This is a genomic window from Endozoicomonas sp. Mp262 (genome assembly GCF_025643335.1).
GTDB lineage: Bacteria > Pseudomonadota > Gammaproteobacteria > Pseudomonadales > Endozoicomonadaceae > Endonucleibacter.
Map to the genome: position 1 here is coordinate 4430307 of NZ_CP092489.1, position 57671 is coordinate 4487977.

Genomic DNA, 57671 nt, shown 5'->3' on the forward strand with positions numbered 1-57671 from the left:
AAACAGCAAATAGTGGATTATCACTGAACTGATCTGGGAGGGTAATATTTTCTGTTAAACCAGAACAGTCAAGACAAAAATAAGCTTAAGAAAGCCATGAAGCAAAATCTTACTATTGACCCGTCTACCAGTATAGGGTCAATAATTCTGGTTCGGTTCAATAAAGGAGCTCAAATGCTCACTGTGACTCAATTGGCAAAAAAATATAACCTATCACGAACAGCGATTCTCTACTATGAACGTGCTGGCTTGCTTTACCCTTGCTCCCGTTCAGAGAATGGCTATAGGTGGTATGGCGATAAAGAGATGCAAAGGCTGGAAGCGATACTGGCTTATCGCTCTTTTGGCCTGCCAATCACAAACATAGCAGCCCTTCTTGACCGAAAAGATAATTTAACACAAGAGCAAATTTTGCGGGATCAATTCAGCTCTCTTGAAAAAGAGATACGGAAATTACGTCAACAGCAAAAAGCCATTGTGATGTTACTGGAACAACCTGTCTTACTGGAGCAAACTATGGTTAATAAAGACCGCTGGGTAGAAATAATGAAAGCTGCCGGCCTGAGCGAACAGGACATGAAAAACTGGCATAAGCAATTTGAAGCTATGGAGCCTGATGCCCACCAGGAATTTTTAGAATCACTCAGCATTGATAAAGAAGAAATCAAAAAAATTCGGAACTGGTCCCAAAACTGAGCTTGGGATTATTCAAGCCTGAATCCGTGAGTTCACTGTAGCCCAACTCCTCTGGATCAACCACAAAACGTAAGTTCCAAGTTAAAATGCACCCACTCTAATTTTCACCACCTGGGTGCATTTTTGTGAAACTGAAAATTGAACAATCACAGACGGAATTTTATACACCGGTCGCAGGGCTTTATTTCGTTGGTCATGCACTCAACAAAAAGACAGCGTTAAGCAAATCCCTGCGCAAAATAAAAAAAAGGCACCGTATCACTCATATCGACCTGATCAGAGCTTACTGCGGCCAACTGGCTCAGGGTAAAAGTGATTTTGATAATGTTGATAATAACCGGGATAACGACTGGTTCCGGTTGGCAATGGGCATTAAACAAATGCCTTCAGCCAGCCGCTTAAGACAGCGTTTCAATGAAGATGCCGCCCAACTGATTCCTTTCATCGAGGACAGCCTTACCGATGTCCTGGTTAATCTTCAGGTGCCCGTCACACCCCTTCCGAAAAAACTCGATAAGAAGCAGCACATACCACTGGATATCGACGTATTCCCTATGGATAACAGCAATACCAAAAAGGAGGGGGTCGAGTACACGTATAAAAAATTCTTTGGTTATGCCCCTATTGCCGCTTACTTTGGCTGCGAAGGCTGGTGCCTGGGATGTGAATTACGCCCAGGCTCTCAGCACTCCCAGAATGATTTTATTGGCTTTTTACAAGCAGTGCTGCACCGCAGCCGACGTTTGACCCGAGCGCCTATTCTGGTTCGCCTTGATAGTGGCCACGATGCTGAGGAATCGCGCCGGGAAATCGCCGGGTTCAAAGGTGTGAATCACATTATCAAGCTCAACCCAAGAAAGTATCACACCAAGGAACACTGGCTCCCCATTTTTGAAGAAAAGCAAGTCAAATGGGAGGAGTCGCGTCCAGGAAAGAGTTATGCGACACTCTCAACCGTCTATGAAACCAACTATGGTAACCAGCGTCTGATTATTCGCATTATCAAGCGTACCACTGATACTGTAGGGCAGAGATTTCTGACACCCGATTATGAGCTGGAAGGATGGTGGACAACACTCAGCGAAGCTGACTACAGCGATGATCAGATCATTAATCTTTATGAGGATCATGCGACCAGCGAGCAGTTTCACAGTGAGTTGAAGACTGATATGGATTTAGAGCGCCTGCCTTCAGGCAAGTTTGACACCAACGACCTGGTGATGTGTTTGGGTGCACTGGTCTATAACATTCTGCGCTACATGGGGCAGAGTTGCTTGCTCGGGCCAGATGCGCCGGTACGTCATAAAGCCAAACGACGCCGGTTAAAAACCGTGATACAGGAACTCATCTACCTGGCTGCCCGTCTTCTGAAAAAAGGACATCAATACCGGCTACGCTTTGGTCGTTACTGTCCTGGTTTCAGGTCTTTCCATCAATTAATAAGCCAGCATGCACTTTGTTGATTGAATAGCGAGATAGAAAAAAATGCCATAAATGAGAAAGTACTGTATTGATAACGGTAGGGCTTCTTTCAACCTGTCTTCAAGTTTGATGATATTTTGATCAGCATTTATGCTTAAAAACGACATAAAAACACTTCAATCAATAACCCGAGTTATTTTCAAAGGAAAAAATTAATCAGCACATTTTCAAAACTGCCGGGCAAATCAAGAAATCACGGATTCAGGTCAAGCTTTAACAGCCCCAGACAATCCTCGGACTATAGCACGGTATTCCTCGAATGCCTGCTCACCCAGATAGGCTTTACCCATACGCTCATCAATTGATTTAACACCTTCAGTCTTATAGCCTTCAGCACCTGTATTCAATTTTTGAATTTCAAGATTTTGCCCGTGCAAAAGAATTTCCCTGAAAAGCTGTGCATCTACAGGCGCTAGCGTCATGCCTGGCTCTGGCACCTCACCATACTGCTCTATCATTGTTGCCAGCAGTTTAATTTCTGCATCCAGCATTCCGGTACGGTCTTTACCACTCTTACAATTAGACAAGGGCACTCCTTCAGCCAAACTCATTAACAGAGCAATGCGAACTGGCATTTTATAAGCATCACGATCCTCATGGTGATGAGCTTTACTATTGAATAAACTTCGGATTTGTATAACAAGCTGATGGACCACCTTTCGCTTTTGATTAATATCTTCCAGTTCATCGCGTATCGTTTTTTTCTGTTTACCGGATAAATAAGGGTTTGAAAGTTCAACGCTCAGTGTCGTGATTCGCTGTTTCTGTCTTGCCAGAAAGTCTCCTACTATGCCGCTAACTTTCCCGGTGCCTGCTCCTCCGATCAGCGCATCCAGCCCCTCCCTGTTCAATGTATCAGATTTGTCCCAGCCACCAACTACCCCGGAAAATTTACCCTGAGCACCCTCATTAACACCAAAGTTAAATAACGCAAGACGAAAGGTCGCTCGAATAGTGATTGGTTTTCCATTTGAGTCAACCACGGTTAGTTTAAGTGGCTGCTGACTGCTAAGCTCACGAAAAGCCTCAACCTGTTCCTGCAACATTCTTGCTTCACTGCTTGCACCCCGACGAATAAAATCAGGCGTTACCAGAGAAACAGATGACATATCTACATGTATTGATTTTTCCGGATTTAAGATTCCCTGCTTCAACAGTTCAGGCTTTAACGTTAATGCTGCCACCAGTGACTCCCTGGCACGATTTAAATTTGCTGTTTTCCGTTGCACAGGATCTTTAATGCCCACAGCCGAATGTATACCATGGCGCACCCCACAATAATTAAACTTATTTTTAGGGGATTTGAATGAAGAGGTCCAGAGATTAACGGCATGGGTATCTGAGTCTGTGGTATGTGAGCAGATCCCTCCTAATTTACCATAGGATGTCTCAAAAACATCCCGGGAACCTGTTGCCCCCTCATGCGCCAATATCTGCATCTTTGACGCTGGAGTTTGGCAATGCTCGAGAGTACCTGCATTGGTTTTATGGATGCTGTGCAGTATATCCCAGTTTCTTTTATTTAACTCTTTACTTATATGCCGCCTGTAGTTCGTTTCTATAAATAATTGAGAAATACCGGATTTTTCCAATCTGCTTTTAAGCAAGCGACTAAGATTTTCTGCTTGCTTTATTTCTTCCCTAGTCGCAACACCCTCTCCTTTAAGATGCAGATTATCATATTCTTGCTGTTTTTCTTGCTGCAAATCACGCTCAAGTTCTAAAAGCTCAGGTCCAAAGCCTGTCACAGGCAGGTTTTTCGCCTCTTGAATAACCTGTATTGCAGTATCGTAATAAATAGCCTTAAGAGAAAATAGTGCTGCTTTGGAATTTCCCGTCCCCCCTCCTGGAATGGCCCTATGCCTTAATAATTGTTGTGATTCCGGAAGATGCTGGATATCCTGTGAGGTAATAATGCGATTCCCTAATGGCTTTTTTACCATCCCCCTGGGGTGATACTGCAACCGATGCAGAGCCATTTTAATAGGTGAGACAACTGCTTGCTTGAGCGTTGAGACTAGACGTTGCTTCCAGCCAGTATTGATACCGTCAATATCATCCTTCTGTGCTTCCTGATCAACTTGCCGGGCAGTATTATCTTTAGGCCTTGAACTTGCCGGGCCACCTGGGTTCATCATTGAGAACAGCCCTTGTTCCAGTATTATCCCTTCAATATACAAACAACAGAAATTATTCTCAATCAGACATAGATATATCCTATTCTATTTTTCCAGGCTATAAAGCCTGGAAAAATATTTAACCAACGTCTTAAACTATAAGGAAAAAGCCACCAGAATAAGAGTTGAGGCAATAATCGTTAATAACATCAGGGGCGCAACATATTTCACCCACTTTTCAAAGGGCACCTTGGCAATGGCAAGGCCACCCACAATAACCCCGGATGTGGGCGTAACATAATTGACAACGCCGCTTGCTGCTTGATAAGCATTGATAACCACATCTCCACCCACCTGTGCGCTATCACCCAGTGGCACCAATATAGGCATGGTAATGGCCGCCAGGGAAGATGTACCTGAAATCAGGAATGACATGGCAATTTCCAAAAAGTAAGCGGCTACAGCAAAGACCCAGCCAGAAAAATGGCTCATATAAGACACCAGGTTATCCAGCATAATTTCAGTAATGCCGGTGCCTTGCATAATTACTGAAATACCTCGGGCCAGGGCAATAATAATAGTCACACTGAGAATATCACCAGCACCTTCGATGAAGTCTGCAATAAAGGCTTCTTCCTTGTACCCCAGAGTAATACCAATAATCAGGGTACTGGCAATAAACAACACTGACATTTCAGCCATATACCAGTTATGGCTGACAATACCCCAAATCATAATAATAAAGGTGGCAATAAACTCAATAATTGCCAGTTTCCGGCGTGCGGTAAAAGGCTCGGTCTTCGGCTTGGTAAAATGACTGCTTTGTGTCTCCTCATAAACCAGGGATGCGGTGGGGTCTGCCTTAACCCTGGCTGCATATCGCATGGTATACGCAATAGCAAGTACCACAGCAACAACCAGCGTCACACTATTAATCATAAAGGTACTGCTCAATGGCACACCACCAATATTGGAGGCAATAATCGTAGCAAATGGATTAATCGTTGAACCCAGCACGCCAGCGCCTGAACCCACAAGAATGACTGATACCGGAACCATCAGGTCATAACCTGCTGACAGCATTAAAGCAATCACAACCGGGTAAAAAGCCAGTGTTTCCTCACACATGCCAAAGGTAGTACCACCAAAGGCCAACAGTACCATCAGCAATGGAATAAGAACGGCTTCACGGCCTTTCATGACATTACCCAGTGCACCAAGCCCTGCATCTAAAGCCTTGGACTTATTGAGTATATTTATCAGACCACCAATAATAAATAAATAGAATGCCAGGTCTGCACCATCCTGAAACCCTTTGACTGGAGCCATTAACATATCAATGGGGGTAGCAGGTGTGGCACCGGTAATAAACCAGGATAAAATGCCAATGAAAACAATAATACCGAACAGTAGTGTATAAGAATTAGGCAACTTCATAGTAATACCTGTGTGCCAGGCATAACTGCCCACCAGCAGAAATAAAGTGCAGTGCTGCCCAACAGGATTGTATTTTGATATTTGGAAAGGATTTGCTGATTAGATCAGCAGCAATCGAATTAGACCACTGCAATCAATGCAGTGTATTGATATGCATCAAGACCAAATAATAACAACTCCATATTCCAACTGCGCTAAATTATTATCTTTATCTAAAGTCACCACCAAGATAATAAACAACTCTGGTTTTGCCTTATTTCATTTAACGGTTTAAGTGGGGAAAGGCCTTACATTTTGTATAACAAATAAGCCGTATTTACAATGCAAGGCCTGCTACTGACCATTTATTAATCATTTGATTTTACGACATGCTTTTGAGAATCAAGCACGATTACATTACAGGCACTTGGTGTTATAGAAAACACAGCAAATTCTTTATGCTCTTTATGATTATTTGAATGAATAAGACTATGATCTGATATGGAAACACCATCAGTGTTATGTGATTTTGAAACCGTTAAAACCTGTCCATTGTCTAAAACAAGATATAACTCATTTGTACTGAAGGAAATCTTCTTACCCTTTTCATCATAATAGAAAGCCGATACCTTACTCTCCCACATACTAAAAACTCCAAACTGATAAATTTAAATACCTTGTTTTTTCTCTTTTCTCAGCACTAAGGCACGGGGAATACAGAGTTCAACCCAACCGGAGAACCGCAATATAGCCTGTTGCAGTGAGTACTATGGTATATGGCAATGCCATCCAAACCATCCGACCATAGGATAGCCTTATTAGAGGGGCCAGAGTAGAAGTCAGCAAAAATAAAAAAGCGGCCTGGCCATTTGGCGTAGCTATACTGGGAAGATTAGTACCGGTATTAATGGCAATTGCCAGCTTTTCAAACTGCTCCTGGCTGATTATTCCCGCATCAAAGGCCTGCTTCACCTCATCAATATAAATAGCAGCCACAAATACATTATCGCTCATAGCCGAAAGCAACCCGTTTGCCAGGAATATCATCCCGGGTTGCTGTTCAGTGGGCAGTTCCAGCAGAATAGCAATAACCGGGCTAAACAGGTGCTGTTGATGAATAACCGCAACCACGCCAAAAAATACCACCAGCAACGCAGTAAACGGCATGGCTTCCACAAAGGCTTTACCCAATTGGTGCTCTTCAATAATTCCGGTAAACGCTGTAATTAAAATAATGACCAATAAACCAATCAGCCCGACCTCGGCCAGATGCAATGCCAGAGAAATAATTAGAATAATGGCAACCAGCCCCTGAACCACCAGACTGGCACGCTGCCGTGGTGTTCTTCGTTCAGCCTCGTAAGCAGAGAACTCCAGCAGAATTTCCCGAACCGGCTCAGGTAACCTGGCACCAAACCCAAACCATTTAACCCACTCCAGCAACAGGCAAGTGGTCAGTCCAGCTACCAGCACAGGCATAGTCACCGGTGCCATTCGGGTGGCAAAATCCATAAACTGCCAGTTAGCCCGTTGCGCAATCAATAGGTTTTGAGGCTCTCCCACCAGGGTACAGGCTCCTCCCAAAGCGGTTCCCACCAGGGCGTGCATCATCAGGCTTCGCAGAAAAGCCCGAAACCGGTTAAGGTCTTCCCGATGGTATTCAATGACATGCTCATCATTTTGATGATCATGCAGTCCATGATGCCCCAGTTTTTTACCGGAGGCGACTTTATGATAAACCGCATAAAAACCGGTTCCCACAGTGATAATAACCGCTGTCACGGTAAGCGCATCCAGAAAGGCGGACAGCAGGGCTGAGACAGCCGTAAACAGCAGGGAAAGCAGGGGTTTTGACTGAATACCCAGCAAAATCCGGGTAAAGACAAACAACAACAGATCCTTCATAAAATAGATACCCGCCACCATAAACATCAGCAGCAGGATTACTGGAAAATTAGTCACCAATTCCTGATAAATAGCGGCAGGTGAAGTGAGTCCCATCACTATGGCTTCGATGATTAACAAGCCACCGGGAACCAGGGGATAGCATTTAAGCGCCATAGCCAGCGTGAATATAAATTCGGCCACTAATACCCAGCTTGATACTACCGGGCCAAAGGCAAACAGGATCATGGGGTTGATGATGAGGAAGGTCAGTATCAGGCTTTTATACCAGGCGCTGCTGGTGCCCATAAAATTATGAAGAAAGGCCATTTTCAAAGTCATAATCTGTCATCCTGACGGATTAATAGTATTACCCTGCCCATTTATAAAAATTTCCGGCATGGGTATAAATTCGCGATCAAATAAAAATAATTCTGCTCACCTATTGAGACATTTTTAGTACTAAAATAAGAACGTCCTGACTCAAAGCATAGATATAATTATTAATAGTCGGCCAAATTGTTGCAGAATTAATCGGAAGGCATAAATTATGCCCAATATAGGTTTTAATTTAATCGAGGAATATTATCCATTGACTTACAAATCAATGAATAATATTTCCAGTTAAAACGTGCTGCGAAATCCTATTCTGCACATAATAAAGTTGGGCTGTTACTCTTTTTTTCACCGTTCTCTAATCTTTACTGAACCACCGGACCCACCAAATCATCATAAGCGCGTTCAAGATCCACCCTGGCTCCCACCAGCAGGTCTGCCACTTCCCTGACCACACCTTCTCCGCCTTTGGCTCCAGTCACACAGTGAGCATATTTCAGCACCAGCGGGTAAGCATCGGCCGGAGCAATGGCCAGTCCCACATTTTTCATCACGGGCAGATCCAGCACATCATCCCCCACATAGGCAACCTGGTTATCGGTAATAGACAGACTGGCTTTTAGCTCAGCAAAAGCTGCCAGTTTGTCATGGCAGCCTGGAAAAAAATGCTTCACCTTCAGGTCTGACATTCTTTTCGCCAGTGGCGCCGACTTTTTAGCGGTAATAACCGCCACCGCAACCCCATTCTTCTGGAGCAACCTGAAGCCTACCCCATCCTTGGCATTAAATGGTTTTATCAACTCTCCCTCCGATCCATAATAGAGAGTGCCGTCGGTTAATACCCCATCAATATCAAAAATAACCAGTTTGATGGCTGCCGGGTCTGTAGAAGTGATTGTCATTCAGCAACTCGATTAGTGATAACTATGGGTGGAGAATCCTGCCAAAATAACTGAAAAAATTATAGCCCTTATTGACCCGGATTTTGAATATCAAGAATGTAGCCACTGATAGGCCGGGGATGAGATACACTCCACTCCACTGAATCAGCCCCCCAGCGATTCAGGCATTTTTCCGTGAGATCATGGAAACTGGTGCGTCCGGGGTCGGCCAATACCACACGTTCCACTCCGGCACGAAAGGCCCTGCCAATAAGGTTATACCAGATATCAACCAGTTCATCCCAGAAGCAGACATCGCCGCCAAATACCAGGCAATGATCGGAAAAATCCTTAATCCGCAATTTTTCAAACCGACGTTGAAGGGTTGCCACCTGGACATTATTCACATCAGCATGCAAATCCAGATAGGGAAAAACACTTTTATCAGCGTCAATGGCCGTTACCCTGGCACCACAGTTATGGGCAGCGTAGATCCCTGTCAGTCCCCAGCCACAGCCAGCATCCAGCACATGATCTCCGGGTTGAATCAGCTGATACTGCTGAAAATAGTCCATCAGCAGTAAACTGGAACCCCATATTTTATGACCATGAATAACAGGTTCATCTGTTTTGCGCTTGATGATACGCACCCGTGAATGGGAGGATTTAAGAATAGTGATACCGTAAGCTTCAAACGCTTTAACATCATTTTTATCTGCCATGACTTACTGATCTTTTTATTGTTTTATGGATTTCCCTCTCTAATACATCATTTCAATGCAATTGACAGGTAAAGCTTTAGACTCGTTCCCAGGCTCGAAAAAGCCTTTTTCGACAACCTCAGGACGCCGGGAACGAGAGGTATCAAATTCATTAAAAGGATGTACTACCGAGGACGCTTCTAATTTAGACAACCAATCACAGCAATTTATTCATAAGTCGCAAAGGAATGCAGGCATAAATAGAGAGAAAAGCCCATTAAGGATGGTAGCGTACCACAATACCGCTAAGCCCCAGCTCTTTCTGCAACCTTCCCTTAAGCTCGACAAGCTCCCTGGTACGAACCTCGGGACCCACATAGACCCGATACAACCAGCGCGCCTTGTTCTGCTGTACCTTGCGGATATAGGCTGCATGACCTTTATCCCGCAAGGTGGTTACCAGTTTACCGGCATTGCTTTCATCAGAAAACGAGGCCAGTTGCAGCGACCAGGCCTTAAGGTGTCCCTGGGCATCAATACCCGATTGTCCACGCTCATCTTCTTCAGGCCGAGTCGCTTTTTCTACAACATCAACAGGTTCAGGTGGCGTTTCCAGGACATTAATAAAGGCAGGAATCTCTGGCGAAGGTTTTGCCGGAGGTAAGTTTCCCTTTACCAGGGGGTGATCCTTTCCTCCCTGAAAAAGAGCGGGTGCCAATAACACCAGTAACCCAATCAAGAGTACCGCACCTAACACCCGCTGTTTTAGTCCTTGACCCACTCAATGTTCCTTTATGTGTGACGTTACATCCCGTGCTGTTCAAAAGCTGCCAGCACATCGGCAACGGTCATAAAAGACCCTGATACCAGCACCCTGTCTCCCACTACAGCATTATCCACGGCACTGATAAAAGCGTCTTTTACTGATCCCGCTGTCTGTATTTCTGCAGACGTTCTTTCCAGTGCTTTCGTCAATACTGCCACAGAAAGCGACCGGGGAGAATCAAAGGCTGTGGCTGTCCAACCGTCCACCCAGGGTGCCAGCAGGTCAATCACACTCACATGGTCTTTATCACTGCACATAGCCAGCACAGCATGGGTTTTACCGGAAACCGGCTCCCGTTCCAGCCGTTTTGCCAGCTTTTCTACCGCTTGCGGGTTATGGGATACATCCAGCATCACATCAATCAACTGGCCTGAGGCATTCCGCCATTGCAGTTTTTGGGCCCGTCCCGGCAGGCTGGCCTGAACCAGCCCTTGCTCAACACTCTGACGGTCAGGGACATCCGGTAAAAACTGCAATACCTGCAGGGCTGTAGCGGCATTCTCCAGCTCCAGTTGAGGCAGAGGTAGACCGTTCAATTCCAGGGATTCCCCCTGGGCGGTCTGACCACTCCAGAACCAGTCATCATCATGCCTCACCGCCTGGAATTCACGCCCACGGCGAAAAAGTGGTGCTTCAAGCTCAATGCCTTTCCTGGCTATAGACTGAGGCATGGACAGGGCACCGTAAACCACCGGCTTCTCCTGACGGATAATACCGGCTTTCTCCGCCCCGATGGCCTCCAGGCTATAACCCAGCCAGTCCTGATGATCCAGACCAATGGTGGTGATCACGGATACATCATGATCAACAACATTAGTGGCATCAAGACGCCCACCCAGACCCACCTCAAGCACTACATAGTCCAGCGGTTGCTCCTTAAAGCAGATCAGGGCTGCCAGCGTACAAAACTCAAAGTAGGTCAGCCCGGTAGAACCCCGTCCCTGATCAATCTGTTCAAAGGCCGAACACAATGGCTGGTCAGCCACCATCTCGCCATTAATACGAATCCGTTCGTTAAAACGCAGAAAATGCGGGGAAGTAAACACCCCCACCCGGTGACCCGCTGATAGCAGCATGGCTTCCAGCAAGGCCACCGTAGAGCCTTTGCCGTTGGTTCCAGCCACCGTCACAATAAAGGGTGCGGGCTTGAGTACCTCAAGGGATTCCGCCACCTTATGAATGCGCTCAAGGCCCAGGTCAATATCAGTCTCTGGACGGGTATTTTCCAACCATTCCAACCATTGTGAGAGTTTTTTCACCGGTTGATTCATGATATGGATGCTTCCTCTTCAGGTAATGACTCAACCTGAGGCTCATGGGCTTCTTCAGCAAACCCGTGGTCAGCCTCTGACAAACCCTGCATTTTCCGGTATAACCGTGAAATAGTTGCTCTCATTTCCTTCCGGTGAACAATCATATCCAGGGCACCATGTTCCATTAGGAACTCACTACGCTGGAATCCCTCTGGCAGTTTTTCCCGCACCGTCTGTTCGATAACCCGGGGGCCAGCAAAACCGATCCGTACACCAGGCTCAGCAATATTGATATCTCCCAGCATCGCCAGACTGGCAGTCACACCACCATAAACAGGATCGGTCATAACAGAAAAGTAAGGGACACCTGCCAGCTTCATCCTTTCCAGGGCGGCACTGGTTTTGGCCATCTGCATCAGGGAAAACAGTGCTTCCTGCATACGGGCGCCGCCACTGGCAGAAAAACAAACCAGGGGAATCCGTTTTTCAATGCACCGCTCTGCGGCCAGGGCAAACTTTTCCCCAACCACAGAACCCATGGAGGCCGCCATAAACGCGAACTCAAAGGCGCAGGCGATCACAGGATTACCATCTACCCGCCCCTGTATCACCACCAGGGCATCCTTTTCTCCCGTCTCTTTCTGAGCGGCAGACAGGCGATCCTTATACTTTTTAATATCCTTGAAGCGCAGCTTGTCCACGGGTTCCATATCTGCGTTCAGTTCTTCCTGTTCATCCTTGTCCAGGAAATAGTCGAGCCGGGTTCGGGCAGTAATCCGCATATGATGGTCGCACTTGGGGCAAACATCTAAATTACGTTCCAGTTCGGGACGGTAGAGAACGGCCTCACACTTGACACATTTGCGCCACAGTCCTTCAGGCACGCTACTGCTGCGCTCCTTGCTGGAAGCGCGGGACAGTGAAGGTATGAGTTTATCGACTAACCAGTTGCTCATCAGTAATTCCTGTTGCAGAGGGCAATGGTACTCCCCATTGGCCGTTGCACAGCACAGGAGGCGGCCTGTTCCCAGGCAACCCCCAGTTATCCGTTATTGATCCATGGCAGCCCGCATTTCTGCCAGACGGCCACCTGTTGCTTGTACTGCCGCATTACCGGTGCTGGGGTAATTGGCCAGTTCCGATACCAGCACTGACCCTACCACCACGCCATCAGCCACCTTGCTGATAGCTGCGGCAGATTTGCCATCGCGAATACCGAAACCTACCCCCACCGGCAGTGCCGTAAACTGTTTAATATGGGCAACCCGCTGCTCCACCGCAGCAACATCCAGTGTGGCAGAACCTGTAACCCCTTTGAGAGAGACATAGTAGAGATAGCCACTGGCCACATTGCAGATTTTCTCAATGCGCCGGTCCGGTGTTGTGGGGGCAATCAAATTGATAATATCAATGCGGTATTTACCCAGGACATCAACCAGGTCACCCGCCGCTTCCGGTGGTAAGTCAACCACCAGCACGCCGTCCACACCCGCAGCCCTGGCATTATCGGCAAATTGTTCATAGCCCATGATTTCTATGGGATTGAGGTATCCCATCAGTACCACAGGCGTAGCATTATCCTTTTCTCTGAACCGGGCTACCATTGAAAAAACGTCATTCAATGTAACACCTTGTGACAATGCCCGCTCATGGGCCTTGGCAATCACAGGGCCATCCGCCACAGGGTCAGAAAAGGGAAAACCCAATTCAATAATATCACCGCCACTGGCTACCAGCTGATGCATGGTGGCCACGGTGATTTCCGGGTCGGGATCCCCAGCGGTAATATACGGGATCAGGGCTTTTCGCTGTTCCATTGCCAGTCGTTGAAAACATTGTTTAATTCGCACGGCCTGTTCCCCTTTTACAGCGTGATACCATCAATTTCTGCCACGGTATGGATATCTTTATCTCCACGGCCGGAAAGATTCACAATAATGATTTGATCCTTACGCATCCGGGGTGCCAGCTTCTTCACATAAGCCAGGGCATGGGATGACTCCAGCGCAGGCATAATACCTTCCATCAGGGTCAGGTCCCTGAATGCGGACAGGGCCTCATCATCCGTAGCATAGACGTACTCTGCCCGACCAATATCCTTCAGGTAGCTATGTTCTGGCCCCACGCCCGGATAATCCAGTCCGGCAGATACCGAATGGCTTTCGATGATCTGACCGTTGTCGTCTGTCATCAGATAGGTTCGGCTACCCTGCAAAACACCAGGCTTGCCAGAGGCCATTCGAGCAGCATGTTTACCGCTGTCAACCCCCAGCCCCCCCGCTTCAACGCCGTAAATCTTGACCTGTTTATCTTTCAGAAATTCATGGAACAGGCCCATGGCGTTGGAACCACCGCCTACACAGGCAACCAGGGCATCGGGCAGGCGCCCGGTTTGCTCCTGACACTGAGCACGAGCCTCACGACCAATAATGCTCTGGAAATTGCGCACCATTTCCGGATAAGGATGAGGGCCACAGACCGTACCGAGAATATAAAAGGTTTCTTCCGGGTTGGTCACCCAATCCCTCAACGCTTCATTAATGGCATCTTTAAGGGTTTGTGAGCCGCTTTCCACGGGGATCACTTCGGCTCCCAACAGTTTCATCCGGTAAACATTCAACGCCTGACGCTTAACGTCCTTGGCTCCCATATACACATGACATTCCAGACCCAGCCGGGCAGCAACCGTTGCGGATGCAACGCCGTGCTGGCCTGCACCGGTCTCGGCAATAATGCGGGTCTTACCCATATGCTTGGCCAGAAGGGCCTGCCCAAGGGCATGGTTTATTTTATGGGCACCGGTGTGGTTTAAATCTTCACGCTTCAGATAGATCTGTGCACCACCCAACTCCCTGGACCATCGCTCAGCATGATAGAGCGGCGATGGACGGCCCACGTAATGCGCCAGATCCCGATCAAAGTCTGCCTGAAAAGCGGGGTCCCGCCAGAGTTCCCTGTAGGTCTTTTCCAGGTCTTCAATAGCATTGATCAGGGTTTCTGCCACATAGCGGCCGCCATAACGTCCAAAATGCCCCGTTTCATCGGGTAATTCATAGAACGAGTTGCGCAGTTTATTCAGATCCACTGTTTATCTACCTGCTGCCTTCACAAAGGCCTTTATTTTATCGATGTCCTTAATTCCGGGCGTTCGTTCCACGCCACTGCTAACATCGACAGCATAGGGATTAACGGTCATAATCGCCTTCTGAACATTACCGGGATTCAGCCCTCCAGCCAGAATGACCGGTTTATCCAGATTATCGGGGATAAGTTCCCAGTCAAAGGACTCCCCTGTTCCACCCACAACACCGGGCCGATAGCTATCCAGCAGATAGCCACTGGCGGAACTAAAGGGAGCAATCATCTCATTAACCGGGATTTCAGGCCTGACCCGCAGCGCCTTGATATAGGGTAAGTGCCACCGATTGCAATCCACCTCTGTTTCATCGCCATGAAACTGGAGCAGGCTGAGGGGGACTTTGCCTAATACAGCCTCAATATCCCGCTCCGGGGCATTGACAAATAGCCCTACCAGGCAGGTGAAAGGCGCCACATGCCGTGCTATTTCGCAGGCCTGTTCAATAGACACCGCCCTCGGGCTTTTCCGGTAAAACACCAGCCCCAGCACATCAACACCACAGGCAATGGCTGCCAGGGCATCCTCCACTGAGGTGATGCCACACACCTTTATTCGGGTGAACCCCACGTTGAACTCCCTTATCTAACGGCCATATGGGTCAAGAGAAAGGATATTAGCAGAACTTTCAGTAACTTGTCGCTATCAGCGGGAATTATCCGCTAAGCAATATTTCAGCCAGACGAATGGAGCACTTATTTTCAAATGCTGTCAAGATGTAAGCGCTCAAGAAGCGTCTCATCAAACTGATGTGAGCAAGCCCTTTCAGACTTTATAAAGGATTGTCTCTCTTTATTGACTGAATCCTGTTCCTCTGTAAGAGTGCTTTCCTGGCCTTTATCCCCCTGTTCTACAAGAGGGGACTCTTCTGTACTACCATGAGGAAACAGTTCTTCTGAAAAAGCCGAGTGCTGGTTTGCTTCCTGCCCTGAACTCTCACCCATACGATTGAGTGCTGATGGTATATCGGTAAGCATTGCCATCAATGTGTGCCTTAACGGCGATGGTCTTTTAATACAAGGAAGAGAACAGTGATAAGAACAAATTGTTATTCTCATTTCTGGTGGAATATGGTTCTCAATCGTCTTAAAAACCAAGGTTTTAAACCATTTTGCTTCAGGCATTTTATCCCATTTCCCTACTTTAACTAATTGTTCTGCGAATACTTGAAGTTGTCCAAGATCTTTTTTCAGTGAAGCTCTATATTGATCATCACTTGCAAGATCTTGAGAAAATAAGTTCCGAACAACCCAACTCTCTGAGGATGGGGTATCTTCTAAAAAATTAGAAAATAAAGAAATAACAGCTTTAGTTGAAGCATTATACTGAGAATCAAGGCTATCACTTGGAAAACGATCTAGCCTATCATTTAGTTTTTTATATAGTTCTTTTAAATCTTTTTCTTCACGCTGTATCATAGATCGAAAACCACTCATACTCCCTGCCAAAAGATCTGGCGATTTCATATATCCATCCTTATCAATTAATTGTATTACAAAAATATCTGGCTCATCTATAGCAATAAGTTCAAAAGCCTTCTGCTGCCGTATAAAAGCTTCAACTTCTTTTAATAGATTATTAAGAACAATAAGTGTTTCCATTTTCGATTTATGTTCTTTTTGCTTTTTATATAGATATTCTATCTCCTCTAGATTTTGTGCATACTGATTATCAGTATCCATTTTCCTTTTTGTATGCGGACTAATATCAGCATCCTCTTCAAAATCATCATCTTCCTCTAAGGGTTTGCTCTGATAAGATCTGTCAGGGTCATAGATTACAACCCACCCTCCAGGTTTTTTAAAAATAAAACCAAATGGACCTAAGTGTTTTTTTAGAATTTGATACATACTGCTATTGCGATGCCGGCTATGTCCACGCAAGACATTTGCTAGCAATATGCAAAATCCTTCCAAGTCATCTGGCATGGATTTAGGTGCTATTGTTACGGTATAGTCTCCACCCTGGTTTTCAGTGACTAAATTCAAAAAATCATCCGGAAAGACGGCCTTGCCATCCTCAAGCCCCATCAGCTCTACTATATGGTCATTCTTTTCAGAGTTTTTATTGGCATATGTTGTCAGGGCCTCTTCAAAACATTTTCGTATATCATCTTTCTTCTCTTCATAGTTTTCCTGGTGCTGCGGGAGTATTTCTATTTGTTGGGATGTCGAAGGGTGTGGATCAGGTTTTTCTACAGACAATGCAGGATTGATAGACTTTATAGCTGAACTGACTTTAGAGCGGGCAGAGTTTCGAAATGAAGCTACGGAGGAGCGAAAACTTTTACCAGTAGATCGAATAAAGCTGCTTACTCCTTCAGTATTTCTGCCTGTTTTTTTTTGAGAGGTTGTTATTCCATATTTTTTCTTAGCCTCTGCTAGAAGCTCAGTTCTTCTTTCCTTTTTTTCCCTATTAGCCCTTAATGTCCTCAATGGTTTCATTGACATCATTGAGCAAGTAAACTGGCTTAACACCAATATGTGTAAAGTATAGAGCTTACTGCCAATTTCTTCTCTAAATGGATCAATAAAATAGCCATAGATATATTTTAAAGAACTGGAGATTAATCCAGATAAATGGCCTGCTTCGTCGCGAAAAACATGTTGTAATGATTGGCTGCCAGCTAATTCTGACAGGCTGGCACCACATGATAACTCATGTACAAACCTCTCTGGTTGGCCAGGGGTTAGCCATGTAAATGGCTGACTATTAAATTCTGGACGATACAAAACCACACTAACCTGGTTCTGATTATTATTACTTACCGGGAAAAGGATATATTGATTTTCTGATAATCTATTTTGTTGTGGTATTATGCTTGTTGGCTCAAAGACAAAAGTGTCAGATGATTCATATTCTTCTAATACATTAGTGACTGCCATTATCGTCCGTTCATCAAAAATGGAATGAATCCCCCCCACTACTTGAAGAGATGTTTTTTGAAAAAGCTCTATATCCCAGGGTTTTTTATCTTCAGGAACCGGTATTCTATATACACCATATTGCTGACCTTGATTCCTTCCTATAGCCGTAACCAATAATTCTTTTTGGGCTATTAATTCTTCCCGGGATATTACTCCTAATTGAATAAAAATATCACTAACTCCTTGTTCCTGCATAAAACGATGCAGTTTTAACCAACCTTCCATTTCTGGTTGAACAGTTATATCAGCAGGTAAGAGTAAAGATATACGTAGCACCACTTCATTATTTTTATTTAACTGAAATTGCAATAGAAAGTGGCAAGCCATCCAGTACAAAGAAGTATAAACAGGAATTGTTTTTATGGATTTATCAGAACCTTCCCTAATAATTATATGACCACAGTCAGACTCCTCGATTCCCAAGGTTCCATATGTTGGAACAAAGCCATCTTTCTGTATAATGTTTACCCCATGACTAATAGAAATAGATGAGATTATCCCTAAAAAAAGAAAAGCAGTCTTTATTAGTGCATGCGTTTTCTGGTGATATCCTTTGCTCTCTTTTATTCTCTTAAAATCTATAAAATATGTGTGGAAATCAAGCAGCTTTTGAAGCAATTTTAAAATGATATCAGGATTAGAATTGAGTGAAAGCCTCATATTGACCGCTACCTCCGGTTGTCGTCTTTCTCTTAGTCACCTGTTTTAAAGTACATCTAATCCGATAGGGAAGAAGCCGAAGCATTAGATAATCGAAGGGATGAGCAATTCATCCCAGGCTAATTGATGTTCAGGATTATAAACCACCACAAAGTCGACGACTACTCTCAGGCTTTGCACATTAATTTAATTGGAGGCTGAGAATTATCTTTATAGGATAGTGGGGGGAACCAAAATTACCATATAACAAATACTCATGGCCTGATTTGCTGGCCATAAATATTTGTTACGGATCAAACCTTCACTATTGCCTGACTTTAGGGATCATTCAACTCAGTAGTGGCGCGGCAAAACTTGGCCCAAGATCTATTTCAGGCAGACCAAACTCTTCCGGATAACCCACATCCACAAAATAAAGCCCCCAGGGCGCAGCGGTAACACCTCCCTGCTTTCTGTCCCGGGCATCCAGTACCTCTTTTGCCCAAACCGGCTCTTTTTTACCGCAGCCTATGGCCATTAACACCCCGGCTATATTACGTACCATATGATGTAGAAAGGCATTGGCCTGGATATCAATCACCAGCAATCGACCGTGCCTGCTGACCTTAAGGTGAGAAACCGTCCTCACGGGATTTTTCGCCTGACATTGCACTGCACGGTAGGAATTGAAATTGTGCTCTCCCACCAGATACTGTGCTGCCTCCTGCATTCTTTCCACATCCAGTGGCCGGTAATTCCAGGTCAGGCCTTTGGGTAAATGGGCTGGCCGAATACTATGATTGTATATTACGTAGCGATAACGTCGCCATTGGGCTGAGAAACGGGCATGAAAGTCCTCGCTGATGGGTTTAACCCAGTTTACAGCAATGGTATCCGGCAGATTGGTATTGGCACCATAAGTCCAGCCACGCTCACTGCGCTCTGCCCCAGTATCAAAATGAATAATCTGGTTACAGCCGTGGACACCGGCATCGGTTCTTCCGGCACAGATAACATTCACCGGATGATTGGCAACTTTTGACAGGGCTTTCTCTACTTCAGCCTGAATGGTGGGTAAGCCCGACTTGAGACTTTGCCATCCATGGTAACAGGAACCGTCATACTGAACACTGGCGGCGTAACGTGGCATAAACTGGAATATCCTGGCGCTAAAGAACAGGAAATTTAGCAGTGTTCTGATTCAATGTGCAATTGCGGAAAACGCTTTGATGGTTGATAGTGAGTTGTATAGATTCATTTTCCATAGACAATACTCTATTCCCTATTCCCTATTCCCTATTCCCTATTCCCTATTCACCATTCCCCACTAGATTAGAACTACAATTGATCCAGCAGCTGTTTTGCCTCTTCCTGCTGCTCGTCACTCCCCTGCTCCAGGATTTCGTCGAGAATATCGGAAGCCCCTTCCCGGTCACCCATATCAATATAGGCCCTGGCCAAATCCAGCTTGATAGACACCTCATCCTCATCAGAGAAGAGATCCAGATCTTCATCAAGATCGTCACCAAATTCCATATCTGGTGTTAACTGATCCAGGCCAGCTTCGGTCTCTGGAGCAGAAGGCTTTTTTTCCCCTTGCAGGTCATCAAGGTCAATATCAGGTAGCGCCTCAGGGGCTTCCTGCTCATCTCCCGTGAATCCTTCGGATGCAGGAGGCTCCCCAGCCCCATCCAAGTCAGCCATATCAAAGTCCAGGCCTGGAATGTCATCCCCCAAAGTCTCTGGTTCCTGATCCTCGGACGCCCCCTGAAAATCAAGGCCCTCCGTATCAAACTCCAGGCTATTGCCATCATCCGTTTCCGTTGATACAGACTCTTCCCCTGCAAGCCCTGGTGCTTCTAGTGTATTGTCCGCAGTCATATCAAATTCAAGACCCTGATGCTCACTCTCTTCTTCCCGATTAAACCCGTCTTTCTGAGCATCACTTTCCAGGACCGGTTCTTCCGGGCTTTCCTGTCCTGAACCGCCCGATTCCAGATCAAAGTTATCCAGACCATCGGATAAGGCTTCAGGTTCTTCCTCATCGAAATCCAGGTCATACTCATCCCACTCTTCAGACGCTGTATTGACTGATTGAGTGTCTGTCCCGGCTGATGGCTCCTCTGCCAGCACCTCCTGTGAAAACCGTGTCTTAAAGGTTTCTGCGACTTTCAGGGCGTCCTGATCACCTAATACTTCAAGGGATACCAAGGCTTGCCTGAAATGATCAATATCACCGCTTTCGGCATAGACTTCCAGCCGTTTCAGCTGCAAATCCGCTCGATCCGGCTCGTTGGCAATCGCTTTGTTCAACAGCGCTTCAGCCTGTTCAAAACGGCCGTAAGCTATATAAACATCCGCTTCATTAATCGCATCGGCGGTTTGTTCCGGAGAAATTTCTTCTGGAGACTCATCATCAATATCAAGATGGTCATCAATTTCCAGATCATCATCAATATCAAGGTCAGGCAGCCCCTCATGAGCTAAATCTCCATCCTCTGCTATCTCCTCCGTATCCGGGCTGCTATCCAGGTCGAGCACTTCCATTAGCTCATCCTCATCCGCTAATAGCTGTTCTTCCTGCCTGCGGCGATAGTATATATACCCCCCGGCTCCGGCCAGTGGGATTAAGGCAGCCAGAATCAGGAACAAAGGGCTGCCCAGCAAGGATGTAAAAAAGCCAGGCTCGGGCGGCGATGGTGGTTCAGGTATCACAGAGCTTTGAGACTGAACAACCTCCGCTGGCTCTTGTGGTTTTGAGGGTACTGCCTCCTTCTCCATAAGCCTTTGCTTACTTTTAACACCAGGTTCATTAATCTCGATGGCAGGCTCACCAACTGCATTTTTCTCTGCTTTCTCTGAAACCGTTTTACTGGCCGGTATCATTGGCACAACAGAGTCTTCAGGCTTTTCGTCAATTTGAACATTCCCTGAAGCCTGTAATGCTGCCATCTGATCATCTTTGAGCATCATCAATCGCTTCAGGGTTGCCACTTGTTCATCAAGATCTTTTAAGCGACTTTTCAACTCGTTATTTTCACGGGTCAACATGTCCAGCTTTTCTCTGGTTTCGATCAGCTCATCATTAAGGGGAGCTTTTGCTGAACCGGCTTCGCCAAGATCTTTCCCCTTGGAACCGGATTCATTTTCCAGGGAAACGATACTGAGCTTGCCTCTGGTAACCCGGGCCTTAGCGGGAGTGTCTATACTGTTTCTGCGCCGGGCATCAAGCTGGGGCAATTGACCACCACGGCGACGCTGCTGCCATTCTCTGTTCTGTCTGGCCACTTCCCACAATGCCTGGTCAAAGGTAATAGATTCAACCATAGTGCGATCAGGTAACCGCAGCACAACCCCTTTTTTGAGCTTGTTGATATTATTATCATCAAATGCCTGTGGATTAAGCTGCTGGATGGCCAGCATGGTTTGCTGGACACTAATGCCTCTTTCCGGACGGGCATCTCGTGCCACCTTCCACAGGGTATCACTGGGTCTGACCCGGTAGCTTTTTAAATGCCCCACATTTTTTTGGGGGATTTTAGGAATAGCGGAATATTGGGGAGCTGCCGGATCCACGGCATCAGACTGATGCTTTTTACCCACGGCAACCGGGGATGTCACCTGTCCCGAACCGGGATAATAACCCTTGGGCCTGCTTTCAGGCGGCTGGACAGGTGCTGCCGGATATTTGCTGTAGGTGGGCAGATCCATCAGGAAGGTATACTCCCTAAGCAAACGCCCCTTGGGCCAGTGGACTTCCAGTAGAAAGTTCAGAAAAGGCTCCTGGACAGGCTTGGTAGTACGGATATAGATGATGCCAGTGCCATCACCCCGCAGCTCAGTGCGAAATTTAAGATGGGTCAGACTAAAAGGCCGCTGAATACCCGCACGGGCAAAATCCTGCTGACTGGCAAGACTGGCAAGAATCTCTGTGGGACTGAAATCCTTGACATCAACCAGCTGAATTTCAGCATTCAAGGGCTGGTGCAGCTTGGACTTGAGTTTAATAGAACCCAGCCCCAGGGCCAAAGCATAGCCGGAGCTACCCAAAGCCGCTGCAGTAGAGAAAGCCACTACCAGCTCTTTAAGTCTCATTATGCATCCCTGCTGATCACACGCCCTCTTGGCGCTTTTCCTTAAGTTGTCATCGCCAATAATGATGAAAACTGTATGTTATGGAATCTACCATCCCTTTAAGTTATCACCTTAAAAAGTCTTTTATCAATGTTTCCGCAACCAGCAAGGCTTGCAACGCCCCCTGCCGGGTAGCATCTGCTGCCACCCAAAAGCTTAAGGCACCGTCACTGCCGGGCTGCCTTCTTAAACGACCCAGCATAATATGATCGCTACCGGCAGCCTGCTCAACGGTAGGATAATCGGTGGACTCAAACAGATTGATCGCGTTATTTTCTCCCAGGGCATCATGGATGACATCAAGATCAACGGGAATGTCCAGGTCGAGGGATACCGTAACACTGTCACCAAAGAATACCGGTGCAATCATACAGGTAGAGCGAATATCCAGATCATCCACCTCCATTCCTGCCCGTATTTCTGCATCCAGAATACACTCTTCGCTACTTTGGCCGGAGGCCTCAATGGTTCCTACTTCGGGAATCAGGTTGTAAGCGGTTCTCCGGGTAAAAGCCTCGGCATTCACAGGCTTGCCATTCAGAAGTTCAATGGTCTGCTTTCTCAGTTCATTGATGCCGGAATCCCCGGCCCGCGACACTGCCAGGCAAGCTGTGATATCCACACGCTCGATAGCGGCAATTTCGCTGATCGTTTTCAATGCAGGTAATATCAGGGCAGCGGGGCTGGAGGGAATAACCACCCGTTTTTGCATGACCGCCGCTTCAAGGGAATCCCTGTCCATATCTGCCATAGCCAGCACGGCGCCATAGTGCTCTGCTGCGCCCCGGCTGCCATCAATAATCATGCAGCCAGACTCAATAGCCTGCTGAATCACCTGATCGTTAATAGAACTGCCCGCAGGTATAAATGCCAGGTCGGCATCAGCAAATTCAAACCCCGACTCAGTCAGGACATCCAGCTCTTCACCATGAAAATCAATGGTAGAACCACTGTCTGCCGAGTCTGATAGTGGGTAGAGGGTACCTATGGGAAAGCTCTTATCCTCCAGCAGACTGATTAATGTTTTGGCTGCCAGGCTGGTTGTATCACATAAAGCAATATCATAGGTTCTGCTCATAATACTCTCTTTTCAAAACAGTCTGTTTGGCGCGTCACTTTAATGATGCCAGCCAGGATAGGCAAGGGGCTGTGGAGGCTGATAGTTGTTCAACCATCATTATTATTCAACTCTACTAAATAGTAATCCGATCTGGCAGCCTGGTGTTTCCACTGATCTTGAAAGGCAAAACCTGCTTGATATTAGTCAGCAATTCTAACGCTATTGTTAGTTACTTGATAACCAAGTAAGACTACAAATACCTGATTTTATAATTTACAGGAAATATTTATGGGACCTTTAAAATCAGGAGAATCCTTTTTAACCATTCAACAAGCAACCATACCCGGATCATCCACAGAAACATTCAATGAACCAAAAAATTATAATTTAAAATCTGGAAAAAGAAAAAAAACCAAAATCAAGTCTAGAACTGTTTCTAAAAGCCAGGGATTTCTACATCAAAACCTGTCAAAATTACCAGTAATTCGGATTGGTGTTGGTGCTGGAGCGGGGCTGGGTGATCAAGTAGCAGCTATCAATATTATAGAAAATTTAGTCAAGTTCGGATTTAAAGGAAAAGTTGAATTAATTTATGGCGCAGAAGATGAAGATAACAAAATACTAGAAAAGCTACGCAATAAGTTATCCTGCTTACTACCTGGTTTTAATGCTAAAAATAATAGTCCTCAAACCGTAGAGGTATGTGGAATCGAATGCGAATGTATACCTAAAAGTCAACTGCACTCATATTGCAAAGCCCATCATTCAGAAACACAACAGGCTCTTGGAATATGGCCAATGAATTTTAGAAAATCCTGGCTTTGTACTGATTATGGGCTAGTAATTCCACCCTATGGATGGAGTAAGGTAAAGCCCAGAGTGGAATTTCCAGATAGTACAACAAAGCCTATTGAGTTAACAAAAATGGCTAATTATCAGCAATCAAGTAGTGCAGAAACAAGCCTTTTAGATATCTGGCCTGAAACTGATGTCAGAAAAGAAAAGGTAGATGGTATTTTAGATGACTTCAAAAATAAACATTTCCATTTAATGCCGGTCTATGGAATTCATCACGGTGAAGTTGAACCCGGTTGTGAAGTGGTTTTGGAGAGGTTAATTAAAGCAACTAAAACATCCCACAAGAAAGATAATGAGCAAACCGTTTTACTGGTCATGAGCAACCTGGATAACACAACTAGACTAGAGCAACTTGCTGAATCAAATGGCGCTGATTTCCTTAATCTAAATAGAGACAGCTGGACCAGCTTAAAATCCGGAGATCAAAGAAAAAACTGTTTTAAAAGCCCTGTCTGTCTTGTTTATTGCGGTTCATTACCAAAAAAGGTTTTTGAGCATATTTGCATTAAAGCAGATAGACCTTTAGTACAGGAAGGAGCTAACTCTGCCAGTTTTATGCATCAACTAGGTAAACCATATCTACCTTTATTGCCAAAAGGGGATACCACTCTGCCTGATATCGATGACTTATACATACCTCCTGGCAAGAAACAAAAGACAATACAAAAAGGACTTATTAAGGAGGTCACCACCGATTACCAAAGATCGTCTATACAGGCGATAGGAAACAGCCTAACTTCTGATATAAAAGAATACTGCTATTTAGCAACAGCCATTGAATTATGGGATTCATTAAGACCCGTTTTACCAGATTCAGCCACCAATAGAATATCTGATTATTTTTCTGGATTTATTAATGAAGGATTTGATGAGTTCATACTAAAAAATGAAATTGAAGAGGCTATCAGCTACGGTGAATTAGAAGATCACGATATTAACACCTGGCTGGGAATGCTAAAAGAATTAGTTGAGCTTAGAAACAATAAAGCAAGCATCAATATCTTAAATAATATGAAAAAGCAAATTGAATTGCGTAGTGCAGTAATTAAAAAAAGAGGGATTGACCTTGACAAGCTGATCAACTACAGGACGACAGGAGTACCTATAGGCTGGCTTAGAAAATTCATTCCTAATCTTTCTTTAAGAGCCGCAGACCAGTCTTCATCTGAAAAAACAGTATGTATTTTACCTGCAAAAAAGGTATCAAATGACATTAACATCCACGAACTGATTGGAGATATCGTAGATAATACTCAAATGCTGATTCCACACTTAAAGCGAAGAAAAAAAACAAAAGACTTTGATAAAATAATAGAATTAATAAAAAAACGTTTTTTTTATGGCAAAACCGAAGTAGATAATGAACTAAGAGAAAAAGTCAAACCTGGATTCAGCACTGAAGATAATGAACAGCTTGGCAAGTTTATCTGGGGAGATTTAGGAGAGGATTATTTTAAGGAAGTCCAGCATATAGCATTAAAACCTGAAAACAATTCAGTTTACTCCGCTCTTTCATCATTAACTGCTGTTGACTGGAATCAAATTCATTCATTGTATTAGTTCAGACCCCACCTTACATTTCTTTTTTGAAAATAAAGAGGACTACAATTTACGTGCAATAGTCACAATCTAACCTAACATTTACCAGACTCACATCGTCTATACCGTCAGGTTAGATTCAGGTATAGTAGCTAACAACCATCCTTCTGAGCCTGTAAATACTGCTTTCCGGCCAATAGTAAAGAAACACGCCTGTTCATAGAGCTTCTATACAGGCTATCAAGGCCTTTGACTATTTGCCGGATTTTCTTTCTGATACCTTTATCCTCTATGTCTGACTCCAACCCATGCATGCGCTGATTCAGGGCTACGAGTTCTATTTGCGCCACAGCACTTTTAAAAATATTACCATTGACCTTATCGCTGATAGCTGCAACCAGGGGGCCTATACAGATATTAAGTTGTTGCCATTTATAATGACCGGAAGAGAATGGCTCAAAGGTTCTGTTAAGTGCCTTCGAGCAAGCCACGATTTTTTCAAGCAACTGACACAACTCACCTGGCGTTGCCACTGATAAATATTGCTCACCATTAGCCTTCGCTACCAGCGCATCCACATAGGTAAGACAGGTTACTGACTGAATACCTTCCGAAAAAAAATCAACCCTTGAGTACACGTCGTAATTAACATAGAGCGCTATCAACGCCTTATCTACAGGCAGAACCGATTCAAGCTGCCGCTGAAGATCCCCTTTCAGCTTTGCTATGGGTTCAATAAGACTGCTTTTATCAGTGGGTACTTCAGTAATTAATAGACAAGAGTTATTCCTCAAGGTATCAATTTTCAACCGCTCCTCCAGATTGAAAATCTGCTCCAGGCTCTTAACTGCATTCAAGGTTCCATTTTGATACCTGCATTTGATGGCTTTATACCAGCATAATTGGCAGAGTCCATTGATATCATCCCGTATATTTTGCGTCTTCTTCCCCTTTGTTTCCCGATAAAGAAACTCTTCTATTTCAATCCCCCAGATGCCTTTATCTGCGGAATCCTCTACTATTTTTTTGAATACTTCAAAATCTTTACTGTGAAACTGCTTCTTCAACAAATCAACAACTTCCTCATCATTCACTCTACTCGCCCCAAGTCTATTGATCCGCCGCTTCTGAAAAAGTGAAAATTTATTAAACGCTTCTGAATCATCCATGCCAGCGTCAGGCAGAGGCTCCCTGTTTTCATCACTAACCAACTGATGTTGAACCTTTCTTTTACCATACCATTTTAAGGTATAGTGTTTTTTCCCATCCAATCCATAGTAAGCTACTAAGTATATATTTCCCTGCCTGGCAACCACAGAAACGTTCATAATCAGTCCATTCCGATGAGTTTATCCTTATAAATCTATTTATCGTCAAAAAAATGATAAAATTGACTAAAAAAGCATAATTTTCCAAACAAAGGGTGCTTATAGAAAAAAATAAACAAAATCAGACAATTAAATTTTCAACATTATTAACAATCAGCACATTAAATAAACCACCCTTTAATAAATCACTAAAAATAGACTAAGGTCTTATTTATAAAGAAATAATCTCCTATACCATTTAAAGCCAAACACAAAACACAAGGAGAGCATCCATGATAAACATATCAAGCAATAGTGATTTATTAGCGCAAGCCAAAGAAACAGTGAATGCCATTAAAAAATCACCTGATAAGAGTGACCTCAAAAGAAATAGTAAATTAGCGCTGGAAAAAGGTGAAATAACAAAATTCAAAGGGCGGACATTAGAAAAATTAAAAGCCAGAATACAATTCATCAAATATATAGCCCGGTTCGACCGTGATAGTGAAAAAGGGACTTTATCCCATTTTCTCAAAGAACGTTTAGGTATCAGTTTACGCCCAGTTAGAGTGGCTGATGTAGAAAAAAGATTATCAAGTTTTATAAAAAATGCAGAAGAACAACAAGCCATCAGTGAAGCAAACAGGCTTAACGATGAAATAAATATTGCATTGTATGGTAATACCCTCCCGGACGAAGAAGCGTTAGAAGCCCTACACGATAAAATTTCAAACTTAAATGATAGGCAGACTCTTAAGAATCTTAGAGGTTTTATGGTTAGTGCACAAAACGGATATGTTGCTGAAAAAGACAGGCTTGCTGAATTTGTGCGCATAATCGATCAAAGATTAGAGACTATTAATCAAACTCTAGGCATCAATGTATCCGGAACCCGGGATGAAAACAACTGTTTCTACGCTGAGGTAGTAACATTAGAGGATCCTGAAGAACGTGAGGACTGGCAAGTTCAGTTCAGAGATAAAGAATTAAAGAGCAAACAAGAGAATAAAGGACGTTACTCATATGAAATGGTAGACTTTAAAGCCACAGAAGCACTTAATCTTAACTTTAGAGTTAGTATGACATGAACGTTTGGTTATATTTTAAAAATTGTGTGCAAAAATACATCCAAACGTTTTTTCAGATTCGGTATTATTCTTGATTATTGCGTTGTTGCCGCTATTTATGCCGCTTTTTTCTTTTCTTTGACTATTCCGTCAGTCAAACTATTAAAATTGAACTCATATTTTTGGCTATATCGGTTCCAGCCCTCACGAATAGGTAATCTGGGGATAATTCCTGCGAGTGCAAATCTTAGCATGCCAGCGGTGGTTGTATCCTGATCCCGCCAAGGAATCCTTGAAATGCCCACGCTTGCTTGATTTTTACAGACGGTCAACAGTTGCAATAATGCGTATCCAGCCATCTTCAGATGCATCCACCGCAACAGAGTTCTCAGCTTTTGCTGCCATAACTGGCGGCAACCAAATGAATGTTTAATTTGCTGAAACATGGGTTCAACCGGCCATCTTTTCGCATAAATACGAAGGATGTCTATACCTTCAAGTCCAGTATTGGTTGCAATGAATATACGGCTTTCTGTCAGTCCTTTATCATTTTCAAACCGACCCCAGACAACCCGAACCTTGCGGCCTTTCAGGAAGCGAGCCCGACATACCCGGGTGCGATAACGTATCTTTCGAAATCTGCCGTATATTCTTACGGTTGTTTGATATTCCGGTAGCTTCTCCACTTCCGGGGGCGTCATTTTGATGCCATACTTTTTGGGTCGCCCACGTTTTTTTGCAGTGGACTCCAACGGTAAGGCATACAATGCCCGGTTTAACGGGATTTGCCCTACTACTTCATAGCCCATTTCCAGAACGGGTTGCATTAGCGTCCAGTTCATATACCAACAGTCTGTCAGCAAGCGCAGTCCTTGCACCTTCACCTCTTGCCTCACTACTTTTAGCATGGCAACAGCGATTTTTAGCTTACTGGCATTGCCTGAAGCAGGAGATGGAAAGGAAAGCACAGGGATGGCAGTAAATACTTCATCTTTAGCCCGCTCAAATACAACAGCCAGGGATACCCAGCATTGTCCCCAGATATACGTTGGCCGGTTCCTTTTTTTACTGTGCTGGTGATGGGTTCGGCAAGCGGGAGCCTTGTCAGAAAAACGCTCCACCACCCAATCATCAAGACCAATGTTGATAAGTTCACCCCGTGGTACTTTTGAGCATACCAGCTGAATGAGCCGGCATGCGAGGCTCCTCCACCGCCACTTGCCTTGAGAGAGCCAATGGTGGTAACTGCTCCATACGCATTGAAAGTTATTAATAGATAACAGCGCCTGAGTGACAAAGCCTTGCCCGGATAGCATGCAGCCAAAAAGAAGTTCGCAGAACGTAGGTACTGCTGTTGGGGATAGCGCTGAAGCAAGAAACGTTGTATATAAGGCAAGCTCCCGGAGGATCTCTTTATGATCTGAAGTGAGCATAGCAACCATCTTTGTATTTTGTTTGGAGATGGTTGCTATTAACCGATTTCAGATGAAAATCGTACTATTGTTCTTTGGTAACTCTAAAGTCGAGCACTTAATAACAACAAAAAAAAATAGTGGGTCTGTAAATAATTAAATAGAAACCCTTAAATGCCTATTTAAGGGCTTTTTATTTTAGTCCTGTACCGTTTCTGCCAACCGAAAATGTGCCCTGGCAATGGCTATAGGTGCGTTTTTATCGTCCTGCCAGGCAGTAATAGCCACATTAGCCACCCGGCTACCCTGTCGGCAAACTTCACACGCTGCCCATGTATCTTTTAATAAGCCGGCGTGCAGGTAATCCAGGGAAAAATCAATAATTTTGGGTAGCCTGGGCTCATCCATAAATAGAATCAGCTGAAAAGCTGCCGACATTTCCATAAAGGCACCCATCACACCACCATGTAATGCAGGAATCAACGGATTACCAATATTTTGTTTATTGGCAGGCAGCAAAAAAACCACATTGTCTTCAGTTTTTTGGCACTCCATGCCAATAAATCCTGCATAGGGAATAGTGTTAACCAAACGATTAAAATCACCGGATTCCCTGATACCCATAACCAGATCTTTATAATCACTGCTCATGATCACCCCCTTAAGGCATGGAATGTTTTCCCGGTTCTCATAAAAGTGCCTACCGCATGAGCCAGTGGCTCCTGCTGGCTATGATGGAAAGCAACGCCCCGGGTAAAGATAACCGAAGAAGTCAAGTGGTAGGCTTCAGCAAAAGCAATAACCGGTTGTTCCCTGTCCGTCGCTTTTAAAAAATCCATTCTTAAATCCAGCGTGGGACACACTTCAGGTTGTGATAATACCGTCAGTGCAGACAAACCACAGCAAGTATCCATCAGGGTAGTCATCGCACCGGAATGAATACCCCCGGTTTCCGGATTACCCACTAACCGATCCTGGAAAGGCAGTTCAACTTCAACACCGCTTGAATTCACAGAACGCAGTTTTAAGCCCAGGCACTTACCGTGTACCACCGCAGAAAGAAACTGGGAGGCCAGTACGTCAATGGGAATAGATTGAGACATAATTGCTTATTATATTTATTATTTTGTCAGGGGGAATGGTTAATGGGAAATAGGGAATAGAGAAGCAGCTCTTCATCATACTATTCCCCATTCCCCATTTCCTATTCCCTGCTCAGAATAGCCAACATCCGTCTTAATGGCTCAGCTGCTCCCCAGAGCAACTGGTCACCCACGGTAAACGCTGACAGGTAATCAGGCCCCATATTCATTTTCCGTAACCTGCCAACAGGTATATCAAGGGTTCCTGTAACCGCTGCGGGAGTCAGCTGGCTTATGGTAGAGTCGCGGTGATTGGGGACAACCGTTGTCCAGTCACTGGCTTCTGCCAGGATGCTCTCAATATCCGTCACCGGCACATCCTTTCGCAACTTAATGGTCAGAGCCTGGCTATGGCAGCGCATGGCACCAATACGAACACATGTGCCATCAATGGCCACAGACTGGTCCGTGATACCCAGGATTTTGTGGGTTTCCGCCTGCCCTTTCCACTCTTCCCGGCTCTGGCCGTTATCCAGCTCCTTGTCAATCCAGGGAATCAGGCTGCCTGCCAGAGGTACGCCAAACTGGGACTGAGGCAACCCAGGGCTTTTTAACAAATCAGAAACTTTCTTATCAATAGCGAGAATGGCACTGCCAGGGTCTGCCAACTCTCCGGCCACCGCCTCCCTGACACAACCCATCTGCTCAATCAGCTCCCGCATATTTCGGGCACCGGCGCCACTAGCTGCCTGATAGGTCATGGCACTGACCCACTCCACCAGGCCCTGGCGAAATAATCCACCAATAGCCATTAGCATCAGGCTCACCGTACAGTTGCCGCCAACAAAATTCTTGATGCCGCTATTCAGTGCCTGGTCAATGACACTGCGGTTAACCGGATCCAAAACAATCACACTGTCCGGTTCCATCCTTAAAGAAGAAGCCGCATCAATCCAGTAACCCTGCCAGCCCATATTGCGCAATTTGGCAAAAACCGCTGACGTATATTCCCCGCCCTGACAGGAAACAATAATCTCCATGGCCCTCAGGGCGTTCATATCATAGGCATCCTGCAATACAGAGACCGGTTTACCTATATCCGGTCCAGGCTGCCCTTGCTGGGAGGTGGTAAAAAAGACCGGATCAATGGACGCAAAGTCGTCTTCATCCTGCATCCGCTCCATCAGAACGGAACCCACCATACCACGCCAGCCCACAAAGCCGACTTTTTTCATCACATTAACCCCTTATCACTTGGCTTTCAGGGCAGATACAACGGCATCCCCCATTCCGGCAGTGGTTACAGTGCCACAACCGTCAGATGCAATATCAGGGGTTCTTAAACCCTGATCCAGTACATGACCTACAGCCACTTCAATAGCATCCGCTGCGGCAGCTTCTCCGAGAGAATACCTTAACAGCATGGCCAGTGACAAAAAGGTAGCCAGTGGATTCGCCCTATTTCTGCCAGCAATATCCGGGGCCGAACCATGAACGGGTTCGTAGAGGCCTTTACCACTCTCATTCAGGGATGCAGAGGGCAACATACCAATGGAGCCGGTGAGCATGGCGGCACAGTCACTGAGAATATCGCCAAACATATTACCCGTCACTATCACATCAAACTGCCGGGGATCACGCACCAGTTGCATGGCGGCATTGTCCACATACATATGGCTCAGCTCCACATCGGGATACTCAGATGCCATATCCGTGACAACTTCCCGCCAAAGGGCGGTCACTTCCAGCACATTGGATTTATCCACTGAACACAGTCGCCCTCCCCGCTTTTGAGCCGCTTCAAAAGCGACTTTGGCGATACGGCGAATCTCAGACTCCCCATAGACATAGGTATTAAACCCTTGTCGCTCACCGTCATTCAGTTGGCGAATCCCCCTGGGCTGGCCGAAATAAATGCCTCCCGTTAATTCACGGACAATCAGGATATCCAGCCCTGCTACAATCTCCGGCTTCAGGCTAGAGGCTTCAGCCAGCTGGGGATACAATATAGCCGGACGCAAATTGGCAAATAGCCCAAGGCCTTCCCTTAATTGCAACAAACCCTTTTCCGGTCGCTGCTCCATAGGTAAATGATCCCAGTCCGGCCCACCCACCGCACCAAAAAGCACCGCATCTGCTGCCTGGGCCTGTTTGAGGGTATTATCTGACAGCGGCACACCTTCCGCCTTAATGGCAGCACCGCCAACCAGGCCATGACTGACCTTAATATCCAGAGAAAATCCCTGGCTTACCGTATCCAACACCTTAAGGGTTTCATTAACTATTTCCGGCCCGATGCCATCACCAGGAAGACAAAGAATCTGTTGACTCATCACTCTTTATCTCCCGTACCTCTGAATAACCAGGGATTCAACGCTTTATAACGTTCTTCAAACGTTTTAATCCGTTCTGCATCCTGCAAGGTCAAACCAATATCATCCAGGCCATTGAGCAGACAGATTCTCCTGAAAGCATCGATGGTAAAGTCCATGACCTGGCCATCAGGCTTTATTACAGCCCCTTTCTCCAGATCCACCGTCAGACAGTAACCTTCACTTTCTGACTCCTCCCGGAACAGCAGATCAACCACTTCTTCCGGCAGCACCACCGGCAGGATGCCGTTTTTAAAACAGTTATTGTAAAAAATATCCGCGAATCCCGGCGCGATAACGCAGCGAAAACCATAGTCTAACAAGGCCCAGGGAGCATGCTCCCGACTGGAACCACAACCAAAGCTTTCACGGGTCAATAAAATGGAGCCCCCCTGATATTCCGGTTTATTCAGGACAAAGTCCGGGTTAACCGGACGCTGGCTGCAATCCTGCCCCGGTTCCCCCTCATCCAGATAGCGCAGTTCGTCAAACAGATTCGGTCCGAAGCCTGAACGTCGAATCGACTTTAAAAACTGTTTGGGAATGATCATATCCGTATCGACATTGGCCCGATCCAGCGGTACAACCAACCCTTTATGAATAGTAAATGCCTGCATTTACTTTCCCTCCCCCATCAATTCACGCACATCAACAAAATGTCCCCTTATCGCGGCGGCGGCGGCCATGGCCGGACTCACCAGATGGGTTCGTCCACCAAACCCCTGACGCCCCTCAAAGTTACGATTGGACGTTGAGGCACAATGCTCTCCAGGTTTCAGCTTGTCAGCATTCATGGCCAGGCACATGGAACACCCCGGTTCACGCCATTGCATGCCGGCATCGAGAAAAATCTTGTGTAACCCCTCTGCTTCAGCCTGTGCTTTAACCTGGCCTGACCCCGGCACCACCAGCACCTCTTTAACCGTGGAAGCCACTTTCTTGCCCTTAACCACCGTAGCGGCTTCCCTGAGATCCTCTATTCGGGAGTTGGTACAGGAACCGATAAACACCCGGTCAACCGGGATATCCGTTAGCAGGGTGCCCGGCTTTAGACCCATATAGTCCAGGGCCCGAAGATAGCTGTTCTTACGGGATTCACAGGAAAGGCTGGCGGGATCAGGAATCCTACCATCCACCGGTTGAACCATTTCAGGAGACGTGCCCCAGGTTATCTGGGGTTTAATGGTATTCCCCTTTAAGACCATCATCCGGTCAAACACCGCATCATCATCAGAACAAAGCGCCTGCCATGCGGTTGCAGCCTGTTCCCATAAATCGCCCTGTGGCGCATAAGGCCGTCCTTTTACATAATCTATGGTGGTTTGATCCACGGCCACCATCCCTGCCCGGGCTCCCGCCTCTATGGCCATATTACAGAGGGTCATCCGGCTCTCCATGCCCATAGTGCGGATGGCACTGCCAGCAAATTCAATGGCATACCCCGTCCCCCCGGCAGTGCCGAGCTCACCAATTACAGCCAGCGCCACATCCTTGGCGGTGACACCAATACCGAGTGTCCCCTCCACCCGCACCTGCATATTTTTCATTTTCTTGGCAATCAGGCACTGGGTTGCCAGTACATGCTCCACTTCTGACGTGCCAATACCATGGGCCAGGGCACCAAATGCACCGTGGGTTGAGGTATGGGAATCTCCACAGACAATAGTCATACCAGGCAGCGTCAGACCCTGCTCAGGCCCTATAACATGGACAATGCCCTGGCGAGGGTCTTCCATTTTGAACTGGGTAATGCCAAAGGTTTCGCAGTTATCATCCAGGGTCTTAACCTGGATTTTGGCAATGGGATCTGTAATCCCTTCTATTCCCGTCTGTCTTTCCGTGAAGGTGGTGGGCACGTTATGATCCGGGGTAGCCAGGTTAGCATCCACTCGCCAGGGTTTTCGACCTGCAAGCCTGAGTCCCTCAAATGCCTGGGGGGATGTGACTTCATGGAGTAGATGGCGATCAATATAAATCAGGGCTGAACCATCATCCCGCTGTTGAACCAGATGGGCATCCCATAGCTTGTCATACAGGGTCTTGCCTGGCATGAACACTCCTTAACTTCTCATTTATTATCATTGTTTCACTCCCCGGCTGTATCCTAAGCGGAAAAAGCCCATTCTGGCTACACTAATATGGAGGTAAACCGCAATTTGTGATCTTTGCTTTCAGGGAAATAAAAAATAATGAAAGGAATCGCCTGCCTTAAAACCTTACTAGCCTCTGGTTTGGTTCTTCTTGTTATGATGTTATCCTCCAACTTAACAGCCAAAATCTTTCAATGGGTGGATGAGGATGGCAAAAAGCATTTCAGTGACAAGCCCCGCAATAACCTTTTTGTAGGAAAAAGCAAGCCTCGCCCCGGCTTTAATGCACTGGAACCGGATGGCCTGACCACTGAAGAAAAACTCAAACAACTGCAAGGCCAATGGCAGCAAACCCAGTCAAGCCCCAGCCATGAGGAAATTACGAACCTGCTGGCCTCTCTCTGGAATATGTCCTCAAAACGACAACCAGAACTCATGGACATGGATACGATCCTGACCATTGAGTCCAAGCATATAACCATTGAGTCAAAACCTGGTGGAAAAACGGTTAAAGACAATACCTATCAGGAACAATCTCCCCAAACCCATAACGGCAAGCTGGAGTTCTATAACGAAAAGCCCTTGGAAATAGATGGTTTCTGGAGTTTTGACCAGGCCCCCAATCCCTTTATTATGTCCTTCCTGGAACAGGTTCGAATGCCAAACAACAAACTCAAGACCTCTCAGCAGGTAAGGTTTGATATTCAGGGAAACCAACTCATGATCACTGTCAATTTACCGGATGACTTTAGGGTAAAGCAGCTGAAGATTCTTTATAAAAGGCAGGAGAGTAGCTCTCCTGCTATAACCTCCCCGCCTTAAGTTGATCGTCAATGGGTTTTTAAATACTAAAATTGTTATTACCCACTACAAGCGATCAAAGGGTAATTCTCTATAGAGTTCTCTTGTTAAATCCCATTTCTTCTTCTTGGCACAATTATCCCCACTAAACCCTGTATCATCCGAGTACTTACGCTTGCCTAGCAGGGTTTTTCCTCTCTCTGCTTGTTGATGCTCTTCTTCAACAGCTGACACTTGCATCTCCGAGTCGAAGCTATCGTCGCTGTCATCCCAACTCGGCTCGTCTTGATACAAGGCTTCGTTTTCCCCGGACTCCAACTGCCGTATTACACCATCCAGGGTTGCTACAACCTCTGACATACTGGGCCGCTTGTTTGGATCATTGCTTAACATACTTTTTATCAAGTCATTAAGCTCTGGTGTTGGCACTTCGCTGAGTTGAAGCCAGTCCCTTGCATTACGTTCCATATCTGACACATCACCAGGCCGGCAATCACCGTACCATAAATCATAGGAAGGCAAATCGCCGAGTAACTGTGTTAACAAAACACCACACGAGTAAACATCAGCGGCGGCGGGATCCATTCCATCCTTCAGAATATCCGGGGCAAGGTATCTTTTGGAAACACCAAACATCGCGGGAAGCCTTTGCCCTTTGAGGATTTGTTTAGAGAGGCCAAAATCAATCAGCTTAACTTGATTATCTTTACCTAGAAAGACATTATTTGGCTTTAAATCAAGGTGAGCAAACCCTTTTTCATTATGCAAAGACTCCATATGGCAAGCTAACTGATGCGCCATTGAAAGCCTTTCCCTAATGTCAAATGGGTTTTCACAATTATCATTAGCATTTCCATACAGTGCTTTATGCAGATCAGAACCCTGAGCAAGATCCATCACAACCATAGCCGTTGGTACATCATGCTTATCCTGGGTTTTAGCCATTCCATACACTTTTATCGTTGCATCTCCTGCCTGTTTCTGAAAGTTAACTTCTTTCTCTACATTTTTGAACAGCTTTTCACTTTCTTTCTCTCTTTTTTTATCCGTAAGTTTCTCCCAGTCCCGCACTTTTTGCTTTTTGACGGCCACTATCTTCTTCTCACCTGTTTCAGGATTTTCAAAAACACCAAACTTCACAGATCCATAGGATCCCGTTCCTAAGCGAAAGCCTTGCTTGCGCTTTATTTTTTCAAAGGCCCTGATGTCTTCTTCATCCAGGCCAAAGCTGAGCAGTTCTTCACGTTTTGCTGTATTAAGGAGATACACAGGGCAAATTTTACCCTCATGATCAATCATAATTCGGGTGTAACCTACTTTATTTTCATGATCCTTCATCTCAAAAATAGCGCTCATTCCAGTGGGTACTTTCCCTTTTTCAGCAAGCCTCTTTTGCAGGCTATGGGAAACCTGTCCGAACCTGCACTCTAGCTCATCCTGTTTTTTCTTGACAAAAAGCATTCGTTCGGCGTGATCCACACGCCTATTCGACACTGTCGTTTGATAAGCAACCTGGTTCAGCTGGGAGGAAATATAATTAATATGCTCCTTACCTAAGATGTCAGATTTTCTCCTCCTGAATTTATCCTCTATTTCTTTTTTGAATGTATGTAACCAAGCACACTTCGATTTTTTTTGTGCTATTTCATTCATACAGCTAAAAAATCTACCCATAGAGCAGGATCTTCCCCTCATGCTCGCCAGTAAACATCTTATCTTATCTTCTGGTGTATTTTTCTTCTCCCAGGCTTTACCAAACTGGAAACCTGATTCCTGCAAAGATCTGGCCACATCCCTTACAAAAGATTCTTTAGTATATCCACTGAATTCCTGTTTTTTTTCTGCCCCTTTCAAACAGGCTTCGACACAGGCATCAGGCTTTAACCGATATTGTCTAAACATGGCATGCATGTCCGGTTGTTTAACCGCCTCCATGGGCACATAGCTACTTCTTGAACCTGGATAAATACCGCTAGAACAATCCATACCATCTCCTTTACATACTTTGTTATTTGTATTCGTTGTTTAAGAATTAATTACACCTTTGACATATCCAGAAATAGGAAAGTTTCTCTAATCAACGGGCGTTATGTACCCAAAGATATCCCTACCCGCTAAATACCCGTTAAATCAGGGGTAAATCCATGACAGCACCCACTAACAAATAAGTTAGCTAAACTGTCAAAAAACAATACAAGAAGGTATTAAGCGCATGTCCAAAGTGTAGAGCCAGGCCTCCAAATACCTGTCAGAAACTGCCGTTGGAAATGACAACTGGCAACATCATTTGTGGTATTTCCACTTAAATACAGTCACTGATAATAGTGGGATAGTTACCCGTTTCGATCTTTAAAAGCACTAGCAGTACCACCATGAGCATTCGCCCGGTCTTCTATGTTGTAGGCCTTTCCCTAACCGTCCTAGCAGTTCTTATGCTGCTACCTGCCTTTTATCACCTGGCCACCGGAGAGAGTGGCTCATCGGCATTTTTATTGTCGGCAGGCATTACCGGTGCCAGCGGCGGCGCATTGTTTCTGGGAACCCAACCTGACAACTTTAATCTGAAACCCAAAGAAGCATTTCTGTTGACCAACTGCTGCTGGCTCATGCTGAGCGCCTATGCGGCCTTGCCTTTCTGCCTTGAACTCCATATTTCCTACACCGATGCCTTCTTTGAAACCATGTCCGGCATTACCACCACTGGATCAACGGTACTATCCGGCCTGGATACCATGAATGGAGGCATTCTGTTATGGCGGTCATTATTGCAATGGCTGGGAGGCATCGGGTTTATTGTGATGGCAGTTGCGGTACTTCCCTTTTTGAAAGTCGGTGGTATGCGCTTGTTCCAGAGCGAATCATCCGACTGGTCAGAAAAGGTAATGCCCCGTTCCGGCAGCATTGCCAAGCGCATTGTCTTTGTCTACTTTGGCCTGACTGTCGCCTGCGCCTATTGTTTCTTTCTGGGTGGCATGGATGGCTTTGAAGCCATTAACCACTCCATGACAACCCTGTCCACAGGCGGTTATTCAACCTCGGACAGCTCCATGGCGCACTTCACCAATCCATTTATCCACTGGACAGCCACCGTCTTTATGCTGTTGGGAGGCATGCCCTTTGTACTCTTCGTAAAATGCTTTAAGGGCGATATGTACTCCCTCTATAAAGACAGTCAGGTGCGCGCGTTTCTTGTCTTTATGTTGCTGTTATGGATCGGTTTCACCCTTTGGCTGGTTCTTTCCTCAAGCTACGGTTTTTGGGAGGCACTAACCTTGGTGGCCTTTAATACCACATCAGTGATTACCACCACGGGATTTGCCCTGACAGACTACAGTCTCTGGGGTGGTTTTGCCGCCACACTGTTTCTTTTTTTAACGGTGGTAGGCGGATGTTCCGGCTCAACCGCCGGGGGCATTAAAATATTCCGGTTCCAGATTGGTGCCCGACTGCTGGGTATCCAGCTAAAGCAACTGTCTCACCCCCGCGCCTGCTTTGTGCAGTCCTATAACGGCCAGCAAATCACCGATGATATTTTGCGCTCCCTCATTGGCTTTGGCTTTTTCTTTGCCTTGCTGTCCACCCTGTTAACGCTACTGCTCTGTTTATTGGGCCTTGACCTGATCACCAGTCTCAGTGGTGCCCTTACCGCCATTGCCAATGTGGGGCCCGGCCTGGGCGATATTATTGGCCCGGCGGGTAATTTTGCCTCCCTGCCGGATACCGCAAAATGGCTATTAAGCTGGGGAATGCTGATGGGACGACTGGAAATTACAACTGTACTTGTTTTATTTACCCGTACATTCTGGAAGGGTTAGGGGCTGTTCAGTACAGATTACAAAAACCTCCACTATAGCCGCCTCAGCGGCTTAGTGGTGGGAGCATGTTATTCAACCGATGACGGTATCACATACGCCGGACTAGCCACCTCCGCATTCTGAGCCCTGTGCCGCATAAAGTGATCCATAACCACAATGGCCATCATGGCTTCAGCAATGGGTGTGGCCCGGATGCCCACACAGGGATCATGGCGTCCCTTGGTGACAATCTCAACGGGTTCACCCTTATCATTAATTGAGCGGCCGGGAGATGTGATACTAGACGTGGGTTTCAGGGCAATGTGGGCAATTAAATCCTGCCCTGAGGTAATTCCCCCTAGAACGCCACCGGCATGGTTGGATAAAAAGCCCTCAGGCGTGATTTCATCACGATGCTCTGTGCCTTTTTGGGTGACACTGTTAAAACCATCCCCTATCTCAACGCCTTTGACGGCATTGATACTCATTAAGGCATGAGCCAGATCCGCATCAATCCGGTCAAATACTGGCTCACCCAGGCCCGGCATCATTCCAGAAGCCACCACAGAGATTTTCGCCCCGATTGAATTGCCTTCTTTCCTCAGGCTATCAATCAAGGCTTCCATTTCTGGCACTTTATCGGGATCAGGGCAGAAAAACGGGTTATTGGGTATTTCTTCCCAATTCAACTGTTCTGTCTTCACCGTTCCCAGCTGGGAAAGATAGCCTCTAACCTGGATGCCCCGGGTAGCAAGAAACTTTTTGGCAATAGCGCCAGCCGCCACCCGCATGGCCGTCTCCCTTGCTGACGAACGACCACCGCCCCGGTAATCCCGGATCCCGTATTTATGGGTATAGGTATAGTCAGCATGACCAGGCCGGAACTTGTCCTTAATAGTGGAGTAATCTTTGGAACGCTGGTCTGCATTCTCAATCAGCAGGCCAATGGGTGCTCCTGTTGTTTTACCTTCAAACACACCGGACAGGATTTTCACCTGATCCGGTTCCTTCCGCTGGGTGGTGTATTTAGAAGTACCCGGTTTTCTACGATCCAGGTCTGCCTGTAAGTCCGCCTCTGTGAGCTCAATTCCAGGGGGACAGCCATCCACAACGCAGCCCAGGGCAATACCATGGGATTCCCCGAAGGTCGTCACCTTGAACAACTGGCCTATGCTATTACCTGCCATAACCTGCCTCAGGTTGATTAATTAATCATACGGCTTTTGAAAAGCCCCTGGAATTCCCGACAGTTTTCTGCTGTCAGTACCAGTACCCCATGGCCACCCGCCTCAAACTCAGGCCAGATAAAGGGCACCTCCGGATAAGCTTCCTGCAATGCCCACTGGCTATTACCCACTTCCAGCACCAGTAAACCATCACTGGAAAGATAGTCTGCCGCAGTTGCCAGAATAGTGCGAGCAAAATCCAGTCCGTCAGCCCCTGCCGCCAGGCCTAATTCCGGTTCATGCTGAAACTCATCGGGCATATCAGACATATCTTCCTCATCCACATAGGGGGGATTACTCAGAATCAGCTGATACTCAGGCTTGTCAGTGGTGGATTGCAGTGCTTCAAACAAGTTGGAACGAGTGGCCTGTACCCGCCCCCACATTTCATGTCGGTCAATATTAATTCGTGACACTTCCAGGGCATCTTCGGAAATATCCAGCAAATCCACGTTGGCTTTAGGGAAGGCGTGGGCCACCGCTATGCCAATGCACCCTGATCCTGAACACAGGTCAAGCACCCGTGTCACCTCGGTATTCTCCAGCCAGGGTTGAAATTCATGGTTAATCAACTCGGCAATGGGGGACCTTGGCACCAGAACCCTTTCATCAACATAGTAGGGTTGGCCACAAAACCAGCCCTGATTAACCAAATAGGCCAAGGGCTTTCTTTCCCTGATCCGCTTCTCAACCAGTTCCGCCACCAGCCTTCGTTCAGTCACCGTAAGACGGCTATTAAGGTAGTCATCAGGCAGGTCCCATGGCAAGTTAAGAACCTGAAACACCAGGTGCAGCGCCTCATCCAGTGCATTATCGCTGCCATGGCCAAAAAACAAGCCCGCTTCATTAAAGCGGCTGGATCCCCAGCGTACGAAATCCCTGATGGTTTTCAGCCCTTCACAGGACTCAATAGAATAGGTCATTTTCTTCTCCAGAACGCTCATCTCACGTCCCTGCAATAGTGTCAGACAGACTCTGACCTTCACAACTTCTGATAATTTTACCCAGGAGCTGTTCGGCCTGACCCCTTTCCGCGGTAAAATAGCATAAACCACGATTTAGCTGGAGTACCCGTATAACAATTCATGCGGGTATCAAAGAGACGACATGCCCGAGAAAGACCAAGAAGACCCGGAAAAACTGTTTCAGGACGCCATGAGTGATGTGCGCCCGATAAAAGGCAAAAAAACCCATCACCAGCAGCGGAAACCCAATACCGGTCTTCCGGAAAGTACCCTTGCTGCTAGAAGGGCTGCTGCGGAAAAGTCACAGCCCATTAACGCCGGAGCAAGCCTTTCTGAAGCCTGGATAGAGCCAGTAGAGCCGGAGCAAATCCTCAGTTTCTCACGCTCCGGTATCCAGCATGGTCGTTTAAGGCAGTTAAGAATGGGGCTTTTACCCATTCAATATGAACTGGATCTTCATGGTTATAAAATAGAAGAAGCCCGGGATATTACCTGTGAATTTATCCATTTTTGCTGCAATAAGGGGCTAAGCTGCGTCCGGATTATCCATGGCAAGTCTCATGGTAGCAGGAACCGACAGTCAACCCTTAAAAGCCATGTCAATCACTGGCTAAGACAACTCCCTGAAGTACTGGCCTTTCACTCGGCACCACCGGCTGAAGGGGGAACAGGCTCGTTACTGGTATTACTGAAGAGAAAACGCTCGTAGCTGTTGTGGTTGATGGTTAAAAAATGAATCATTGCTCAAAAACAGGATCTATACCCTATTCTTATAATTAAAGAAATAAAGAAGGGTTAAACCATGTGGACAGCAAGACTGCTACAGGTCTCTTCACTGATAGCTGTTCTTATGACACTGTCCATAAGTCCAGCCAAAGGGGCCTTACCAACTTCAACATCAATAGTTCTAACACCTGGTCAGCATATGGCCTTGGCTTACAAGACCTGGCAGGTGATGAGAAAAAATCCCGAAACGTACCGGAAAAATGCGCTTTCAGCCCAAATTGCTTCCTACAAGGCCTGGAAACATCACTTGGCTCTCAGTAAGCAGGAAAAAAGAAACCAGCATATAAAAGCAGCCGAGCAAATGGCCACAGGTTTCAAAAACTGGTGGCAATCTAAAGAAAAAAACATGCCTTAGCTTTCCTGATACCCCCTGCATTTAGCCGGGGGCTATTATTCGGTACATTCAGTGGGTGCAGAAGTGTTATAACACCCTTTTTGCCCCTGTGAGATGCCGTTTACTGACTCCCAGGAATTAATGGCATTTGCTGCTAACTTTCGCCCCACCGCCTCAATCTCGTCAAATTTATGAAAATCATAAAAACGGCAGGTACTACGGGGTACAGAAACCAGAATATCTGGCGGGTGACCTGCAATTTTGTATCGGGCAAGGGATTCCTGCATAACCTCCATGGACTGGTAAAACACATTGATGGCACTCATGGATCGGGCCAGACTCTGCCCTTTATCCTGCTTTGAACCGGTCCATATTTTTTTCAGCCAGCCTTCTACCGGAGTAGCCTGGCCTTTATCTTCCATTGATTTTTCATCAATCGGCTGCACACCAGGGGCCTCATCCCCCAAACAATCCACCGCAATCAGAATATCGGCAATAGCCGAACCGGCAGGTGCCATTGGCAGAGGATTTAAAACACCACCATCCACCAATAATTGCCCATTGACATTCACGGGTGCGAACAATGAAGGAATGGCGCTGGAAGCCCGAACAGCTGTTACCAGATCCCCTCGCTGAAACCAGATTTCCTTGCGGGTTTTAAGATTGGTAGCGACTGCTGTAAATGGAACAGGCAAGCTCTCTATCAGAGTCTGACCCAACATATCCCGAATCACTCCAAATAGTTTCTCACCTTTAATAAAGCCCGGGTGGCTCAAGGATAAATCCAGCAACCGCATTATATTAAGATACTCAAGCCCTGAAACCCACTCACAGTATTCATCCAGTTTTCCGGCGGCCCAAAGCCCACCAACCAGTGCTCCCATGGAGGCACCGGAGACTGATGTGATGGTATAGCCCCTACTTTCCAGTTCACGGATAACACCAATATGGGCATACCCCCTGGCTCCTCCACTGCCCAGCACCAATGCAACAGTTTTAGACATGCATCCCCCCTTGAACACTCATGACAATATCTAAATCTAAAATAAACCAACAGACTGTCTATTCCTTATAAAGATATATACCAACTTTCTTTTTTGAAATTTTCATCAGAGAATCATCTCCGATTATAAACATTCCTAGTGAATCACGATTACATATTTTCTCAGCTGATTGCTCTAACACAATCGAATGATGTGATTTTGTTTCAGGATTATATTTAACAGCCCTTGCATTGCCATCTCTATAATGAACCAATAGCCAATTTATGTCACTAAACCATTCAAGAGTAGATATTGCACACCTTACCTGATCACTTGCAGACTGGGGATGCTCAAATAACCATTGAGTATTTGTCTCTTCAAGGCCACTTATTTGAGAAATATCCATAGAATTCAAGCTTTGATCAAGTGTGACTTTACCCAGATAACCGTCAGTGAAGCCGACATATATTTCTTTCCAATCTAATGTGGAAGCCATTGTGCTAACTGTTATGTATTCTTGAAGACTTACCCCGTCGTATGGAAACCAAGCTTGGGCAATACATCTATTATTAACAGCCATGCCCTGTTCTCCAATCTGATCCTGATATGATTCAGATAACTGCCATGCACTAATAACCAGTCCTCCTTGACTAGAACTGGCATTACCTGAAGGTACTTGTGATAATAATCCTTCAAGCTGTTTAATTTGATCACCCGCATTTAATTTTTGAGCAGTATAAGCAACCCGAAAGCTCGCACTTACCGCCATACAATCTATAGGCTCTTGATATAATGGTTTAACTTCAAAAAGGTAACGTCCATCAGCACTCAAAATCTCCAGAAAATCACCATAATTAACTAAAATTCTGCCATCCGATATTTGATATATTTCCTTAGCAAACTTTCCTGTTGTAGACATATGTCGCCACTTTTCAGATAACGTTATGTCTCCATCCATTACCATACATTGAACAGAACCATCACTAGATGCCATATACCATCCCTGCCGGCCAGTGAATGCCTTTACTGCATGGACACATACACCACTGGGCAATTCAACCGTTTGCAACCTGGTAATTTTTTCCCCTTTTTCCTTATCAGGATCAACTCTAAAAATGGCGGGTTTTTTATTAGCTATTTGTACAAAAAGATACTTATTATCCTCACTTAAACTCATAATATTAGAGGAAACCCAATCATTTTCTTCATCATTCCAGTTAAGTTCCCCTGTATCAACTTCAACAAGTTCTTCCACAAAAGTATGGCAATTACTGCCTCTACTTAAACTATAAAAAACCAATGAGTGGCTAAACAATTCTCTACAAAAATGAATCCTACAATTTAAAACCAACGCCCATTTATTATTCTTAGAGGCTGCAAAAAGTATATTATCCGAATTATCCTTTACATTAAACTCCTCTGTTTGATACCAATCAGACGGCCTATACTTTCCATTCACTATGGGTTTAATATGGCAATTATCAGCTATTCCCGTGACATCAATTAAATCACTGCAACAGCAAGGCTTACAGTAAATTCCAAATGGAGTGATTTCGCACAAAATAACGTCTACTTTTGATAGGGATACTTTATCAATGGCTGTCTCTCATGGCTTATCCATTCCAAAAAAGTCGTAAGCATCTTTGTGCAAACAGTTTAATTACTACGATTTCTGAAAGTTATGAGCAAATTCCAGATGTCCGACCAAACAAGGATTCCAGAAAAATAACAATACATGATGCCTCCATGTCCGCTTTTGCCATGATGCATCTCAAGTACCCATCGCTCCTCTCGTTTGAGCGTGATAAAACAGAGCAAGAAGTAAGGCATAACCTTGAGCACCTGTATCAGATAAAAAAACGTGCTCCCTGTGATACCAGTATGCGGGAAATCCTGGATCCAATAGATCCCGTAGAGTTCAAAAAGCCTTTTAAGACATTGCTGTCTAACGTCCAAAGGGGCGGATTACTGAAGGCATTCGAATTTCACTGCGGGAACTTGAAAAATCACTACTTGCTCCCGATCGATGGAACTGGGCTATTTTACTCCTGCAATAATAAAAAACCTTGTCAGGAGTGCTGTACTAAAAATAAGGGAAAGGCCAACGAAGCTCACTACCACCAGTTAATGGCAGCATGCATTGCTCACCCGGATCAAAAAACAGTCTTGCCATTGGCACCGGAAGCCATAGTTTGCCAGGACGGTTCGACCAAAAATGACTGTGAAAAAAATGCCATTAAACGGTTGTTTGCCACCATACGAGAGCATCACCCACGTCTAAAGTTCGTTATTCTTCTGGACAGTCTTTATGCTGACAACCCCACTGTCCAACTGATTAAGAGTTATGGCTGGCATTACATCATTGTCGCGAAAGATGGCAACCATGCCTCGCTGGTTGAAGCGATGGATGAGCTGGATAAAGAAGGAAAAGTTCACCGTGCTGAAAAAGTTAATGAAGAGACTGGAATTAAGTGGTGGTTTCGCTATGCCAATGACGTCAGGCTGAACAAGGCAAAATATGCAGAACAGGTTAATGTGCTTGATTTTGTCGAAACCGATAAAAAAGGTAAACAGCATATCTGGTGCTGGGTGACTGATATTCCGCTTAACGAAGAAACCATAGAACCCGTCATGAAAGGAGGGCGCTGCCGATGGCATATTGAGAACCAGACGTTTAACACCCTGAAAAATCAAGGCTACGATCTCGAACATAACTACGGTCACGGTGAGAAGCACTTAGCCACAAATCTGGCCTATCTGACGATGCTTGCTTTTCTCGTAGATCAAATACAGGAACTGTGCTGTCCCCAGTTTCAGGAAGCTTTAAGAACCCGCTCAAAAGGAGTCCGTATAGCATTATGGAAATGGATACAGGGCTATTTTTTGCATTGGCTGATAAAAACGTGGGAGGGGCTTTTTTACACAGTAACTCATGGTATTGAAGAGAAAAGGGTGATTCCATTCGATACATCATAACCGGCCATATCGTAGCTACGTTCAGGGGTGACATTTTTTCTTTAAAGCTCCGCTTTGTTAATTGGCGGCTCAGTTTTGATCGGCTTCATTATTTTTGCTGCCTTATTGTCAATACCAACGATCATCGACGTTCATCATGCGGGAATAGCTGGGCAATTATCTATCGTTTTTTTCTTTACGTAAAATTTTTACACTACTACCAGACTCTTCAGCACCAAAAGCGTCCGATACTTTTCTTTTATACATAGCCTGTGACAGGGAAATAAATGAAACTATAAAAATACCTGAAACCAAAAAACCATATTTTTTCAAAACAAACCTCCAGCAAAATCCCTCCCATAGACTATTTTTAACTACTTTTACTTTTTTGTATTTTTTTATCATTGACAACTTACGGCAAGCTTAATCCATCTCACTATTTCGTCAAATTATCACGCATGGGTTGTATTAATGAATAAGCGTAAAGAAGCGTTACACGCAGTCACTATAAACAGGCCATCACATAACTGCCAACAGCGATTTCAACAGATACGATCAAACAAGGTCTTTGAGCTATTTGTTGTCGCTATAATCATATTTTCTGCACTCATTATCGGCATAAAAACCTATCCTATTCCAGACTCCCTCAGCCATCTGACCACTGTGCTGGACTGGGGCATCACCGTTTTCTTCCTGGTGGAAATTGTTATTCGTTTTTTAGCAGAGGAGCAAAAAAAGACTTTTTCAAATCCGGCTGGAATGTGTTTGATACGGTGATTGTCGTGGTTAATGTGATGGAGGAGGAACGGCAAAAGACCCGCAAAACAGAACAACAGCAAAAAGGAGAACCCACCCTGGTAGACCTTCAGCAGCAACTGGATGAGATCAAGGCCTTGCTCCACAAACGCTCATAGTTATCTGACTTTATACCCTATTCAGCAAAGCCCTTATTTCGCAAAAGCAACCGTCCTGTCAAAACAACCGGTTCAAGCCATCCAAAGCCGCCACCCGATAAGCCTCAGCCATGGTAGGATAGTTAAAGGTGGTATTCAGAAAATAACGCAGGGAATTGTTCTCCCCTTTCTGGGTCATCACTGCCTGGCCAATATGGACTATCTCGGAGGCCTGGTCACCAAAGCAGTGAATCCCTAGGATTTCCAGGGTTTCACGGTGGAACAGGATTTTAAGCATGCCCACCAGCTCACCGGTTATCTGGGCCCTGGCCAACCTTGAGAAGAACGCCTTACCCACTTCATAGGGCACTGCCTGGGCGGTAAGCTCTTCTTCTGTACTGCCCAAAGAACTGATCTCCGGAATGGTATAAATCCCGGTGGGCACTTCATCCACAAACCGGCAATAGGCAGAACCAGTCAAATTGCCCGAGGCTGAACGCCCCTGATCGTAGGCGGCACTGGCCAGGCTGGGCCAGCCAATCACATCCCCCCCGGCATAAATATGGGGAATAGAGGTCTGGTAATTTTCATTCACCTCCAGTTGCCCACGGCTGTTGGCTTTCAACCCTATCAGTTCCAGACCCATATCCCGGGTATTACCGGTACGGCCATTGGCCCATAGCAATAAATCGGCCTTAAGCTTTTTACCCGACTTCAGGTGCATAATGACGCCATCATTGAGAGGCTCTACTTTTTGGTATTCCTCATTATGGCGAATGATAACGTTCTTTTTGCGCAGCTGATAACCCAGGGCATCGGATATTTCCTTATCCAGAAATGAAAGCAGGCGGTCACGGGTATCCACCAGATCCACCAGCACCCCCAGCCCTGAAAAAATCGAGGCATACTCGGAACCAATCACCCCGGCTCCGTAAATAATCATCCGTCGGGGTGTATGGGAAAGCTCCAGAATGGTATCACTGTCATACACCCTGGAATGGGTAAAATCCACGTCTGCTGGCTGGAACGGGCGTGATCCGGTGGCAATCATGATATGGGCACCACGGAGTTTTTCGGTATTACCATTATGCTCCACCACCTCAATGGTATGCTCATCCACAAAGCAACCCTTACCAAAATAAAGGTCTATACGATTTCTGGCGTAGTACAGGGTTCTGGACTGAACCTGCTTTTGAATAACTGACTCCGCCCGCTTCAGTACCTTGGGAAAACTGAACCAGCGGGGTTCACCAATCTCACGAAACATGGAGTTGGTGTTGAAGTCCATAATCTGCTTCACCGAATGGCGTAGCGCCTTGGAAGGAATAGTCCCCAAATGGGTGCAGCTCCCCCCCACAAAAGCATACTGTTCAACCACTGCCACCCGTTTACCCAGCTTGACGGCATTCATCGCCGCCCCTTCGCCAGCAGGCCCGGACCCCAAGACAATCAGGTCATAATTACTCACAGCCATGCTGCCTTTCCCCTTACAGCTATTCATAGTCACCGTCCTTGCCAACTGGCAGAAAACGGCCAGCCCAGATGGCTGTTCAATTGGAAGTTATTATTATGTATATCAGGCATCAGTGGTGATGCCTGAAGAGGGATTTATCCGATAAGACTATTTAACCCGGATATTTCATAAACGTGCTCCCAGCCTTGCTTGTCCTTTGCGGCTCTGAGGAGTTTTGTTCAGTCGACCGTACTCCCCGGTACGGCACTCCTTCACAAATCTCCTCAGAGCCACAAAGTCCAGCGCAATGCTCGGGGCAGTTTATGAAATATCCGGGTTAGCGGCTGCATCATAGAACAAATCATCCATGGATTTATCGCCGATATTTTTCAGTGGGTTCTTTTCCTCACCACCGCAGATGGGGCAATTGTCCTTAAGCCCCAGATTACTCAATCCGCCACAGGAGCCTTTAATGGGCTTATTGGCAAAGATCACCCCAATAGCCATGGCAGCGATAATAAAGAGAAACACACCAAAGGTGATTAACATAACAGTCATAGCTGCCTCCTTCTATCCATTGCTCATTTGTTGAGCCACTGAGAGAGTCTCAGCATTACTATCTAGGGACTGTTGACGTTTGCTCGTGTGCTCAGCCAAAACCAGCGGTTTCGTGGCTAGACGCAGTAGCGCAGGAATACTCGCGTCTTTCAAGCTACTGCAACGACGGCACGGAATCGCTGGTTTTGGCCCTTCGGGTGGTTCGTAAAGCGGCTTTCCGACTGCGTTGGACTGGCTTGACGTAGAACAACTATGCCTGCACCAGTCCTCCTTGCGGAAAACCGCTTTACGAGCCACTGAGCTCACGATCAAACGTCAACAGCCCCTAGTTTACCAGAAATCGTTTAAAAGCCTGACTGGCCACGGATTCAAAACTATCACCTGAATGATAGGTAAAATAGGCAGCTATGCCTTCCTGATTTGCCAGCTGAAGCCCCTTCTCATCACCCAATACCATAAACATGGTAGCCAGGGCATCCGCTTCCGCCACTGTGTCAGCAATAACCGCCACTTCAGCCACCCGGTTCATTTCCGGGCGTCCGGTCACCGGGTTTATGGAATGGGAATACTTCTGGCCGTCAATTTCAAAGAAGTTGAGATAATCCCCGGAGGTGGCCAACGCCTTATTGCCTGGTGACACAATTGCTGCGGGCTTGCCCCCCCCCAGATCCGGCCCGCGAACAGCCAGGCGCCAGCGATTGCCATCAGGCTTGCTGCCGCTGACCTTCACTTCTCCACCCACTTCCACCATAAAGTTGGTTATGCCCGTATCTTCGAGGACTGCCGCCGCTTGGTCTACACCATAGCCTTTGGCAATGGAGCTCAGGTCAACAAACACGGGTTTTAGCCGGGTGAGCGTACTCTCCGCCTGATCAGCAGAAACGTACTGATAACCCACCTGCTGCTTCGCCTTGGCAATGGCTTTATCAGAAGGCACTTCTCCGGGGTAGTTATCGAGCATCCACTGAATAAATTCAGGCGCTTTTACCGTTTTTTCATCAGTGACTGCCGATCTATCTGCCGTATTTTCAGCCTTGGGATCATGACGCTTCGGGCCAAACCCCCAGAGATTCACCAGAGGACCCACTGTTACGTCATAGGCACCATCGGACATTTTTGAAATGCGTTGACTGGCAATCACCAGATCCACCAGGTCTTGCGAAACCTTGAAAGGCTCACCCACCGGTGCCCGGTTAAACTGCATTAATTCAGAGTCTTCACGATAGGTGGACATTCTCTGGTCAACATCATGCAGGGCATTGTGTACCCGTTTGGAAATATCATCCACCGGATGGGAGAACAGCGTCCCCACATAGGACACATGATAGGTTGTGCCCATGGTTTCGCCCTGGAACTGCTTGATTCTGGGGCGGGTGCTCAATATATAGAACACCGCCAGCAAAAAGATACCGCCCACCAGTAGTGAGCGCTTGTAGGAACTTGAAATCACGCTGATCCCCGCCTGAGCCATCGACAATCCAACTGGAAACCACTCGTTATCCACTGGATGATTGGCGCGGGATTTTATCATTCTGCCTGGCAGCGGTCATCCAGTGCACAAAATGATTCAGGAAAAAACTATAAAAAGACAGAAATTGAAGTTGAGCGACTGACTGTTATTTAATCGTATTTTTCATTCATATCGGGACAGGGTGAGAGGGGAACAGGCAATAGAACCCTACACTATTCCCCCACCCGCGTTTACGCAGTCACCCAAAGAATAACAGCATCCCGGTCACTTAATGAGGTTAATACATGCCCCATTTCGGCATCGTAATAGGCGCTATCACCTTCCTCCATCACCACCGGCTGATAGAATTCGGTATAAAACAGGATTCGGCCCTTAAGCACTAACAAAAACTCTTCACCATCATGGCGCACCCAGCCGGGATAGTCCTCAAATGAACGGGCTTTAACCGTGGTTCGATACGGCACCATTTTCTTGCCCGACAGTTCCGTAGCCAGCATCTCATGTTCATAAGTGGTGGTGGGGTGAGGCTTACCTTCACCCATACGGGTAATATCCCTCCGGCCACGGGTGGCATGTCGGTTTTCTGGCTGGGTAAACAGCTGGGGAATATCAATGCCCAGCCCTTTCACCAGCTTGTTCACTGCGGCAAAGGTTGGAGAAATCTGTTCATTCTCGATTTTGGACAGCGTCGATCGTGCCAGGCCAGTAAGCTTACTGGCTTCCTCCAGGGTCAGACTTTGGCTTAAACGAATTTCCCGAACCCTCTCACCCAACTTCAGGGGCGATACCGAATTTTCCCGATTACGCTGCTGAAGTCTCAACGACTGCTTCTCAGTGGCAAGGAAACTAACTTGTTCAGACATCCTTTCTCCCGACAGGCATTCCCAGAAGCCGGGCTAAGCGCAGACCCATGAGATCTGCCATTATTTCACCTATACAATTCTTGGCCAGGCTACTGACAAAAATAGATCGCGAGATTATAGACAGCTTTTGTTTCCAATAGGAAACTTTTATATTGATTAGAAAATCACATATTGATACGCTTCTGCCAAAATCAGTTGCAAGAACAGGGATTACCAAGACCAACAAATAAACAATGAACGGTTGTCTGACATAATCAGACAGTGATCATCAATCATTCAGGAGCCGAACCATGGGACTGAGCATATTTGACCTGTTCAAAATTGGCATAGGGCCTTCTTCATCCCACACAGTCGGCCCTATGGTAGCTGCCAACCGGTTTCTCTCGGAATTAAAACAACACAATATCCTGACTAAAACAGCCCATGTGACAGTCCACTTATTTGGCTCACTGGCCCTTACCGGAACGGGTCATGCAACAGACACTGCCACCCTACTGGGCCTGCTGGGAAAAACCCCTGAAACTATTGATCCAGATCAAGCATCGGCATTAATTGAGAACATTCGAAAAACTAAAAAACTGGCTTTGGCCGAACAAATTACCATCCCGTTTTCCGAAACCCGCCATTTGCTTTTTCATTGCAATAAGTCATTACCCAAACACCCCAATGCCATGACCATTGAAGCAATGGATAGCAAGGGGAAAAAATTACACAGCAATAATTATTACTCCGTGGGCGGTGGTTTTGTGATCAGTGAGGATGAAACCGATCAGCCCGCCACCACTGCCATAAAAAAAACCATCCCCTACCCTTTTAATACTGGCCAGGATTTACTGGATATTGGAGAACAAACCGGCCTGTCCATTGCCGGGATCGTCCTTGAAAATGAAAAGCATCTGGGGCGTTGTCATGATATCAAGTCAGCGTTACTGTCCATCTGGCAGACAATGGACGCCTGTATCCGGCGTGGATGCCGTGAGAAGGGCCTATTACCGGGCGGACTCGGTGTCAGCCGCAGAGCCTTTGATATCCACCAGCGTCTCGCTAACCGGCAACAACAACAAACCGCCGATGAGCTGGAAGTTATGGACTGGGTCAGCCTGTTTGCCCTGGCCGTCAACGAAGAAAATGCCGTGGGAGGCCGGGTTGTTACGGCACCCACTAACGGTGCCGCTGGAGTCATCCCCGCCGTGCTTGCGTATTATGATCGCTTTGTCAGCGGCAGTAATGATGAGGGCATCCAGACCTTTCTGGCCACTGCCGCGGCCATAGGCATGCTTTATAAAAAAAATGCCTCCATCTCCGCCGCCGAGGTGGGCTGCCAGGGAGAAATCGGGGTAGCCTGTTCTATGGCCGCTGGAGCCCTGTGCGCTGTCCTGGGGGGAGATAATAATCAAATCGAGAATGCCGCCGAGATTGGTATGGAACATAACCTGGGTCTGACCTGCGACCCCATCGGTGGGTTGGTACAGGTTCCCTGTATTGAACGGAACACCATGGGAGCCGTCAAGGCTATCAATGCAGCCCGGCTTGCTCTCCAGGGCGATGGTAATCACCGGGTCTCCCTGGATACAGTGATTGCCACCATGCACCAGACCGGACTGGATATGCAGAACAAGTATAAAGAAACGGCACAGGGCGGTTTGGCAGTTAATGTGGTTCTGTGTTGATTTTTTTACTGAACACCACCCAACCAAAAACAAGAGGAAATAATCAAGCAATGAGCAACACTGCAGTCGCTGATATCGATACCACCCAGATGAAATTCACCACCTCCCACGAATGGGTTCTGAACAATGGCGATGGTACGGTCACTGTAGGTATTACCGACCATGCCCAGGAGCAGCTGGGGGATGTGGTTTTTGTCGAGCTACCTGAAGAAGGCCATGAAGTAGGTGCCGGTGATGAATTATCCCTGGTGGAGTCAGTCAAGGCGGCTTCTGATATTTATGCCCCGGTTTCCGGCCAGGTAATCTCCATTAACAGCAAACTGGAAGATGCCCCGGAAATCATTAATGAGTCCCCTTATGAAGAGGGCTGGATTGTCCGCATCAAATTATCCGAGCCTGCCGAGCTGGAAGAATTAATGAGTTTTGATAATTATCAGGCCATTGAAGAATAGCTGGCAAGGCAGTTCTTTACACATTGCTACAGGCAGCCTTGGCTTTCTGCCTGTAGCCAGACTATTTGACCATACACCCTGAAGGGACAAAGTGATCAGAAGGTAATCAAGATATGGCTGATGAAAAACAAACACTGCAAGCCCTACTGCAGAATGATACATTCACCGGTCGCCATATTGGTCCCACTCAGGGGGAGCAGCTGGCCATGCTGGAAGCCCAGGGGTTTAAAACCCTGGAAGAAATGACTGACCAAACCGTACCAGCGGTTATTCGCTCAATGGCCCTGGCAATGGAAAAAGGCCAGAGCGAAGACCAGGCCCTTAACAGCCTCCGCCATTTGGCAACACAGAATAAAGTCAACAAATCCTATATTGGCATGGGGTATTACAACACCCGAATCCCCAACGTTATTCTCAGAAACTTACTGGAAAATCCCGGTTGGTATACGGCCTATACCCCTTACCAGCCTGAAATAGCCCAGGGTCGCCTGGAAGCATTGCTGAATTTCCAGCAAATGGTGATGGACTTGACTGGCATGGAAGTCGCTAATGCCTCCCTGCTGGATGAAGCCACTGCGGCGGCAGAGGCCATGGCCCTGTGCCGACGTTCCAGCCGCAGCAAAAGCAACCGTTTTTTCGTGGCAGACGATGTTCACCCCCAAACCCTGGATGTCATTAAAACCCGTGCCGAATACCTGGATATTGAACTGGTGATTGGCAATCCAATCACCGAGCTGGAAAGCCAGGAGGTTTTTGGTGTACAGCTGCAATACCCTGGCACCTATGGCGATATTAAAGAGATTGAAGCCATCATCAGCACCGCCAGGGCACAAAAGAAAATGATCGCCGTCGCCACAGACCTGATGGCGTTGGTACTGTTAAAATCCCCCGGCGCCATGGGTGCCGATATTGTCCTTGGCAGCAGCCAGCGTTTCGGTGTGCCCATGGGCTTTGGTGGCCCCCATGCTGCATTCTTTGCTACCAGTGCCAAGCTCAAGCGTTCTATTCCGGGTCGTATTATCGGTGTTTCCATCGATAGCCGTGGCAATCAGGCATTACGGATGGCCATGCAAACCCGCGAGCAACATATCCGCCGGGAAAAAGCCACCTCCAATATCTGTACCGCTCAGGCACTGCTGGCCAACATTGCCAGTTTCTACGCGGTCTATCACGGCCCTGAGGGTCTGAAAGCCATTGCCGAGCGGATTCACCGCCTGACTACCATTCTGGAAAAAAGCCTGACCGATACGGGCTTTTGCTGTAACGAAAGCTACTTTGACACCCTGACCATCAAGGTGGGCAGCCAGCAACAAGCCATCTACCAGCGCGCCCTGGCCCATCACTGCAACCTGCGCCTGATTGGCAATGACCGGCTGGGTATCAGCCTGGATGAAACCTCCACCCCTGAAGATATTATTGAACTGTTTGATATTTTCCTGGGCAAAGGCAAGGCACTGGATGTGTCCTTCATCGACGAGCGAATCACCGCTGGAGAAGAAACCGGCATTAAACATAGCCAGCGCCGTACAGACCCGGTTCTGACTCACCCCACGTTTAACCGCTATCACTCCGAGACGGAGATGATGCGCTATCTCAAGCGCCTGGAAAACAAGGACTACTCCCTGGTACACGGCATGATTCCCCTGGGCTCATGCACCATGAAGCTGAATGCCGCAGCCGAGATGATCCCGGTAACCTGGCCTGAGTTTGCCAATATCCACCCCTATGCACCCAGGGACCAGGTTCAAGGCTACATGACCATGATCCAGCAACTTCAGGCTGACCTGGAAACCATTACCGGCTATGACCGGGTATCCATGCAACCCAATTCCGGTGCTTCCGGTGAATATGCAGGTTTGCTGGCCATTCGCAAGTATCAGGAATCCATCGGTGAAGGCCACCGCCATATCTGCCTGATTCCTTCTTCTGCCCATGGCACCAACCCGGCATCGGCGGTGATGGCTGGCATGAAAGTGGTGATTGTTGAATGTGATGAACACGGTAACGTCAATGTAGAAGACCTGCGCAGTAAGGCTGAAGAACACTGCACTGACCTGTCTGCGCTGATGGTGACCTACCCATCCACCCACGGTGTCTACGAAGAAGCGATCAAAACCATCTGCGCCACTGTCCACAAATATGGCGGCCAGGTGTATATGGATGGCGCCAATATGAATGCCCTGGTAGGTGTGGCCAAGCCTGGTGAAATTGGTTCTGATGTCTCTCACCTGAACCTGCACAAAACCTTTGCCATTCCCCACGGTGGCGGCGGTCCAGGCATGGGTCCCATCGGTGTTAAACGTCACCTGGCACCTTTCCTGCCGAACCATCAAGTCAGCCCTGTCTATCAGGATGAGGGCATTGGTGCCGTCTCTGCTGCGCCCTTTGGCAGTGCCTCCATCCTGCCCATTACCTGGCTCTACATTAAAATGCTGGGGCATGAAGGCCTGACCCGATCCACCGAGGTAGCCATTCTTAATGCCAACTATATGGCGGAGAAACTGGCGGATCATTATCCAGTGCTCTACCGTGGCCAAAACAACCGGGTAGCCCATGAATGCATTATTGATATTCGTCCCATCAAGGAAAGCAGCGGTATTACCGAAGAGGATATTGCCAAGCGATTAATGGACTATGGCTTCCACGCCCCCACCATGTCCTTCCCCGTAGCTGGAACCCTGATGATTGAACCCACAGAGTCAGAGTCCAAAGTAGAGATTGACCGCTTTATTGATGCCCTGATTGCCATTCGCGAGGAAATCCGCAAGGTGGAAAAGGGTGAGTGGCCTGCTGACCAGAACCCTCTCAAGCTGGCACCACACACCATGGAAGACCTGGTAGACCCGGAGTGGAATCGCCCTTACTCACGGGAAGAAGCCGTATTCCCGTCAGACACCTGTCGTACTGCCAAATTCTGGCCTGCCACCAACCGTATTGACAATGTCTATGGCGACAGAAACTTTGTTTGCTCCTGTCCTGATATTGAGAGTTATAGAGAAGGTTAGTCTGGTATTTACAGTAATTATCTTTACTAATAAACCGCGCCAACATAGAAAACACCTGTTTTCTATGTTGGCGCGGTCATTTTACGGGATGCAGTTATTATGCACATACATTTTGCTGACTGCATGCACAGAAGCTATGATTTAGTCTATAGTTTTATGGTTCATTAATATTGTTGCCAATCAAAATAACCTGTTTAAAAATGAAACTAACATACGCACTCATTCTATTACTGGCACCTGCCTTGTG

49 protein-coding genes (1 of these 49 only partly in view) are annotated in these 57671 nt (G+C 46.4%); 15 read left to right on the top strand and 34 right to left on the bottom strand.

Going from position 1 to position 57671, the window contains the following annotated elements; genetic code table 11:
• Nucleotides 1-174: 174 nt before the first annotated feature.
• Nucleotides 175-696 (top strand): MerR family transcriptional regulator, encoded by a 522-nt coding sequence (locus tag MJ595_RS19585; protein WP_263079759.1) that lies wholly within the window; start codon nucleotides 175-177, stop codon nucleotides 694-696.
• A gap of 125 nt (nucleotides 697-821) precedes the next feature.
• Nucleotides 822-2159, top strand: a complete 1338-nt coding sequence (locus MJ595_RS19590; protein WP_263078015.1) for an IS1380 family transposase — start codon at nucleotides 822-824, stop codon at nucleotides 2157-2159.
• 225 nt (nucleotides 2160-2384) lie between these two features.
• On the opposite strand, the gene MJ595_RS19595 is transcribed toward MJ595_RS19590, so the two are convergent.
• The 16 genes from MJ595_RS19595 to MJ595_RS19670 form a co-directional block, all read right to left on the bottom strand.
• Nucleotides 2385-4316: a hypothetical protein gene (locus MJ595_RS19595; RefSeq protein WP_263079760.1), complete on the bottom strand. Its 1932-nt coding sequence runs from the start codon at nucleotides 4314-4316 to the stop codon at nucleotides 2385-2387.
• A 135-nt stretch (nucleotides 4317-4451) separates the two neighbouring features.
• A complete protein-coding gene (locus MJ595_RS19600; protein ID WP_263079761.1) occupies nucleotides 4452-5732 on the bottom strand; it encodes a YfcC family protein in 1281 nt (426 codons plus the stop codon).
• 347 nt (nucleotides 5733-6079) lie between these two features.
• Entirely contained in the window at nucleotides 6080-6355 is a 276-nt protein-coding gene (locus MJ595_RS19605) for a hypothetical protein (RefSeq protein ID WP_263079762.1), read from the bottom strand.
• 79 nt (nucleotides 6356-6434) lie between these two features.
• A complete protein-coding gene (nhaB, locus tag MJ595_RS19610) occupies nucleotides 6435-7937 on the bottom strand; it encodes a sodium/proton antiporter NhaB (protein ID WP_263079764.1) in 1503 nt (500 codons plus the stop codon).
• 359 nt (nucleotides 7938-8296) lie between these two features.
• Nucleotides 8297-8833: an HAD-IIIA family hydrolase gene (locus MJ595_RS19615; protein ID WP_263079766.1), complete on the bottom strand. Its 537-nt coding sequence runs from the start codon at nucleotides 8831-8833 to the stop codon at nucleotides 8297-8299.
• Between the two features lie 68 nt (nucleotides 8834-8901).
• Nucleotides 8902-9534 carry a methyltransferase domain-containing protein gene (locus MJ595_RS19620; protein ID WP_263079767.1) on the bottom strand — a complete coding sequence of 211 codons (633 nt, stop codon included), beginning with the start codon at nucleotides 9532-9534 and terminating at the stop codon, nucleotides 8902-8904.
• Between the two features lie 256 nt (nucleotides 9535-9790).
• A complete protein-coding gene (locus tag MJ595_RS19625; RefSeq protein ID WP_263079769.1) occupies nucleotides 9791-10294 on the bottom strand; it encodes an SPOR domain-containing protein in 504 nt (167 codons plus the stop codon).
• Nucleotides 10295-10317: 23 nt separating this feature from the next.
• Complete coding sequence (gene folC / locus MJ595_RS19630) at nucleotides 10318-11610, bottom strand: bifunctional tetrahydrofolate synthase/dihydrofolate synthase (protein ID WP_263079770.1); 1293 nt, start codon at nucleotides 11608-11610, stop codon at nucleotides 10318-10320.
• On the bottom strand, nucleotides 11607-12548 hold the full coding sequence (gene accD / locus MJ595_RS19635; RefSeq protein WP_263079773.1) for an acetyl-CoA carboxylase, carboxyltransferase subunit beta: 942 nt from the start codon (nucleotides 12546-12548) through the stop codon (nucleotides 11607-11609). Before accD ends, folC begins: the two co-directional genes overlap by 4 nt.
• Before the next feature lie 93 nt (nucleotides 12549-12641).
• Complete coding sequence (gene trpA, locus MJ595_RS19640; RefSeq protein WP_263079774.1) at nucleotides 12642-13442, bottom strand: tryptophan synthase subunit alpha; 801 nt, start codon at nucleotides 13440-13442, stop codon at nucleotides 12642-12644.
• 14 nt (nucleotides 13443-13456) lie between these two features.
• Nucleotides 13457-14677: a tryptophan synthase subunit beta gene (gene trpB, locus MJ595_RS19645; RefSeq protein WP_263079776.1), complete on the bottom strand. Its 1221-nt coding sequence runs from the start codon at nucleotides 14675-14677 to the stop codon at nucleotides 13457-13459.
• Nucleotides 14678-14680: 3 nt separating this feature from the next.
• Nucleotides 14681-15298, bottom strand: coding sequence for a phosphoribosylanthranilate isomerase (locus tag MJ595_RS19650; RefSeq protein ID WP_263079777.1), 618 nt, complete (start codon nucleotides 15296-15298; stop codon nucleotides 14681-14683).
• 131 nt (nucleotides 15299-15429) lie between these two features.
• Nucleotides 15430-18315, bottom strand: a complete 2886-nt coding sequence (locus MJ595_RS19655) for a hypothetical protein (RefSeq protein WP_263079778.1) — start codon at nucleotides 18313-18315, stop codon at nucleotides 15430-15432.
• Between the two features lie 328 nt (nucleotides 18316-18643).
• Complete coding sequence (gene truA, locus MJ595_RS19660; protein ID WP_263079779.1) at nucleotides 18644-19444, bottom strand: tRNA pseudouridine(38-40) synthase TruA; 801 nt, start codon at nucleotides 19442-19444, stop codon at nucleotides 18644-18646.
• Nucleotides 19445-19632: 188 nt separating this feature from the next.
• Complete coding sequence (locus MJ595_RS19665) at nucleotides 19633-22389, bottom strand: hypothetical protein (protein WP_263079780.1); 2757 nt, start codon at nucleotides 22387-22389, stop codon at nucleotides 19633-19635.
• Nucleotides 22390-22495: 106 nt separating this feature from the next.
• The gene (locus MJ595_RS19670) at nucleotides 22496-23506 is read right to left on the bottom strand and encodes an Asd/ArgC dimerization domain-containing protein (RefSeq protein WP_263079781.1); all 1011 of its coding nucleotides are present in this window, start codon (nucleotides 23504-23506) and stop codon (nucleotides 22496-22498) included.
• A 270-nt stretch (nucleotides 23507-23776) separates the two neighbouring features.
• On the opposite strand from MJ595_RS19670, the gene MJ595_RS19675 reads away from it, so the two are divergent.
• A complete protein-coding gene (locus MJ595_RS19675; protein WP_263079782.1) occupies nucleotides 23777-25906 on the top strand; it encodes a hypothetical protein in 2130 nt (709 codons plus the stop codon).
• A 131-nt stretch (nucleotides 25907-26037) separates the two neighbouring features.
• Here MJ595_RS19675 and MJ595_RS19680 read toward each other — a convergent pair whose 3' ends face one another.
• A complete protein-coding gene (locus tag MJ595_RS19680) occupies nucleotides 26038-27213 on the bottom strand; it encodes a hypothetical protein (RefSeq protein ID WP_263079783.1) in 1176 nt (391 codons plus the stop codon).
• A 272-nt stretch (nucleotides 27214-27485) separates the two neighbouring features.
• On the opposite strand from MJ595_RS19680, the gene MJ595_RS19685 reads away from it, so the two are divergent.
• Nucleotides 27486-28280 carry a hypothetical protein gene (locus MJ595_RS19685; protein WP_263079784.1) on the top strand — a complete coding sequence of 265 codons (795 nt, stop codon included), beginning with the start codon at nucleotides 27486-27488 and terminating at the stop codon, nucleotides 28278-28280.
• Between the two features lie 95 nt (nucleotides 28281-28375).
• Here the strand turns inward: MJ595_RS19685 and MJ595_RS19690 are convergent, their stop codons facing one another.
• The 7 genes from MJ595_RS19690 to leuC all read right to left on the bottom strand — a co-directional run bounded on the left by MJ595_RS19690 (nucleotide 28376) and on the right by leuC (nucleotide 35176).
• Nucleotides 28376-29701 carry a transposase gene (locus MJ595_RS19690; RefSeq protein ID WP_263078492.1) on the bottom strand — a complete coding sequence of 442 codons (1326 nt, stop codon included), beginning with the start codon at nucleotides 29699-29701 and terminating at the stop codon, nucleotides 28376-28378.
• 168 nt (nucleotides 29702-29869) lie between these two features.
• Entirely contained in the window at nucleotides 29870-30322 is a 453-nt protein-coding gene (locus MJ595_RS19695; protein WP_263079785.1) for a PaaI family thioesterase, read from the bottom strand.
• 2 nt (nucleotides 30323-30324) lie between these two features.
• Nucleotides 30325-30774, bottom strand: a complete 450-nt coding sequence (locus MJ595_RS19700) for a PaaI family thioesterase (RefSeq protein WP_263079786.1) — start codon at nucleotides 30772-30774, stop codon at nucleotides 30325-30327.
• A 101-nt stretch (nucleotides 30775-30875) separates the two neighbouring features.
• Nucleotides 30876-31988, bottom strand: a complete 1113-nt coding sequence (gene asd / locus MJ595_RS19705; RefSeq protein WP_263079789.1) for an aspartate-semialdehyde dehydrogenase — start codon at nucleotides 31986-31988, stop codon at nucleotides 30876-30878.
• Between the two features lie 15 nt (nucleotides 31989-32003).
• Nucleotides 32004-33086, bottom strand: a complete 1083-nt coding sequence (gene leuB, locus MJ595_RS19710) for a 3-isopropylmalate dehydrogenase (protein ID WP_263079791.1) — start codon at nucleotides 33084-33086, stop codon at nucleotides 32004-32006.
• The gene (leuD, locus tag MJ595_RS19715; protein ID WP_263079792.1) at nucleotides 33086-33742 is read right to left on the bottom strand and encodes a 3-isopropylmalate dehydratase small subunit; all 657 of its coding nucleotides are present in this window, start codon (nucleotides 33740-33742) and stop codon (nucleotides 33086-33088) included. Before leuD ends, leuB begins: the two co-directional genes overlap by 1 nt.
• Entirely contained in the window at nucleotides 33743-35176 is a 1434-nt protein-coding gene (gene leuC, locus MJ595_RS19720) for a 3-isopropylmalate dehydratase large subunit (protein WP_263079794.1), read from the bottom strand.
• A 138-nt stretch (nucleotides 35177-35314) separates the two neighbouring features.
• On the opposite strand from leuC, the gene MJ595_RS19725 reads away from it, so the two are divergent.
• A complete protein-coding gene (locus MJ595_RS19725; RefSeq protein WP_263079795.1) occupies nucleotides 35315-36037 on the top strand; it encodes a DUF4124 domain-containing protein in 723 nt (240 codons plus the stop codon).
• A 45-nt stretch (nucleotides 36038-36082) separates the two neighbouring features.
• Here MJ595_RS19725 and MJ595_RS19730 read toward each other — a convergent pair whose 3' ends face one another.
• Nucleotides 36083-38002, bottom strand: coding sequence for a protein kinase (locus MJ595_RS19730; protein WP_263079796.1), 1920 nt, complete (start codon nucleotides 38000-38002; stop codon nucleotides 36083-36085).
• A gap of 386 nt (nucleotides 38003-38388) precedes the next feature.
• Here MJ595_RS19730 and MJ595_RS19735 point away from each other — a divergent pair, with 386 nt between their 5' ends.
• The gene (locus tag MJ595_RS19735) at nucleotides 38389-39831 is read left to right on the top strand and encodes a TrkH family potassium uptake protein (protein ID WP_263079798.1); all 1443 of its coding nucleotides are present in this window, start codon (nucleotides 38389-38391) and stop codon (nucleotides 39829-39831) included.
• 68 nt (nucleotides 39832-39899) lie between these two features.
• On the opposite strand, the gene aroC is transcribed toward MJ595_RS19735, so the two are convergent.
• The gene (gene aroC / locus MJ595_RS19740) at nucleotides 39900-40997 is read right to left on the bottom strand and encodes a chorismate synthase (protein WP_263079799.1); all 1098 of its coding nucleotides are present in this window, start codon (nucleotides 40995-40997) and stop codon (nucleotides 39900-39902) included.
• 17 nt (nucleotides 40998-41014) lie between these two features.
• A complete protein-coding gene (gene prmB / locus MJ595_RS19745; protein ID WP_263079800.1) occupies nucleotides 41015-41980 on the bottom strand; it encodes a 50S ribosomal protein L3 N(5)-glutamine methyltransferase in 966 nt (321 codons plus the stop codon).
• A gap of 163 nt (nucleotides 41981-42143) precedes the next feature.
• Between prmB and MJ595_RS19750 the strand changes: the two genes are divergently transcribed.
• Both MJ595_RS19750 and MJ595_RS19755 read left to right on the top strand, forming a co-directional pair.
• A complete protein-coding gene (locus MJ595_RS19750; RefSeq protein WP_263079801.1) occupies nucleotides 42144-42710 on the top strand; it encodes a Smr/MutS family endonuclease in 567 nt (188 codons plus the stop codon).
• Between the two features lie 216 nt (nucleotides 42711-42926).
• Nucleotides 42927-43142 carry a hypothetical protein gene (locus tag MJ595_RS19755; protein WP_263079803.1) on the top strand — a complete coding sequence of 72 codons (216 nt, stop codon included), beginning with the start codon at nucleotides 42927-42929 and terminating at the stop codon, nucleotides 43140-43142.
• 35 nt (nucleotides 43143-43177) lie between these two features.
• Here MJ595_RS19755 and MJ595_RS19760 read toward each other — a convergent pair whose 3' ends face one another.
• Both MJ595_RS19760 and MJ595_RS19765 read right to left on the bottom strand, forming a co-directional pair.
• Nucleotides 43178-44125, bottom strand: a complete 948-nt coding sequence (locus MJ595_RS19760; protein ID WP_263079804.1) for a patatin-like phospholipase family protein — start codon at nucleotides 44123-44125, stop codon at nucleotides 43178-43180.
• A gap of 58 nt (nucleotides 44126-44183) precedes the next feature.
• A complete protein-coding gene (locus MJ595_RS19765; RefSeq protein ID WP_263079806.1) occupies nucleotides 44184-45359 on the bottom strand; it encodes a hypothetical protein in 1176 nt (391 codons plus the stop codon).
• A gap of 353 nt (nucleotides 45360-45712) precedes the next feature.
• On the opposite strand from MJ595_RS19765, the gene MJ595_RS19770 reads away from it, so the two are divergent.
• Nucleotides 45713-47080, top strand: coding sequence for a transposase (locus MJ595_RS19770; RefSeq protein WP_263078002.1), 1368 nt, complete (start codon nucleotides 45713-45715; stop codon nucleotides 47078-47080).
• Nucleotides 47081-47236: 156 nt separating this feature from the next.
• On the opposite strand, the gene MJ595_RS19775 is transcribed toward MJ595_RS19770, so the two are convergent.
• Nucleotides 47237-47392, bottom strand: a complete 156-nt coding sequence (locus MJ595_RS19775; RefSeq protein WP_263079807.1) for a hypothetical protein — start codon at nucleotides 47390-47392, stop codon at nucleotides 47237-47239.
• A gap of 138 nt (nucleotides 47393-47530) precedes the next feature.
• Between MJ595_RS19775 and MJ595_RS19780 the strand changes: the two genes are divergently transcribed.
• Nucleotides 47531-47836 carry an ion transporter gene (locus MJ595_RS19780; protein ID WP_263079808.1) on the top strand — a complete coding sequence of 102 codons (306 nt, stop codon included), beginning with the start codon at nucleotides 47531-47533 and terminating at the stop codon, nucleotides 47834-47836.
• Complete coding sequence (locus MJ595_RS19785) at nucleotides 47821-47973, top strand: hypothetical protein (protein WP_263079809.1); 153 nt, start codon at nucleotides 47821-47823, stop codon at nucleotides 47971-47973. The genes MJ595_RS19780 and MJ595_RS19785 overlap by 16 nt, the downstream gene beginning before the upstream one ends.
• 58 nt (nucleotides 47974-48031) lie before the next feature.
• Here MJ595_RS19785 and sthA read toward each other — a convergent pair whose 3' ends face one another.
• From sthA to MJ595_RS19805, 4 genes are all read right to left on the bottom strand, one after another.
• Nucleotides 48032-49426, bottom strand: coding sequence for a Si-specific NAD(P)(+) transhydrogenase (gene sthA / locus MJ595_RS19790; protein WP_263322549.1), 1395 nt, complete (start codon nucleotides 49424-49426; stop codon nucleotides 48032-48034).
• A gap of 300 nt (nucleotides 49427-49726) precedes the next feature.
• Complete coding sequence (gene nqrM / locus MJ595_RS19795) at nucleotides 49727-49963, bottom strand: (Na+)-NQR maturation NqrM (RefSeq protein WP_263079810.1); 237 nt, start codon at nucleotides 49961-49963, stop codon at nucleotides 49727-49729.
• Between the two features lie 325 nt (nucleotides 49964-50288).
• Nucleotides 50289-51494 carry an FAD:protein FMN transferase gene (locus MJ595_RS19800; protein WP_263079811.1) on the bottom strand — a complete coding sequence of 402 codons (1206 nt, stop codon included), beginning with the start codon at nucleotides 51492-51494 and terminating at the stop codon, nucleotides 50289-50291.
• Between the two features lie 170 nt (nucleotides 51495-51664).
• Nucleotides 51665-52297 (bottom strand): XRE family transcriptional regulator, encoded by a 633-nt coding sequence (locus MJ595_RS19805; RefSeq protein WP_263079812.1) that lies wholly within the window; start codon nucleotides 52295-52297, stop codon nucleotides 51665-51667.
• A 290-nt stretch (nucleotides 52298-52587) separates the two neighbouring features.
• Here MJ595_RS19805 and MJ595_RS19810 point away from each other — a divergent pair, with 290 nt between their 5' ends.
• The 4 genes from MJ595_RS19810 to MJ595_RS19825 all read left to right on the top strand — a co-directional run.
• Nucleotides 52588-53967: an L-serine ammonia-lyase gene (locus MJ595_RS19810; RefSeq protein WP_263079813.1), complete on the top strand. Its 1380-nt coding sequence runs from the start codon at nucleotides 52588-52590 to the stop codon at nucleotides 53965-53967.
• A gap of 50 nt (nucleotides 53968-54017) precedes the next feature.
• Nucleotides 54018-54419, top strand: coding sequence for a glycine cleavage system protein GcvH (gene gcvH, locus MJ595_RS19815; RefSeq protein ID WP_263079814.1), 402 nt, complete (start codon nucleotides 54018-54020; stop codon nucleotides 54417-54419).
• Nucleotides 54420-54532: 113 nt separating this feature from the next.
• Nucleotides 54533-57424 (top strand): aminomethyl-transferring glycine dehydrogenase, encoded by a 2892-nt coding sequence (gene gcvP, locus MJ595_RS19820; protein WP_263079815.1) that lies wholly within the window; start codon nucleotides 54533-54535, stop codon nucleotides 57422-57424.
• A 200-nt stretch (nucleotides 57425-57624) separates the two neighbouring features.
• On the top strand, nucleotides 57625-57671 hold the beginning of the coding sequence (locus MJ595_RS19825) for a hypothetical protein (RefSeq protein WP_263079816.1). The gene runs 217 nt beyond the window's last position; 47 of the gene's 264 nt are visible here — the first part of the coding sequence; it begins with the start codon at nucleotides 57625-57627; its stop codon lies off the right edge, out of view.

Bases quoted from the DNA above. Each gene is read 5' to 3' on its own strand.
- MJ595_RS19585 (WP_263079759.1), top strand. From the start codon at position 175: ATGCTCACTGTGACTCAATTGGCAAAAAAATATAACCTATCACGAACA.
- MJ595_RS19595 (WP_263079760.1), bottom strand. From the start codon at position 4,316: ATGATGAACCCAGGTGGCCCGGCAAGTTCAAGGCCTAAAGATAATACT.
- MJ595_RS19600 (WP_263079761.1), bottom strand. From the start codon at position 5,732: ATGAAGTTGCCTAATTCTTATACACTACTGTTCGGTATTATTGTTTTC.
- MJ595_RS19605 (WP_263079762.1), bottom strand. From the start codon at position 6,355: ATGTGGGAGAGTAAGGTATCGGCTTTCTATTATGATGAAAAGGGTAAG.
- nhaB (WP_263079764.1), bottom strand. From the start codon at position 7,937: ATGACTTTGAAAATGGCCTTTCTTCATAATTTTATGGGCACCAGCAGC.
- MJ595_RS19615 (WP_263079766.1), bottom strand. From the start codon at position 8,833: ATGACAATCACTTCTACAGACCCGGCAGCCATCAAACTGGTTATTTTT.
- MJ595_RS19620 (WP_263079767.1), bottom strand. From the start codon at position 9,534: ATGGCAGATAAAAATGATGTTAAAGCGTTTGAAGCTTACGGTATCACT.
- folC (WP_263079770.1), bottom strand. From the start codon at position 11,610: ATGAATCAACCGGTGAAAAAACTCTCACAATGGTTGGAATGGTTGGAA.
- accD (WP_263079773.1), bottom strand. From the start codon at position 12,548: ATGAGCAACTGGTTAGTCGATAAACTCATACCTTCACTGTCCCGCGCT.
- MJ595_RS19655 (WP_263079778.1), bottom strand. From the start codon at position 18,315: ATGAGGCTTTCACTCAATTCTAATCCTGATATCATTTTAAAATTGCTT.
- truA (WP_263079779.1), bottom strand. From the start codon at position 19,444: ATGCCACGTTACGCCGCCAGTGTTCAGTATGACGGTTCCTGTTACCAT.
- MJ595_RS19665 (WP_263079780.1), bottom strand. From the start codon at position 22,389: ATGAGACTTAAAGAGCTGGTAGTGGCTTTCTCTACTGCAGCGGCTTTG.
- MJ595_RS19670 (WP_263079781.1), bottom strand. From the start codon at position 23,506: ATGAGCAGAACCTATGATATTGCTTTATGTGATACAACCAGCCTGGCA.
- MJ595_RS19675 (WP_263079782.1), top strand. From the start codon at position 23,777: ATGGGACCTTTAAAATCAGGAGAATCCTTTTTAACCATTCAACAAGCA.
- MJ595_RS19680 (WP_263079783.1), bottom strand. From the start codon at position 27,213: ATGAACGTTTCTGTGGTTGCCAGGCAGGGAAATATATACTTAGTAGCT.
- MJ595_RS19685 (WP_263079784.1), top strand. From the start codon at position 27,486: ATGATAAACATATCAAGCAATAGTGATTTATTAGCGCAAGCCAAAGAA.
- MJ595_RS19690 (WP_263078492.1), bottom strand. From the start codon at position 29,701: ATGGTTGCTATGCTCACTTCAGATCATAAAGAGATCCTCCGGGAGCTT.
- MJ595_RS19695 (WP_263079785.1), bottom strand. From the start codon at position 30,322: ATGAGCAGTGATTATAAAGATCTGGTTATGGGTATCAGGGAATCCGGT.
- MJ595_RS19700 (WP_263079786.1), bottom strand. From the start codon at position 30,774: ATGTCTCAATCTATTCCCATTGACGTACTGGCCTCCCAGTTTCTTTCT.
- asd (WP_263079789.1), bottom strand. From the start codon at position 31,988: ATGAAAAAAGTCGGCTTTGTGGGCTGGCGTGGTATGGTGGGTTCCGTT.
- leuB (WP_263079791.1), bottom strand. From the start codon at position 33,086: ATGAGTCAACAGATTCTTTGTCTTCCTGGTGATGGCATCGGGCCGGAA.
- leuD (WP_263079792.1), bottom strand. From the start codon at position 33,742: ATGCAGGCATTTACTATTCATAAAGGGTTGGTTGTACCGCTGGATCGG.
- leuC (WP_263079794.1), bottom strand. From the start codon at position 35,176: ATGCCAGGCAAGACCCTGTATGACAAGCTATGGGATGCCCATCTGGTT.
- MJ595_RS19725 (WP_263079795.1), top strand. From the start codon at position 35,315: ATGAAAGGAATCGCCTGCCTTAAAACCTTACTAGCCTCTGGTTTGGTT.
- MJ595_RS19730 (WP_263079796.1), bottom strand. From the start codon at position 38,002: ATGGATTGTTCTAGCGGTATTTATCCAGGTTCAAGAAGTAGCTATGTG.
- MJ595_RS19735 (WP_263079798.1), top strand. From the start codon at position 38,389: ATGAGCATTCGCCCGGTCTTCTATGTTGTAGGCCTTTCCCTAACCGTC.
- aroC (WP_263079799.1), bottom strand. From the start codon at position 40,997: ATGGCAGGTAATAGCATAGGCCAGTTGTTCAAGGTGACGACCTTCGGG.
- prmB (WP_263079800.1), bottom strand. From the start codon at position 41,980: ATGAGCGTTCTGGAGAAGAAAATGACCTATTCTATTGAGTCCTGTGAA.
- MJ595_RS19750 (WP_263079801.1), top strand. From the start codon at position 42,144: ATGCCCGAGAAAGACCAAGAAGACCCGGAAAAACTGTTTCAGGACGCC.
- MJ595_RS19755 (WP_263079803.1), top strand. From the start codon at position 42,927: ATGGCCTTGGCTTACAAGACCTGGCAGGTGATGAGAAAAAATCCCGAA.
- MJ595_RS19760 (WP_263079804.1), bottom strand. From the start codon at position 44,125: ATGTCTAAAACTGTTGCATTGGTGCTGGGCAGTGGAGGAGCCAGGGGG.
- MJ595_RS19770 (WP_263078002.1), top strand. From the start codon at position 45,713: ATGGCTTATCCATTCCAAAAAAGTCGTAAGCATCTTTGTGCAAACAGT.
- MJ595_RS19780 (WP_263079808.1), top strand. From the start codon at position 47,531: ATGAATAAGCGTAAAGAAGCGTTACACGCAGTCACTATAAACAGGCCA.
- sthA (WP_263322549.1), bottom strand. From the start codon at position 49,426: ATGGCTGTGAGTAATTATGACCTGATTGTCTTGGGGTCCGGGCCTGCT.
- nqrM (WP_263079810.1), bottom strand. From the start codon at position 49,963: ATGACTGTTATGTTAATCACCTTTGGTGTGTTTCTCTTTATTATCGCT.
- MJ595_RS19800 (WP_263079811.1), bottom strand. From the start codon at position 51,494: ATGATAAAATCCCGCGCCAATCATCCAGTGGATAACGAGTGGTTTCCA.
- MJ595_RS19805 (WP_263079812.1), bottom strand. From the start codon at position 52,297: ATGTCTGAACAAGTTAGTTTCCTTGCCACTGAGAAGCAGTCGTTGAGA.
- MJ595_RS19810 (WP_263079813.1), top strand. From the start codon at position 52,588: ATGGGACTGAGCATATTTGACCTGTTCAAAATTGGCATAGGGCCTTCT.
- gcvH (WP_263079814.1), top strand. From the start codon at position 54,018: ATGAGCAACACTGCAGTCGCTGATATCGATACCACCCAGATGAAATTC.
- gcvP (WP_263079815.1), top strand. From the start codon at position 54,533: ATGGCTGATGAAAAACAAACACTGCAAGCCCTACTGCAGAATGATACA.